The organism is Nocardioides lacusdianchii, from assembly GCF_020102855.1.
In the GTDB taxonomy this organism is placed as follows: domain Bacteria; phylum Actinomycetota; class Actinomycetes; order Propionibacteriales; family Nocardioidaceae; genus Nocardioides; species Nocardioides lacusdianchii.
In genome coordinates this window covers 338,879-392,989 of record NZ_JADHZD010000003.1, presented here as the reverse complement: position 1 = coordinate 392,989, position 54,111 = coordinate 338,879, and the positions used below count along the sequence as shown (strand labels likewise).

Here is a 54,111-nt window from a genome sequence, read left to right as displayed (position 1 = left end):
CCCGCTGCCGAGTCAACATCGTCGCCACCAACGACCCCGAGATCGGAGCTGATGATCTGCCAGCCCTGACCGCCTGACCCATCACGAAGGAGAACGCAGCGCTACACCACTACCGGGGACTTGACCCCGGAGAGCCCGACCTTCCAGACCGCGTCCGAGCGCGAGGTGTGGGAGCGGCTGCGGGACAGCCTCAACGCTGACGACGTACTCATCGCCAACCTCCGCCTCACCGACGCCGACAAGGACGTCGAGGCCGACCTCGTGGTCCTGATGCCCGACGTCGGGATCCTGGTCCTCGAGGTCAAGGGCGGCAGCGTCACGGTGCAGCCCGACGAGACCGGGCACTCGTGGTGGATCCGGCGGCAGGGCAAGGACGTGCGGATCGACCCGGTCGACCAGGTGCGCACGGCCAAGCACGCGCTCAAGCGCTACGTCGAGCAGCACCCGCGTGGGGGCGCGTCCCGTCGCGTCGGGTGGGGGCACGGGCTCGTCACCGTCTACTCGCCGTTTGCCGCCGACTTCAGCGTTCCCGAGATGCCGCGCTGGGCACTCCACGACCGGGACGACCAGGCGGCGCTCGGCGATCGCGTGCGCGACAACGCCTGGTGGATGCTGCACGGCCAGCGGCCGCCCACCCACGATGACGTCGAGGCCATCGCCGACATCCTCACCGGCCGCTTCGCCACGCCCTACGACGTCAACGCCGAGTCCGACGACCGGGCCGCGGAGTTCGACCGGCTCACCATGGAGCAGTCGTCGATCCTGCAGGTCACCTGCCTGCTCCACCGCGTCGAGGTCCGCGGCGGTGCCGGCAGCGGCAAGACGGTGCTGGCGCTCCAGCAGGCCAAGGAGCTCACCCGCGGCGGGCAGGGTCGCAAGCCCCAGCGGGTCGCGCTGCTCTGCTACTCCATCGGGCTCGCCGAGCACCTCCGGCGCCAGGTCGCGACGTGGGACCGCCGCCACCGACCCGCGTTCGTCGGCACCTTCCACGCCTTCGGCCAGCAGTGGGGCGCCGCCGAGGGCGACCGCACCGACAGCGACTTCTGGGAGGAGCGGCTGCCCGCCGAGATGGCCGAGCTCGCCGCTGCGCTGCCCGACGGCAAGAAGTACGACGCGGTCATCGTCGACGAGGCGCAGGACTTCGCTGACCCGTGGTGGACGCCGGTGCTCCGCGCGCTGCGCGACGAGGAGGAGGGCGGGCTCTACGTCTACTCCGACGAGAACCAGCGCATCTTCGCGCGCTTCGGCCGTCCGCCCGTCGCGCTGGTCCCGCTCGTGCTCGACCACAACCTCCGCAACACCCGGCAGATCCACGAGTCGTTCGGTCCGCTGGCGCCGAGCCGGATGTACTCCCGCGGCGGCGACGGCCCGACCGTCCGCTTCGTCGCGACGACGCAGGACGACGCGCTCCAGGCGGCGGACGATGCCGTCGACGCGCTGCTGGAGTCGGGGTGGGAGCCGCGCAACGTCGCGCTCCTGACCACCGGGCACCGCCACCCCGTGCAGGTCGAGCGCACCGACTTCCACGACCAGGAGGGCTACTGGCGCACCTACTGGGACGACGACGTCTTCTACGGCCACGTCCTCGGCTGCAAGGGCCTCGAGCGCCGGGCGGTCGTGCTGTGCCTCAACGAGGACGGCTCACGTGACCGCGCCCGCGAGCGGCTCTACGTCGGGATGTCCCGCGCCACCGACGAGCTCGTCGTGGTCGGGGACCCCGGGACCGTACGCCGGGTGGCGGGCGACGACGTGGCGCGGAGGCTCGGGGTGTGAAGATGGCTCCCCGGGTGCGCACCGAGGCAGGCGAGGTGCCACAACGACTGCCGAGGAGGAGTCGAATGGGGCGGCTGCTCACTGTGGGGCACGGCACACTGGACCGCGACGCCCTGGCGCGGCTCCTGGCCGACACCGGCGTCGAGCTGCTCGTCGACGTACGCCGCTTCCCGGGCAGCCGGCACAACCCGGATGTCAGCAGCGACGCGTTGGCGCAGTGGGTGCCCGAGGCCGGCATCCACTACCGCTGGGAGGAGCAGCTGGGCGGTCGCCGCCGACGCGACAAGCAAGCCGATCCCGACGCCGACGGCTGGTGGCGTGTCGAGGCGTTCCGGGCGTACGCCGCCCACACCCGGACGCCGGAGTTCCTCTCGGCCCTGGAGGACCTGGTCGCTGACGTCGACGAGCACGACACCACTGCGGTCATGTGCAGCGAGAGCGTGTGGTGGCGCTGCCACCGCCGGATCGTCGCCGACGCCGCGCTCCTGCTGAAGAAGGTCGGGGTCGCCCATCTCTCCCACGACGGGAAGACCACGCCGCACGAGCCGTCGGCCGGCGCGCGCGTCGTCGACGGCCTCCTTCGCTACGACGCCGCGGACACGTGATGGACGAGGACTACGTGGAGGCAGTGCTCGCGCTGGCCGAGCAGGTGCCGCCGGGCCGGGTGACGACGTACGGCGCGATCGCCCGCCTCGTCGGCACGGCCGGTCCGCGTCAGATCGGACGGGTGATGGCGCTGCACGGTGACGCGGTCCCGTGGTGGCGCGTCGTCCAAGCGGACGGACGGCCGGCGACATGCCACGACGGGACGGCGTTGGAGCACCTTCGCGCCGAGGGCGTGCCGCTCACCGCCAGCGGCCGCGTGGACGTCACTCCAGCCCGCTGAGGTCCGGAGGCACGTCGACGGAGTGCGCCCGCAGCACCTCGAGGGGTACGACGTCCAGCGCCCGCTCCGACGTCGCGGACAGCACGACCGGCGCGGCCACTCCGGCGTCGTACGCCTGGAGCCAGCGGAGGGCGACCACGCACCAGCGGTCGCCGGGGACGAGGCCGGGGAAGTGCCACTCCGGCCGTGGGGTGGAGAGGTCGTTGCCGACCGCAGCCTGGTGGGCGAGGAACTCCTCGGTCATCACCGCGCAGATGGCGTGCAGCCCGACGTCCTGCGACCCGACCGTGCACGTGCCGTCGCGGTGGAACCCGGTGACCGGGTCGGTGCCGCACGGGTCCAGCTCGCCGCCGAGGACGTTGCGCTCCGTCATGGGGAGATCATCGCGCAACGCCGCGGCGACAGGAGGCTCAGGCCTTGCGGACCAGCTCGAGACGCCAGGCCTCGGGGCCCGACTCGCGGTAGGCCACGTCGAACGCGCCCGGAGCGCGCTGCTCGAGCTGGGCCAGGAGCGGCAGCGGGTCGTGGTCGGCGACCAGCTGCAGACCGGTGCCGGGACGCAGGCCGTCCAGCGCGCCGAAGATCGTCGCGTGGCGGATGGCGTGCGGGATGGTGCGGACGTCGAGCTCGGGCAGCCCCGCCTCGTCGTGACCGCCGCACGCGCACTGGTGCCCGGCGGCAGGAGAGGCAGCGGCGACGGAAGCGTCGTGGCCGCCGAGGAGCTCGTGCATGCCGTCGAGCATCTCGGCCACCGAGTAGTCCGGCGAGGCGACGAGGGTCGGGATGAGCTGGTCGTTCTCCTTGGCGAGGTGGCTGCCGAAGAGCGTCTCGAGGGCGCGCGCGACGGCGGCGGCCTCGATCGGGTCGGTCGCGGCCTCGAGGTCGCCCACCAGCCGGTGGATGAGGACGTGCTCGGCCAGCATCGCCTCGACGAGGAGGCGCGCCTCCGCGATCTCGGCGGCGGCCGGGTAGAGCGTCTGCTCCTCCGCGGTCGCGTGCGGCACGAGGTCGTCGCGCAGCCAGGACAGCAGCTCCTGCCGTGCGGCCCCGGCGCGGTCGGTGCGTGCCGCGCGGACGACGTCGGAGGTGAGCAGGGCGAGCCGGCCGGCCATCTCGGCGTGGTGCTGCTCGACCTTCTCGGCCGCCTCGGCGTCGGCGCGGGTGCTGGCGATGGTGACGGTGGGCATGGGGTGCCTCCTCGATTGGTTGCTAATAACCTACAATGAACCCCGTGGAAATAAATGACCAGGGTGTGACCGCTGCCCAGGCCCGTGTGCTGGCCACTCTGCGCGAGGCGGGTCGCGCGGTGACGTTGACCGAGCTGCAGGACCTCACCGGCCTGCACGCCAACACCCTGCGCGGACACCTCGACGCGCTCGTGGCGGGCGGGAACGCCAGCCGCATCGCCAGCCGCAGCGGCGGCCGCGGACGTCCGGCGTGGGGCTATCTCGCCCGCGAGCCGGAGTACGCCGCCCTCGCCCTGGCGCTCGCCTCCGGCCTCGACCGGGGAGCGGACCCGGACACGGGCACGGACCACAGCCTGGACCCCGCGGCCGTGCGCGGGGGCCGGGCCTGGGGCGAGCAGCTCCGGTCCCAGCTCGGCGCGGTCGAGGACGACCGCGATCGTGTGCTGCTGGCTCTCGCCCACACCGGCTTCGCGCCCGAGGACGACGGCGATCGGGTCACGCTGAACGCCTGTCCCATCCTGGAGGCGGCGCGCGCGCACCCCACAGTCGTGTGTGCGGTGCACCTGGGGCTCGTCGAGGGCGTGCTCGGTCGACGTGGGGCGACGCTGCACCCGCGCCCCGACACGTTGGGCTGCGGGGTCGGCCTCCCGTGAGCGGGCGGCGTACGCCGGCGCCACGCGCGCTGCTGGCGGTCCCGGCAGGCATCGCGATGGTCGTCGGCACCGACGCGGGCCTCACGCTCCTGGGCGTGTGGGCGCCGGTGTCGACGGGCCGGGTGGGCGAGGCCCACGGGCTGCTGATGGTCCTCGGCTTCGTGGGCACGCTCATCGCCCTGGAGCGCGCGGTCGCGCTCGGCGAGGCCTGGGGCTACGCCGCCCCGACCTCCCTGGGCTCCGGCGCCCTCCTGCTGCTCGTGCCCGGAGCCGACCGGCTCGGTCACCTGCTCCTGGTCGCCGGCACCGCGACGCTGTGCGCGGTCTACGTCCCGCTGTGGCGCCGGCAGCGCGACGACGCCGTCCTGGTCTCCGCGCTCGGCGCCGTCCTCGCGCTCGGCAGCACCGTGCTCGTCCTCGGCGGCGCCGGCGTGCCGCTCGTGCTGCCGTGGCTGGCCGGCTTCGTCGTGCTGACGATCGCCGGTGAGCGGCTCGAGCTGGCCCGGCTGGCGATGCCTGCGGGCGCGGGGACCTCGCTGGTGCTGCTGGGCCTCGCCGTCACCGTGGGCGTCCCGGTCGCGACGATGTGGCCGGTCGTCGGGGGCAGCGTCCTCGGGATGGTGCTCCTCCTGCTCGTCGCCTGGCTGGTGTCGTACGACGTCGCGAGGCGGACGCTGCGCGGCACCGGGCTCCCGCGGTTCGCCGCCGCCTGCATGCTCGCCGGCCAGGCGTGGCTGGCCGTGGCGGGAGGCGTCCTGCTGGTCGCCGGGCAGCCGGCCGACGGAGCGGCGTACGACGCTCTGGTGCACGCGGTCTTCCTCGGCTTCACGATCTCGATGATCATGGCGCACGCCCCCTCGATCCTCCCGGCGGTGACGCGGGTGCCGCTGCCCTACCGAACGGCCATGTGGGCACCGTGGGTCCTGCTCCAGGCCTCCCTCGTCCTGCGCCTGTGGGGCGGCGACGCCCTCGGGAGCGACTTGGCGCGCGAGGTCGGTGGCGCCGGCAATGCGGTCGCGCTCCTGCTCTTCTTCGCCGTCGCGGGGACCAGCGTCGTGATCGGCCCCGCGCCACGCACTGCCCGTCCCGCCGGACGCACACCGGAGGTCGCGCGATGACCACCCTCCAGTCCCCGTCCTCGTCCCCTCCTGCGAACCGCTCGGACGCACCGGCCGCCGGCACCCGCGGCTTCTGGCCCATCCGGGACCTGCCGGTCGTGGGCTGGCTGCTGGCGGCCGTGGGCGTGGCGCTCGTGCACCAGTGGGTGCCGGAGCCGCGCTGGTTGCTGCTCCACCTGCTGCTGCTCGGTGCCGCCGGCCACGCGATCCTCGTGTGGAGCCGCTACTTCGCGGACACCCTGCTGCGCGGACCAGCGACGCCGCGGCGCGAGCAGTCGATCCGTCTGGCGACCTTCGACCTCGGCGCGGTCGCGGTCACGATCGGGGTGGCCCTCGACGGGTGGCTCCTCGTCCTGGCCGGCGCGGTGGCCGTGGCGCTGGCCGTCATGTGGCACCTGGCGTCCCTGGCGCAGGGCCTGCGCGGCAGGTTCCGCTCACGCTTCGCGCCGACGGTCCACTACTACCTGGCCGCGGGTGCCCTGCTCCCGGTCGGCGCCACGCTGGGCGTGTGGCTCGCCCGCGGGCTGACCGATCCCCTCGACGCGCGCGTGCGCATCGCCCACGCCGGCATCAACGTGCTCGGTTGGGTGGGCCTCACTGTGCTGGGCACCCTCGTCACGCTGTGGCCGACGATGCTGCGTACGCGCCTGGCCGAGGGTGCGGAGAAGGCGTCGCGCGCCGCGCTGCCCGTGCTGGTCGCGGGGATCGCCCTGGTCGCGGCCGCCGCGTGGGCGGACCAGCCCCGCGTCGTCGCGGCCGGCCTGGTGACCTACCTCGCCGGTGTCCTGGTCCTGGCCCGTCCGATGGTGGACGCGGCGCGGGTGAAGCCGCCGGGCAGCTTCCCCACCTGGTCGGTCGGCGCGGGCGTGCTGTGGCTGGCGGCGATGCTCGCCTGGGTGTCGGTGCGGGTCGCGTTCGGTGGCACGTGGGGCGACGTGTCCGCGGCTCTGCACGACGCAGCGCCCTTCCTGGCCGCCGGGTTCGTCGCCCAGGTGCTGCTCGGCGCCCTCTCCTACCTCGTGCCGGTCGTGCTCGGCGGGGGCCCGGCGTCCGTACGCGCCGCCAACCGGGCGCTCGACTCGGCCGGGGCGCTGCGGGTGGCCCTCGCCAACGTGGGCCTGCTCTGGTGTCTCCTGCCCGTCCCGAGCGTCGTACGCGTCGTGGCGTCGGTGCTCGTCCTCGGAGCCCTGGCGAGCTTCGTCCCGCTGCTGCTGCTCGCCGTGCGGAGCCGGCACAGGGGTACGCCGGCCTCGGCCGCCGCCGAACGACCGCGTGGGCAGAACACCGGGCTGGCCGCCGTCGGGGTGGCGCTCGCCGTGCTGGCGGTGGCCGTCGGCGGCGCCGTCGACCCGGCCGCACTGGGCCGGGCCAGCTCGGCGGACGCCGGTGTCGCGCCCACGGGCCGCACCGTCGAGGTCGACGTAGTGGCCGGCGAGATGCGCTTCACCCCCGACCGCGTCGAGGTGGCCGCCGGTGACCGGCTGGTGATCACCTTGCGCAACGAGAGTGCGGGCGACGTCCACGACCTGGTGCTGGAGACCGGCGCCGACACCGGCCGCATCGCGCCGGGGGAGGAGGCCGTGCTGGACGTCGGCGTCGTCGGTCGCGACCTCGACGGCTGGTGCTCGGTCGTCGGGCACCGGCAGATGGGCATGACGTTCGCCGTCGAGGTCGTCGGTGGCGAACCCGGCGCACCCGGAGAGAGCGTGGCGGGCGACACGGTGGAGCCGGCCGGGCACGAGGACCACGGCCACGACGCGTCCGGGGCGCCGATCAGCTCGGCGGGTGACCCGGGACCGGACTTCGCGGCGTACGACCCGGTCCTGCCGCCGCTGGCCCCGGAGCGCGTGCACCGCCACACGTTCCGGATCACCGAGCAGCAGGCGGAGGTGGCGCCGGGGGTGACCCAGGAGGTGTGGACGTTCAACGGCACCGCGCCGGGCCCGGTGCTGCGCGGCCGCGTCGGCGACCGGTTCGTCATCACGCTGGTGAACGACGGGACGATGGGCCACTCGATCGACTTCCACGCCGGAGTGCGCGCGCCCGACGACGTGATGCGCACGATCCCGCCCGGGGAGTCGCTGACCTATCGCTTCACCGCGACCCGGGCCGGGGTGTGGATGTATCACTGCTCCACGATGCCGATGACCGCGCACATCGCCAACGGGCTCTTCGGCGCCGTCGTGATCGAGCCGCCCGGCCTGCCTCCCGTCGACCGGGAGTACGTCCTGGTGCAGTCGGAGCAGTACCACGGGGCCGACGGCGCGGTCGCCGACCTCGACAAGGTCGCGGCCGAGGAGCCCGACGCCGTGGTGTTCAACGGCTACCCCGACCAGTACGCGCACGAGCCGCTGCGCGCCCGCACCGGCGAGCGGGTCCGGATCTGGGTGCTCGACGCGGGACCGAGCCGCGCGTCGTCCTTCCACGTCGTCGGTGGGCAGTTCGACACCGTGTTCGACGAGGGGGCGTGGCAGCTCGGCAGCCGCTCCGGTCCGGCGCGCGACGGTGGTGCGCAGGTGCTGCCCCTGCTGCCGGCCCAGGGCGGGTTCGTCGAGCTGGTGCTGGACGAGCCGGGGGACTACCCCTTCGTCAGCCACGTCATGGTCGACGCCGAGCGCGGGGCCCGAGGGGTGCTGCAGGTCCGCCACTGACCGACGGCGAGGCGTCGCTCAGGCCTGACGCGCGGCCTTCTTCGCCGCCGCCTCGTCCCGCCGCTCGACGAAGCGCGTCGCCTCGCCGTCGAGCGTGGCGACCGCGGCCGCGAGCTCGTCGCGAGCCGCCTCGCCGTCGGCGTCGAGCCCCTCCAGCTCCCACACGCCCCACTGCCGGAGCAGCGGCGCGACGATGTCGTCGTGGTGGATGCGGAGGTCGTAGATCCCGGCCTTGGCCATCTGCACCGCCTTGCGCGAGAAGCCGGGGATGACGCTGCCGGGCATCTCGAAGCCGACGACCTCCTCGGTGATCGCGCGCATCGTCTGGCTGGGGGTGAGCTCGAGGGCCGCGGTGACGATGTTGCGGTAGAAGATCATGTGGAGGTTCTCGTCCTTGGCGACGCGGGCGAGCAGCTTGTCGGCGATCGGCTCCTCGGTGTAGCGGCCGGTGTTGCGGTGCGAGACCCGGGTGGCGAGCTCCTGGAACGACACGTAGGCGCAGACGTTGAGCAGCGACTTGTCCATCGCCTCGTAGCCGGTCTCCATGGTCTCCATCCGCGCGCGCTCGAGCTCGACGGGGTCGACGCCGCGGGTGACGAGGAGGTAGTCGCGGATGCAGAAGGCGTGGCGGCCCTCCTCGGCGGTCCACCGGTTCACCCAGGTGCCCCACGCGCTGTCGCGGCCGAAGGCACGGTCGATCTCGCGGTGGTAGCTCGGCAGGTTGTCCTCGGTGAGCAGGTTGACCTCGAGCGCCGTGCGCGCGATGGGGGAGAGCTGTGACTGCGCGACCTCCCACGGGTCGCCGCCGAGGTCGGCGAAGTCGCGGCCCAGGCTCCACGGGACGTACTCGTGCGGCATCCACTCGTCGGCCATCGCCATGTGCCGGTTGAGGTTGTCCTCCACCACCGGCTCGAGCTCGGTCAGCAGCTGGGTGCTCTCGAGTGCGGCCACGGCAACTCCTCGTCCGGGGGAGCGAGGGGACGACCTCGCCCTCCTTGCCTACACCTCCGGACGTGCCCGTGGATAGAGCTGCCGCCGACTCGGGTGGTCGGACTACAGCGTCTCGCCGAGGAGCTTCAGGACGGCGCCCTGGGCAGGGTTGAGTCGTGGATCCGCCTCGACCGCGGGCACGTCCTCGGCACGCAGGGTGCGCAGGCGGCCGCCCATCGAGGTGTCGATCAGCTGGGTGAGCGCCGGTCCGAAGACAGCCGTGAACCCTTCGGCGACCTCGCGGACCTCGTCGTCGGACGCATCAGGAGGAAGTGACTCGAAGCGGGAAGCGACTGCGACGTACCCGGGGTCACGGCGTACGTCGCCCAGCACGGCGGCGAGCTCCCGGAGCTCGCCCGCAGCACCTCCTGCCTCGAAGAGCCGAGCCACCAGGATCGAGGCGTCGTGCTCGACGTCGGCGAGGTCCGAGTCCTCGACCTCACCGACCGCTTCGAGGAACTCGGCCAGCACGGGCGTGAGGTCGGGTCGGGCACGCCTCCTCCGGAGCTCGTCGACGCGACGGAGCTGGTCCTCAAGGTGGGCGATCCGCTCGCTGAGCTGGTCGGCCAGCTCGGCGAGCAGCTCCTCGTCGGACTCGGCCCGGGGCGAGTCGAGCAGCCCCGGCATCCGCTCGAGGGGTACGCCGAGCTCGGCGAGCGTGCGGATCCGCAACAGGCGCGCCACGTGCGAGAGCTCGTAGGAGCGGTAGCCGTTGGAGCCGCGTGACGGCTCGGGAAGGATCCCGACCTGGTGGTAGTGCCGCAGCGTCCGCACCGACACGCCGGCCAGCGCTGCGACCTCCTTGCTCCTCACCTCACACCCACCGCGTCCGCCTCTGCCTCGTCGCGGACGTCCGACCGGAGGTCGCGCAGCGGAGGCGCGACGAGCGCGACGAGGACCACCACGCCCCACACGGCGCCGATGCCCCACCCGGCTGCTTCGAGGGAGACCCTGTCGATCGTCACCCCGACCCCGAGGATGCCGAGCGCGGGCGCGACGGTGAGGAGGGCGTTCTGCGTGCCGGTCACGCGGCCCCGGAGGTGCTCGGGGATGCGTTCGGTCATCAGCACTCCGAGCACGGTGCTCACCATGCCACCGAACGTACCGACCATGGCGGCGCCGGCGAGGACCAGCCACACCGAGGGCAGGGAGCCGATGAGGAGCAGCCCGGCCGCCGAGCCGAGCAGGCCGACCACGAGCCAGGCCCGACGGGGCAGCCACGCGCTCGCGACGGCGTACACCCCGGAGCCGACGAGCATGCCGGCGGCCAGCGAGCTGAGGACCAGGCCGAGCCGGCCCTCGTCGCCGGTCGCCGTGAAGTGCACGGGCAGCAGGATGCCCTGGACGGCGGTCAGGCACGAGGCGAGGAAGAGCGAGAGCAGCGTGACGCTCAGCAGGAAGGGGCTGCGCCGGAAGAGCAGCGACCAGCCCTCCGCCAGGTGCGCGACCACCGCGCGCGGCGACCTCCCCACGGGCTCCGTCTCGATGGTGCCGATGTCGCGGGGCAGGAGAAGGGTGACGAGAGCCGCGACCAGGGAGAGCCCTGCGGTCACCCACAGGGCATGCGTCCCCTCGAGGACGGTCACCAGCCCGGCGGCGACAGCCGGTCCGACGATCATGGTGATCGCGGCCGTGCCCTCACGCAGGCCGACCAGGCGATCGACGCTCCACCCGCTGCGTCGTGCGACCGGCAGCAGCAGTGACTCGCGGGCGGTGAGTCCCGGCACGTCGCCGAACGAGCCGAGGACGCCGAACAGCACGAACCAACCGACCCCGAGGTCGGTGAAGATCGCGACCACCGGCAGGGCCGCGACCGCCGCCCCCGAGACGAGGTCCGTCAGCACCGACACGACCCGACGGTCGAAGCGGTCGACGACGCTGCCCATGAAGAGGCCGGCGACGAAGGCGGGCAGGGCCGTCGCCGCGGCCACGATGCCCGCGTCGAGCGCACTCCCGGTGGTCTGCAGCACCACCAGCGGCAGCACGACGGCGGCCACAGCGTTGCCCAGGAAGGAGAGGCCGTAGGAGGTGAGGTAGGCGAGGACGCTGCGGGTCATGGACCCAGCAGAAACCATGACGCTACGTCGTACTCAAGTCGGAGGCTCGTGGTGGCGGAGCGGCGCGCAGCGCGGGTGATCACGCCGCGCGCCCGCACGTCCCGGCGACGGATCAGGTGACGAGGTCCACCGGGACGAGGGTCATCGCACAAGGCTGGGTGGACGTGAACACCTCGGCAGCGACGCACGTCGCCACCTCGACGTACGCCCCGTTTCGCAGCTCCCAGGCCGTGATCGACGGTGCGTCCGGGTCAACAACCCAGTAGGCGGGGCACCCCGCCGCCTCGTAGCGGGCGCGCTTGAGGTTGAGGTCGACCAGCCGCGTCGACGGTGACAGCACTTCGATGGCGAGCACTGGGGCTGCCCTGAGGTGGCGCTGGGTGAGGTCGGCGAGGCGGCAGACCAGCACATCGGGCTGAAGGACCGTGTCGTTGGCGAGGCGGACGTCGAACGGCGCGGTGAGCACCTCCAGGTCGCCGGGGGCGGCACTCACCAGGGCTGTCATGAGACGCACCACTGCGCGCTGGTGTCGCCATGAGGGAGCCGGCGTCACGATGAGGGTGCCGTCGATGAGCTCGTAGCGATGCCCGTCGTCCGGGAGGACGGCGAGGTCATCGGCGGTCAGCGGCCGGCTCTGCGGCAGGACGGTCACAGTCACAAGGGTGCCCCATGCCGTCTCACCCGGCCACCATGGACGGTTGATGACCGCCGAGCTGTGACCACAGCGAGCACCAGCCGTGCTCGGTGACGACGACCAGGTCCCGATCGAAGGCCTCAGAGTTGTGGTTGCTGTAGCGCCACCCCATGGCCCACTGCTTCTCCTCGTGACCCCACCCGTTCGTGCCGCTGCGCACGACGATCGTGACCAGGATCGACGCCGACGAGTCGGTGCGAGGTGGAATCGCGAGCTTCCAGACGTGGTCGTAGAGCAGGTCCGAGCGGCCACGATGCTGCTCGTCGACGCCCTCGGGCAGTGGCGTCAGCTCCTCGAGCGCGAGAAGCCGCTGCGCGGCGGCGGGCTGATGAACGAGCGCCAGGAAGACGGTCCCCTCCGTGAGCCGGACCGTGGCGGCGATCTCGTCCAGGAGAGCCTGTGGGTCGCGCAGCTCGTAGCGGGCGAGCCTGTCGTCGAGGTCGTGTGAGGTCATCGTGCGAGGCTCCCGTGTCTTCCGGTGGCGTGCACACCGTCATCCACAGGCGAGCGGCGACCAGCGTTTGTCCACAGGCGGAGAGCAAGACGCTGGCGCCGACCCCGTACGCCGCTTTGGCTGTAGCCATGGGATTCACGACGGACTTCATCGGACACATCGACATCACGCCGAGCCTCAACGAGGCCGAGCAGGCCTACCTGTCGGCCTTCAGCCTCACGAGGCACTACGACCGGGAGGAAGGGCCCTACTACGTGTCGCCCAACCCCTACGCCGACCAAGGTGACCGGGACCCCGAACGTGCCAACCAGTTGGCGCCGGGTCAACCACAGATCTGGTGTCGCTGGGTGCCGTGCTGGGACGGCTGCTGCCTGGCCCTCGACGGCGAGGAGAAGATCTACCAGCCGACCCGATGGCTCGACTACCTCGCACGACACTTCCTGGTGCCCGACGCCGAGGCGTCGAGGTCGGGGCTGGCGGTCTTCGACGACTTCACCTTCGACCACCGGCTCGACGGACTCGTGCTCGGCTGCCGGCGCGACAACAAGCAGCTCTTCGCGATCAGGGTGGAGGACAACGTCATCACCGAGGACATTCTTCGGCCCGCCGATGCGCGCTACCTCGACTATCCGCCCTTGCCGTACGAGGAGGTGATCGACCGTGACCGACGACAGTCGGGCCGACGTCGATCCGCGGCGAAGCGGCTCAGGAGTGTCTGATCCGCGGCCTAGGACCAGTGCCGCCGCACCACCGTCGTCGCCGCGAACGGGTCCTCACCCGACACTGCGGTCGCGATGCCGGCGCCCTCCGGCTTCGCCGTGGCGAGCAGCCGCCCCTCGCCGACCCACGCATGCCAGGCGTCGAGGTAGTGGGCAGCGCCCCTGGCGTTGCGGCCGAGAACAGTTGGGACCGGGTGCCATGCCTCCCCGGTCGCACGTGCGGTTCGCAACGCCGAGCGCGCGCCGCGCCGCGTACGGATCGGTCCGTCCGGGAGCGCAGCGTCGGTGAAGCGGGACACGATGTAGCGCGGTGCGCCCACCGGTCCGATCGCCTCGTCGAACGCGCTCGCGAAGACCTCGGCGTCGTCCTCGGTGCCGACGAGGCGGAAGCGGTACTCACCGCCGGGGTGGACGTCGACGGCGAGGCCGGACGCGCCGACGCTGGTGAGCCCGGCCGCTGCGAGGGCGTCCGCGACGGCAGCGGCGACTGCCTCGAGCGGCGGGACTCGCGTCGTCAGCGCGAGCTGGTCGCGTACCCACTGCGTGAGCGTGTCGGTGTGGTCGCGGCCGGTGACCGCGGCGTTGCCGAGGGTCGCCAGCGCGCCGACGGTTTCTGCCGCCAGGGCGGCCCACGGAGCCGCGACGACAGAAGCGCCGCTGACGCCCGCCGTCCCAGCGGCCAGCACCAGCGGCGTACGCCAGCTCGTGGCCGGCACCGGGGCCTCGGTCGACAGACCATCGGTAGTCAGTCGCCACGACGGCGGGACAGGTGTGAGCCTGACGACCTCGTCGATCGGGGCAACATCCGAGGTGGAACGCCGCACGCGCAGCGACGCCAGCGTGATGTCCTCGTACGGCTCACCGACCGCCCACGCGTCGCGGATGGCCTCGCGGTCGGCGGCGGCGATGAGCATGCGGGCGTTCAGGGCGTCGAAGGAGGCGACCGGCGGGGGAGCGAAGGGGGAGAAGGAAGCGTCGATGTGGGCGACCCCGTCGACGATGTCGCCGTCGGCGTCCACGCCGTGGAACCCCTGGTGCTTGCGCACCAGCCGGGACCAGTCGTTGTCGCCCTTGAGGTGGGCCTCGGAGACGCACACGACCGTCCAGTTGGTGGCGACCTTGTCCGGCCAGGTCGGGTCGGTCCGCAGCGCCCGGCCGCGGGTCTGGACGACGGCCGTCAGGGTGGTGGCGGTGGTCAGGTCGATGAGCGTGGAGACGCCGCGGGCGTTCCATCCTTCGCCGAGGAGTCCGCGGGTGCCGACGAGGACCTGGGTGCGGCCGGCCTCGAAGTACGCCGTGACGTGGGCGACCCAGGTGCGCGAGGTCCACCCGGACGAGCACGTCGCGACCGGCCCGTCACCGGTCTCGACGGACAGCCGGGACGCAAGGTCGGGGTCGCGACCGGCCACGAACGCGACGAGGTCGCGGAGCGTCTCCTCGGACGCGGCAACCACGGAGCCGGTGACCAGCATCGGGTGGAGGGCGGCGGTGTCGACGTCGGTCAGAAAGGTCTCAAGTGCCGCGATCGCCGAGCCCGCCTCGGCGTCGAGGACGCCGGCGAGGTCGACGGGCACGGTCGCAGACGCTCGCTCGTGGTCGCACAGCACCAGCACCCGGGCGCGTACGCCGATCGCCGCGTGCTCGGCGGCGATGATCTGCGCGGCCGCGCCGGGCTTGGCGTACGACCTGGCCAGCACGCGGTCGACGGTGGAGCGCCCACGACGTACGCCTCGTCGCGTCCACTGGTGGCCCACGGACGGCAGCGCGGCCCGTACCACGGCGAGCACCTCGGCGTCGGCGGGGTCGTCGGACTCGGCGACGTGGTTCAGCAGCCAGTCGCCGAGGAGGCGTACCCAGTCCTCGGCGGAGGGGGCGTGCCGGTGCTGCTCGCGCAGCCGGGCGCCGACGGGCAGCCCGAGCAGGTCTGCGTGGTGCATGCGCAGGGCCGCGTCGCACAGGTCGGGCTCGCGCTCGGCGAGCGCCGCCCAGGTGGTCGTGGCGGGGACGGGGTCGACGAAGCGGGCGGTGAGCCACTCGTGGAACCCGACCGACCCGAAGCCCGGCGTGGTGAGCAGCGTGGTGAGCTCGGTGAACCGCAGCGCCTCGGTGGTGAGCCACTCCTCCTCGGCCGTGGTCGGGGTGGTCAACCAGACGAGCTCGTCGAACGGCGCCAGGTGACCCTCCTTGACCACCGCCGGGACCGAGACGCGGTAGAGGATGCTCCCGAAGAGCTGGTCGACGAGGGCGCGCTGCTCGCCGGCGAGGCTCTCGGGCGGGGTGGCCGTGAGCGCCAGCACGTGCGCGCGGTCGACGGCGTCGAGGAGCTCGGCGAGCAGGCGCCCCCACACCTCGAGCAGGTGGTGGCACTCGTCGAGGACGAGCACCAGCCGGGGCTGCGCGCGGATCCGGTCGAAGAGGGCGACGCCGTTGGGATGGAGCCGGTCGACGACGGTGCTCGCGTCGGCGTCCGTGGCCTCGGAGTCGAAGACAGCGAGGGACTGGTAGGTCAGGCAGGTCAGCGGTCCTGCGAGGGACTTGTCGTCGCCCGCCTCGAGCCCCATCGTCCGCGCCTCGGCGATCCACTGGGACTGGATGGCGGTGTTGGGGGCGAGCACGACGGTCCGCGTGTCGGGGTGCGCCCGGAGCTCGGCGGCGATGGCCTCGAGGCCGACGCGGGTCTTGCCCGCCCCGGGCGGCAGGACGACCCACGCGCGGGGGTGGTCCGCGTCGTTCCACGCCGTCGCGAGTGCCTCGAGCGCCTCGCGCTGGTGGATGCGCAGCGGCGGTGGAGTGTCCACATCGGGCACCGCTGACCGCCTCCTGGTCGACTGGGGTCACCCTGCGCCGCAGGTGTGTCGGTGCATGGTGCCACCCGGCCGACCCGGTTACCGCATGTCGAAGACCAGCCGCGCCGGCACCTCGCCGGCCAGCACCTCCTCGAAGCACGCGTTGACGTCGTCGAGCTTCCGGCTCTCGGTCACGACGCGTGTCAGCCCGCGGGCGTGGAGGTCGAAGCAGGCGGCGAGGTCGTTGCGGGTGCCGACCAGCGAGCCGATGATCGAGATGCCTTTCAGCACGGTCTCGAAGACCGGCAGCTCGAGGCGGTTGTCGGCCGGCAGGCCGACGATCACGAGCCGACCGTTGGGGTTGAGCGCGGCGTGCGCGGCCTGCATCGCGGCCGGCGACGGCACCGTCACGAGCGCGATGTCGACCCCGCCGAGCTCGGCGAGCTGGGCCGCCTGGTCTCCGCGAGCGTCGATGACGTGGTCGGCGCCGAGGTCCTTCGCCAGCTGGAGCTTGTCGTCGTGCACGTCGACCGCGACGGTGCGGGTGCCGAAGATGCGGGCGTACTGCAGGCCGAGGTGGCCGAGGCCGCCGATGCCGACGACCATGCAGGTCTCGTTCGGCTTGGGGTTCGCGACCTTGATGGCCTTGTACGTCGTCACGCCGGCACAGGTCAGCGGCGCGGCGTCCATCGGGTCGACGCCGTCCGGGACGGGCACGACGTGGCTGGCCCACGCGACGGCGTACTCCGCGTAGCTGCCGTCCATCGTGTAGCCCATGTAGGCCGGGCTGGTGCAGTAGGTCTCCCAGCCGTCGACGCAGTAGCGGCAGTGCCCGCAGGCCTGGCCGAGCCACGGCAGTGCGACGCGCTGGCCGACCGCCACGGGCAGCTCGCCCTCGCCGACGGCCTCGACGATCCCGACGCCCTCGTGCCCGGGGATGAGCTGGTCCTTGGGCTTCACGGGCCACTCGCCGCGGGCCGCGTGGATGTCGGTGTGGCACAGCCCGCAGGTCTCGATCCGCACGAGCACCTGGCCGGGGCCGGGCTCGGGAACGGGGACGTCGCGGATCTCCAGCGGTGCGCCGAGCGTGGGGACGACGGCAGCCTTCATGGCGTGCTCCTCAGGTGTGGGGCGCGGCGCGACCTGCGCCGAGGGAGCGCTTGCTCCACCTCGAGGGTCGTCGCGATCGCCGTCCGTCGTCAGGGGCGATGGGACCGCGGGCCCGGGGCGAAGGTCCTGCGCGTTTTCCACAGATCGTCCCGGCGGCCCCTGCGGCGGGCTCTGTCTCACTAGCGTCGATCGCGTGCGAACTCTCGGGATGGTGATGGTGTTCCTGCTGCTCGCCGGCTGCACGGACAGTCGTGGTGGAGGGCGCGAAGACGGCGACGGTCCGACGCCCGGACGGAGCCCTGCCCCGCCGGCCACGGTCGTCGACGAGCTGCCGACCAGCGCAACGCGTACATGGTCGACGCCGGTGAAGGCGCTCCAGCGTCCCGTGCCGGCAGGCGATGTGCTCGTCACGGTCGTGGCGGCCCGCGGCGACGAGCTGGACCTGGTCGCCCTGGATCGCCGCGACGGCGCGGTGCGGTGGCGGCGCCCGCTGATGGTGGTGAACAGCGACGTCGGCGCCTACCTCGGCGAACTCGTCCACACCTCCGCCGACGGCGAGACGTACGTCGTCATGCAGGAGGCGCGGACAGGACCGGCGCTGCGCGCGGGCGCGCGGCTGCCCTACCTCGCGCTCGACCCGGCCACGGGCGAGGTCGTCGCCCGCACCCGCCCGGTCGTGGCGCAGTTCGGCGCACCGGCCTGCGACGACGGGCTCGACGTGTGCCTGCGGATCTCGGCGGACGACCGGTTCGAGGAGACGCGGTGGGTCCTCGGATCGTGGGAGCTTCAGCCCGAGAAGGACCGGCTCCCCGTCGGCGCCAACAGCCTGGTCGCGGGCTCCGACGTCTACACCGTCTACGGCCCCGTCCAGCAGTACGCCGTCGCGAAGGCCGTCGGTCGCGCGGGCCCGCGACCGTGGCGGCTGCCGCACACCCGGGTGACCGGCGGCGATCAGTGGCTGCTGGACGACTCGAACGGGATGGTGGACGAGGAGGCGGGTGTCGCGGTGCTGCAGCTGCTCGCGACCACTCGGGACCGCGACCTCGAACGGTACGAGCGCGGACAGGGCGTCCGCTTCGACCTGGCGCAGCGGCGGACCGTCGGGGTGGACGTGGAGACGGGCGACATCCTGTGGCGCCACCGCGGCGCCGACATCCGGTGCCTGGAGCTCACCCGGACCGAGGTGCCGGTGCGGTGCGCCTTCTCCGGCGCGCGCGTCTACCGGGAGGGCGCGGAGCCCCGGCTCGTGTCCGGCCGCGGCTTCCTCGAGGGCTTCGACCCCCGGACGGGGGAGACGACCTGGCGCCAGAGGCTCGGTAGCGCCGCGGTGCGGACGCTGACGCTCGACGTCCTCACCCTGGATGCCGAGGTCGACCGGATCATCGATGCCGACGAGCTCGTCGTCGTGCCGACCCCGAGCGGCCCGCGCCTGCTGTCGCTGGTCGACGGGTCGTCGCGTCCGGTAGCCGCCGGTGAGGCGCTCCTGTGCCGGGACTCCGTTCCCTACCGGCACCGCTTCGACACCGCGGACACGGGCGTCGGGGGCTTCGGGGACACGAGGGCGCGGCAGGTCGCCGCCCCGTGCCGGCCTGATGGGAAGTCGAGCGACGAGCCGCTTGGCGCGACGGCGCTGCTGACGGGTGGAGTGGATGCCGGAGAGGGGGTGCACGTGGTGGTCCGGCGTGGTGCGGTGGAGGGGTACACGCTCTCGTGAATGTCGCCCTTGCGATTCTATTCGAACAGGTGTACGATGGCGTGAGCACGCCGGTCCGGAACGGATCCCTCGTCTGAGGTGACGGGGATCCCGGGATCGGGACAGTCATCCATAGAACCCGTCGTGGTGCTGGCGGGGTGCCTCCAGGGCTCTCGGGTGACGACCTGGCAACGGTGCCACCAGTCATGCCTCTCCGCTCCGCCCGACCAGGGCGGTGGTCAGTGCGTGCGAGGAGGTGGCTGGTGCATCCGATCATCGAGTGTGCCGACGACCTCGGTGCTGCGCTGAAGGGTGTGGCGTCGGTGGAGCCGGCCTTCATGTCGGTGGGGGAGAAGCAGTCGGCGCTCGTCGGGCTCGTCGAGGTCCGTTCGCAGCTGGATGCGCTGCTCGCGCGGGTGCTGGGTGCGTCGGACGACGTGGCCGCCGCGCACGGGTTGCGTGACGCGGCGGCGTGGCTGGCGGTCGAGACCAGGACGACGCGGCGCGAGGCGCGCCGCGACCTGGCGCTGGGGCGGGCGCTGGCGCAGCACCCGTGGGTCGCGACGGCGTTGACGTCGGGTGCGGTGCGGACGGAGCAGGCGCGGATGGTCGTGGAGGCGGTCGACGCCCTGCCGTCGCACGTGGGGGCCTCGGTCCGTGACGATGCTGAGGAGGCGCTGCTGCGGCTCGCGCTGCAGCACGACGCGCGCGAGCTGAAGCAGATCGGGAAGCGGATCCTCGACGTGGTCGCCCCCGAGGTGGGCGAGTCGCACGAGGAGGCGGTGCTGCGGGCCGAGGAGGACCGCGCCACCGTCGGGGTGGAGCTGACGATGGTCGATGACGGTGAGGGGCGCTGCCGCGGCAGCTTCGTCGTGCCGTCCCACGTGGGTGCGATGCTGAAGCGCCACCTGCTGGCGCTGGCGAACCCGGCCCGCCACGCCGAGGACGAGCTCCGCGACGAGTCAGGCGAGTGGAAGCCGCTGCGCCGCCGTCTGGGGGAGGCGCTCATCGAGTACGTCGAGCGCTACCCGGTCGACGCGACCCCGCAGACCGCAGGCGTCAACGCCACCGTCGTGGTCACCATGACGATCGAGCAGCTGCTGGGCGAGACCGCTACCGCGTTGCTGGACGAAGGGTCGCGGATGTCCGCCGGTCAGGCAAGGCGCCTGGCGTGCGAGGCCGGGATCATCCCGGTCGTGCTGGATTCGAAGTCGGTGCCCCTGGACATGGGGCGCGCGGCTCGGCTCTTCACCAAGTCCCAGCGCATCGCGCTCGGGCTGCGTGACGGTGGCTGCACCGCACGCGGATGCGAGACGTCGGCGTCCGGGTGCCACGCCCACCACGACGACCCCTGGTCCCGATCCGGACTCACCGACCTCGCCAACGGCCGGCTCCTGTGTCCGCGACATCACCGACTGGCCCACGACTCCCGCTACGCGATGACAGTCCACGCCGACAACAAGGTCACCTACGCCAGGCGGACGTAGGCCGACCGACCTGCTCGTCGCTACTCGACCGCCGAGGAGGTGAAGACCTCGACCACGTACGCGTCGTGGTCGGACAATCGCTTGCCGTCGTGCTCAGCGGGGATCCGCGACGCCCTGGTCGCGGTGCCGTGAGGGACGGCGACGTGGTCGATGCTCAGAAGGCCGTCGATCGGGTGGGGAAGGTCTGCGGTCGGGACGGAGAGGTCGAGCTGGTCGACGGCGTCGAGGACGACCTTCCTGCCGGCCAGCGATCCGGCGTACTCCCTGCCGCTTAGCGCGTGGTTCCAGTCGCCACCCCACACGAGTGCGTCAGCGACGCGGAGGTGGAGGAGCAGGTCGTCGACCGCATTGGCGGTCTTGTCGGCGTGCTTGGCGCCGGTCCACGGCGCGCGGGACTGGCAGCCCTTCCATGGGAGGACCGAGCTGACGTACGTCGTCGCGCCGACCTGGGCGGCCGCGCTCGCCGGGTGCGGGTCGGGCAGTGATGCCATCGGCAGGCGGCTGGCGATCCCGGCCCATCGGCGGCGCGCCGCCATCCGTGACTGCGTGAGGTGCAGTGCGTACCCGGGCAGGCTCGCCCGCTCGTTGACCTCGGTCAGAAGCCAGACGTCGCAGTCGGCTTCGAGCAGGAGGCCGAGGTGGGCGTCCGACCAGCGGCCGGCAAGGTTCCAGGTCCCGATGCGCACGGGCGCATCCTGCCGGATGCGATTGCGGCTTCAGGCGGGGAGCAGGTCCGGCGCCACCAGCGCTAGGAGTGGTGTGTCGGTCGGGGCCTCTGGATCCAGATCGAGGTCGATCGGGGTCCCGGCTGCGACCGAACGGGCCTGCGAGAGGTCGATGGGCCACGGCACCCACACGAGCAGGAGGTCGGGATGGCGGGTGCTGAACGCATCGAATGCTTCACGGCAGAGACCTTCGAAGCGAACGTCATCGCGGCCCACCGAGCCGGACATCGTCCAGGCCACTTGATAGAGAGGCAGGAAGCCTTCGGAGTCGAAGATCTCCTCGAGGTCCTCCAGGACCGGGGTCACCACGGGCAAGACATTCACAGTGTGGGGTTCCCTTCCAGAGCGAACTTGAGCGGAGGACCGTTCTGCGAGACCACGACGTACGGCCCGTGCGTCACCGGATCGGGCCTGTTCCCTGGATAGCCTTCCATGATCCTGATCTGACGACCACGGTTGAGAGGGTCTTCGTAGACCACGCCATCGCCTCGCGATGCGGCTCGAGTGGGCCAGTCTCGCAACATCGTCGCGATGTCCTTGGCCGCCAGTCCCTGCAGACTCGAAGGGTCGAAGAGGCGCGGATCGTCGATGGTCGCTCTCACCTGCCTGAGCCGCTCAGCCCTCGCTCCGCCCCATCCCAGTGGGTTCACCATCTCGCCGCGCTCGTCCCGCGCAGGCGCACGGACGAACCGACCGAACCCGTCGCGCGCTCGCACCAGCTGGTCCTCGGCGGTCCGGAGCCGCGAGGCGGCGGTCGCGACGACCGTGCGCAGGGCGGTGAGGAGGGCGTGGAAGCGCGGCGCCTGGGCGCGGATGCGGGCGAGGGCGGCAGCCGCCTTGGCGCCGCCCCCGAGGCCACCGGTGATACCGGCGACGATCGCGGTGAGGGCGACCTCCTCCACGATCATCTGGCCGATCTCGGCGAGGAGGGAACGGGTGCGGGCTCGCGTGTCCTCCACCGCCGCGGCGTAGTCGTCGCACGCATCGGCGAGCGCGAGGAGCTGGTCGGCGGTGTCCTCGACGAGCGCCCGCAGGTCAGCGATCGCCGAGAGGGCGATCGGGATCTCCGGGGACAGCTGGCGGTCCAGCAGGCGGGTGACGGCGTCGAGATGGCCGGTGAGGTCGGCGACCGACCCACCCGTACGCCGCCAGCTGCCGGCCGCGTCACGGAGGCGGTCGACGTCGGCGCCCGGCCAGACGAATCCCTCGACCTGGTCGAGGATCCATGTGTGGACGTCGCCGAGTCCCGTGGCGACCGACCCGCCCAGGCTGGACGGCGGGAGGTCGGGGGAGACGCGCAGGAACGCGTCCGCGTCCAGGCCGCCGCCGGTGTAGGCGTTCGTCCTGGTCCCGGCAGCCTCAGCCTCGGCGCGGGCATGGGCCAGACCACTGAGGTCGAGGAGCCGTCCCAGCCCGATCAGTGCGTGGGTGAGATCGGCCAGGGCGCCCACGGCCTCGCGCGCGGCGGGGTCGTAGGCCGCGGAGAAGTCGCTGCTGGTGGCGTCGTCGCCCGCCATGGCGGCGTACCCGTGCAGCTTGCCTGCCAGCGACTCCGTGAGGAGCGCGGCGACGTGGTTGGCGGTCCGGCACACGCTCGCCGCCTCGGCGTAGCCCCCGCACTCGACACTGATCCGCACGCCTCCACCCTCACGGAGTCGGCCCGGGCGGCGGCACCCCTCGGGACGGATCTGTGGACAACGGAGGTGGTCTCGATACGCCGCTCGTTCCTCGCGGCTACTCGACCAGCGAGAGGGAGCGGGTGGTTTCGAGGCTCGCTGCGCTCGCACCTCAACCGGCGAAGGAAGTGGCCTTCACGATCAGGTCGGCTGCCTCGCGCGTCGACGAGACGAGGCGGGCGTTGGGCTCGTCGACCTGGTCCACCCAGGCAAGAGCGGCATCGGGCGACTTCCCGAACTCCTCGTGCCGACGCACCAGCCGTGAGCGGCGTACGTCGTCGTCGACCCCGACGAACCACGCCTCGGCCAGCAGGGGGTGTACGTGCTGCCATCCGCCGTGGGGCAGCAGGAGGTAGTTGCCCTCGGTGACGACCAGCCGCGCCGACGGCGGGATCGCGATGGCCGCCGCGATCGGCTGCTCGAGCTCGCGCTCGAAGCCGGGGGCGTAGAGGACGGACTTCGGCGAGGAGTGCAGGCGCGCGAGCGCTGCGACGTAGCCGTCGACGTCGAAGGTCACCGGCGCGCCCTTGCGGTCACGCAGGCCGAGCCGGTCCAGCTGGACGTCGGCGAGGTGGAAGCCGTCCATCGGCAGGTGCCCGACGGCATCGGCGCCGAGCCGTGAGGCCAGGGCGGAGAGCAGTGCCGAGGTGAGCGTGGACTTCCCCGACCCGGGCGGGCCGGTGATCCCGAGGACCGCGCGATCCGAGCGGTCGAGGAGGGACTCGGCGCGGTCGACCAGTGCGAGCGGGAACGGGCTCATGTTGCTCGCCGCAGGTCCAGCGTGATGCGTGCGAGCTCGTCGTAGTGGTCCGGGGGAAGGTCGAGCGCCTGCCGCACCCGCCACCGGCCGATGAGGGCGTACTCCTCCTCGGCGGTGGGTAGGTCGTTCTGCGGGTCGAGGTCCCGGAGCCCGATGGTGAACCAGCGCATCGCCTCGCGCAGGCGTCCAGCTCCCTCGAGGGTGTCGGCGACTCGCTCGAGCGCCTCGGACGGCAGGCTGGGGCCACGGTGCCGGAGGTCGAGGAGCAACGGTTCGGCTTCCTGGCCGCGGCCTGCCTCGACGAGGAACGAGACGCGCATGGCGCGAATGACGTCGGCATCCTCGGCAGAGGTGGGGCCGGCTTGATCGAGGGTCGCGAGCGCCGCTTCGACATCTCCGCGCATCGCCTGGTGGTCTGCGATCACCTGCAACACGTCGAGACGCCCGGGATCCTCGGGGGCCATCGTCGTCAACAGCTCGGTCGCCGGTCCCAGCGTGTCGACGCGAGGGTCGAACTCCCACGAGTCGATCAAGTCGTGGACCTCGTCCAAGGAGAGCGGCATGGATCCATCCTTCCGCACGCCGCCCATGGTCTAGCGGATGCCGATGACGTCCGCGGGGATCGGGCGGATCGATCCACGAGTGGCGAGGTGCACCACCTCGCACGGCACGCCGGCGCGACGCGCGGAGGCGTACAGGCTCCTCGCCCAGGCGCGGTCGGTGTCGGTGACGATGCCCTTGCCGGGGCGGGACCGGAGGAACGCGACGCGCATGCCCGGCGCCACCTCGCGGTCGAGCCCGACGAGGATCTCGGCGAGACCGTCGACATGGCTGGTGTCAGGCGGATCCTCGGCCTCCGAGATTTCCGTCAGCTGGGGCAGCGGTCGGTCGTCGACGACGAGCATCATCCAGACGCTGTGGCCGCCGAAGCTCCACGGGCCCATCAGCTCACGCCACGCATCTTCCATCTGGGCCTGGGTGGTGAGGACTGGTTCGAACATGGCGCCGACCCTGCCCCCTGGTAGGGGCGCTTGGCGAACGAGTCTCCACAGGCCCGGCACCTGTCCACAGATCCGCAGGACGTGCTTGTGGCGGCTGGTCGGACGGACGTTGGCTGGAGGCATGTCTCGGAACCCCGCTCCCGGCTTTCGCCGGCACCCGCGCGTCGCCGACCGGATGTCGGCGGCCGACCACGACCTCGTCACGCAGTCCCTCGCCGCAGAGCGGGCCGGCGACGCCGCCCGCGCACTGGAGCTGCACGCCTCCGTCCCTGCACTCAACCTGAGGAGCCGGCACAACGTCCTGCTGGCCCAGCTCGCGGCGCTCGGCACCGAGCTCCCCGACTGGCTGTGGGCGCGGTGGATCGCCTACCAGGCCGTCCGGTGCGAGGACCCGGACGCGGAGACAGGGAAGATGCAGCGGCTCGCGCTGAAGTACGCCATCGAGACCTTCCACGAGGACCAGCTCGCCGACTGCCACGCCAACGGAGGTGACCCGATCAGGGTCGTCTCGTGGGTAGCAGCGGAGTCGTGGCTCTTCCACCAGCTGCTCCTCCACGAGATGGGCGGGCTCGAGCGATTCGTCGACGAGCAGGCGACGGGACGGCTCGCGGCGCACGCCGCGCTGGCGCGCTCATGGGTCGGAGCCCCGCTGGGCGGCTACCTGGTCGGTCCCAGCCTGCCGGGTGGGCGGCTCCGGGTCGAGGACCTCTGCGGCGACTCGTGGGCAGAGGTCCTGGACCTTGGCACCCGTGACGCCGCGGGCGACGGCGGTTGGGTCATCGGGCGGCTGGTGCCCAGCGGCGTCGACGACCTCCTCATGTTCGACACCGCACCCATGGCAGTCCCGGAGCGGGTGGCCCGCGACGTGGCCGTCGCGCCGAAGCCGTGGCTGCGGCTGAAGGAGGCCCTCGACGAGGGCAGGCTCGTCGAGCGCGCCTTCATGCGCACCGACTACGAGCTGGTGACGGACGTGCCCAGCATCGAGCTGCTGCGGATCGGCACGCCACCCGCTGACCTGGAGCGAGTCACCGGGCAGTTGCGCGCGGGGCGGGACGAGATCCCACGCGCGGCCTTCCGCATCCTGCGACGAGCAGCCGACGGAGTCACGGACCGGGTCGAAGCGCCTCGCGTGGCGGCAGCGGTCCTCCAGCCGGCTGCCCTGGCCGATGCCCGGCGGCTGCTCGCGCGGGAGGGGGCGTACGACGTCTGGGCGCGCTGGGCGGCGCTGGTGCACGAGCCGGCGCGCGGACTGCTCCTCGAGCTCGCGTACGCGAGCCGGGCAGCCGGATGACCTCATCCCTTCATGTGCTACGAAGTGCTACGTTGCGGTCTGTGAGGACGATCAGTCAGCGTGAGCTCCGCAACGACAACGCGGCGATCATCCGCGCCGTCGAGGAAGGGGAGTCCTTCACCGTGACCAGACGCGGGGTCCCCGTTGCGCGGCTGATGCCCATCCCTGACTCGGACCTGCGACGGGTCCGGTCCGCCGCTCCGGAGAACGACGTCACGGCGTTGCCGCGCGTGGCAGCGTCGCGGCCGATGACCGACCACCTCGACGACCTCCGGGGCGATCGTTGAGGCGGTGCTACCTCGACACGTCGGCTGCGGTGAAGCTGCTGGTGGCTGAAGCAGAGTCGGACGCGCTGGTGGACGAGCTCCGTCGCGAGCAGTCGACCCTGGTGGCATGCCTGCTGCTGGAGACGGAGCTGCGACGCGTCGTCGCACGCGAGCCTGGCCTGACCCAGCAGGTCGTCACACAGCTGCTGCGCGGGGTGGACCTCTACGAGCTGCCGCCGCCCCTCTTCGCCGAGGCCGGCCTCCTCCCGGGAGCCGGCCTGCGATCGCTCGACGCCCTCCACCTGGCCGCTGCGATCCGGCTCGAGGTCGAGTCGGTCATCACCTACGACGTGCGCATGGTCGAGGCGGCGACGTTGCTGGGTCTCGACGTCCTCGCCCCTTCCTGATCCCACGACTACCGTCGCACCATGGCCGACCTCGCTGCCGCGCTCCGCCCGTACGTCGACTCTGGCGCGGTCCCCGGGCTGGTCGCGCTGGTCTCACGCGGCGACGACGTCGAGGTGGCGGTCCTCGGACGCCAGGGCACCGAGGTCGCAGCGATGCGGCGCGACTCGATCTTCCGTGGCGCCTCGATCGCCAAGCCGCTGACCGCGGCGCTGGCGATGCTGCTCGTCGAGGACGGCTTGCTCGACCTCGACGCCCCGGTCGGCCTCCTGCTCCCCGAGCTCGCCGAGCCGCGCGTGCTGCGTACGCCGACCAGCGCGCTCGACGACACCGTCGCGTGCGTGCGGCCCATCACCGCGCGCCACCTCCTCACCTCCACCTCCGGCCACGGGTTCGCGACCGTCGAGTCGCCGGTCGTGCCGCTGCTGGTGGAGCGGCTCGGCCAGGCATCGAAGGACGTCGGGGCCGTGCCGGCGCCCGACGAGTGGATGCGAGGCCTCGCAGACATCCCGCTGATCCACCAGCCGGGCGAGGGGTGGACCTACAACGCGTCGTACGACGTCCTCGGCGTGCTGCTCGCGCGGGCCGGCGGCCAGGACCTCGCCGACCTGATGGCCGAGCGGCTGCTCGGGCCTCTCAGCATGGTCGACAGCGGCTTCCACGTGCCGGCCGCGAAGCGCGACCGCTTCACCACTCTCTTCGGCCACCGCGACGGTGGGCTCGTTGCCACCGACGAACCCGACGGTGCCTTCGCGCAGCCGCCCGCCTTTGCCTCCGGCGCGGGCGGGATCGTCACCACCGCCGACGACATGCTCGCCTTCGGCCGGATGCTGCTCGCCGAGGGAGACGGACTGCTGCGGCCGACGTCGGTGCGGCGGATGATGACCGACCACACCACCGCGCAGCAGCGCGAGATGGGCGGCTTCTTCCTCGACGGGCAGGGCTGGGGCTTCGGCGGCGGCGTCGACACCTCGGTCCTGCAGCCGTGGAACGTCGTCGGCCGCTACGGCTGGGTCGGCGGCACCGGCACCGCGGCGTACGTCGACCCGCAGCACGCCACGGTCAGCGTGGTCCTCACCCAGGTCGAGCTCGGGGGGCCGGACTCGGCGGGGGCGCTGGAGGCGTTCTGGAGGGCGGTCGGGTGAGCCCCCACCCCGACGGGCGTTGTGCGGCGAGAGGGCGTCGTCGACGGTGGACGGCATGACTGACGAAGCGCAGCAGGCAGCGATCGAGGCAGCCCAGCGGGTGGTCGACGAGGTGAGCTCCTACCAGTACAGCGCGGAGGACAGCACCATCGCGCAGCAGCTCGACGAGGGCCTGCGCGAGGCGCAGGTGTCGCTCGACGACGGGGAGCGCTCGCGCATCCTCGCCGAGATCGACGACATGAAGGACGAGCACTCGAGCGCGCCGCAGGTCAGGTCCGCGACGCCGGCGGAGTGACCCGATGGACGTCCGTGGACTGCTGACCGAGGGCTTCGGCCGCATCACCGAGCTGTACGACGGTGTGGCCCAGGGCCTCGACGAGCGCACGCTGCACGAGCGACCCGGCGGCACCGGCAACCCGGTCGGCTGGCTGCTGTGGCACCTCGCCCGGGTGCAGGACCACCACGTCGCGCACCTGGCCGACCAGCCGCAGGTCTGGGAGGACTTCCAGGACCGCTTCGGCCTGCCCAACGACACCGACGACATCGGCTACGGCCACACCGACGAGCAGGTCGACGCGATCCGCATCGAGGACCCGCGGCTGCTCGTCGACTACCACCACGAGGTGACGCTCGCGACCGCGCGCTACCTGCTCACCGTCGACGAGGCGGAGCTCGAGCGCGAGGTCGACCAGAACTGGAACCCGCCCGTCACGGCGGGCCAGCGCCTCGTCAGCATCCAGGGCGACTGCCTGCAGCACCTGGGGCAGGCGGCGTACGTCATCGGGCTCCTGCGGGCGACCGACGCCTGACGCGGCTGGGACGATGGGCCGCATGCCCGCCGATCTCGTCGTCCGCAGCGCTGGCTTCGCGCCGGTCAAGGGGATGCGGCACCGCCCGGTGCCGCGGCTGGAGCTCGACGAGCGGGGCGCGGTCGGCGACCGCGTCTGGTGCCTGGTCGACGTCGGTGCACGGCGGGTGCTGCGCACGGTCCAGCACCCGTCGCTGATGGGTGTCGTCGCCTCCGTCGACGACGGCCTCCTTGCGCTGACCTTGCCCGACGGGTCGTCCGCCGACGGGGTGCCGGAGGCGTCGGGGGAGACGGTCGCGTGCGACTACTGGGGCCGATCGGTCCCGCTCACGCTGACCGCGGGCCCGCACGCGTCGCTGGTGTCGCGCTTCCTCGGCACGGACGTACGCCTGGCCTCCGCGCCGCGCGGCGGGGTGGTCTTCGGCGACCCGGTCACGCTCGTCGGCACCGCGACCCTGGACGACCTGACCGAGCGCCTGGGACGACCCGTCGCGGCCGCGAGGTTCCGCGCCACGCTCGTCGTGGAGACCGACGAGCCCTACGTCGAGGACACCTGGCTCGGCACGGAGGTCGGGGTGGGCGCCGCGCGCCTGCGGGTCGGCGTACCGGTGCCGCGCTGCGCGGTCGTCGACCACGATCCGGACACCGGCGCCAAGGACCTCAGGCTGCTCAGGGCGCTGGTCGGCGCGCGCCCGACGAACGCAGCGGGGGAGCCTGTACTGGGGGTGTACGCCGCCTGCGTGCGGCCGGGCGTGGTCGCCCCCGCGTGAGGTGAGAAGGCGCGGAATCACCCAGCGAGGTGCATACTTGGGTCAAATGACCTCCTCGAGCGGCTCACGGCCGAAGCACCTGAAGAGCAGCCCGTTCAAGCCTGCGGCGGAGGCGGAGATCAAGGTCTTCGACGTGGACGACCGGGTCAGCCACGACATGTACGGCCTCGGCAAGGTCGTCAAGGTCGACAGCCACGCCGTGACGGTCGACTTCGGCTCGCAGGCCTACCGGATCACCCCGCCCTTCGCGAAGCTGCACCACCTCTGAGTCATCTGCGCGGCTGACGTGCCTCAGCCGCAGGGCACCGACCCGAGCCGCGCCAGGCCCTCGCGGTCGCCGGGCCCCAGCTCGACCTGGCCGGTGTTGTCGGCGTACATCAGCTCCATCGGCTCCGCCACGTGGTCGAGACCGACCACGTGGGCGAGCTCGTGCACCACGATGGCCTCGACCATCCGCGGCTGCAGGGCCACCGCCGCGTCGGTGAAGGCCTCGACGTCGAGCACGATCCCGCCGGTCACGTAGTAGCGCCGGCCCTGTGCGCCGTCCTCCGCGGCCGCGCCGCCGAGGCCCGCGACAGGTCCGGCCAGGCCGGGGAACTCCGCGTCGTCGCCCCAGCCGATCACGACCGGTCGTCCGCCGCCGAGCCGCACGAGCGGGCCCGTGAAGGGGCGGCGGTCGGTGTTGCCGGCGTCCTCGAAGGCCAGCCCGGTCGCGGCGGAGATGCGGTCGACGGCCCGCTCGACGAGCGGGCGCATGGCGTCGGGCATCCCGGCCGGGTTCACGGCGTACTCCACCTTCGTGCACGGGTCCCACCCGACCGGCTCACCGGAGCGGGGCTGCGTCGCGGAGAAGGCGTAGGCCCCACCGAGCGACTCGATCGGCGGTGCGGGCAGCACCCGCTCCTGCCCGAGGCCGACCAGGCTGCGCACGCTCTGCATCTGTGACGACGGGTGGAGCAGCACGACCGCCGCCAGCAGGGCCACGGTGAGGACGACCGAGACGGACGTCGAGCGGTGGCGGCGGGGCACCCGACGAGTATCGCCGGGCAGTGGTCAGCGCGTGTGGAGTCCGGGGATCAGGAGTGCGTGCGCTGGCTGATCAGCGGAGGGCCGTGGGCGAGGTCGACCTTCGCCAACAGGGTGGACAGGGCGTCGATCGCCTCCATCGCCGTGGTGTCCCAGAGGTACGCCGACGCGGTGCCGGCCAGGTCGTCGGCGCGCCACTGCTCGAGCAGCTTCTCGATGACCGCCTCTGCGTCCCTCCGGGATGCCTCGACCTCGCTCATCCGGGCAGCGCGGCGGGCCGTCATCGCGGCGTGCGCGACACGGTCGTGGTCGAAGCTTCCCACGGGGATCACCCTGTTCCCCTGCCCAAGGCTGGGGAGGTCCATGCGCCGATTGACGAGGTCTGGAGGAAACCCAGAGGAGGTCTTTCAAATTGCGCGCTCAGGGCGCTCTGTCACGGTTCGTCAGTCGGGAGTAGTCCGGCGACCTCCGCCCGCGCGCGCAGCTGCGGCCCGAGCAGGCTCAGGACCGTCGCGCCGTCGGGATGCGCTGGCAGCATCTCGACCAGGCCGACATCGATCAGGTTGCGGGTGTCGAAGTCACCGCCGTCGAACCGCTCCTCGAGCCAGGCGAAGACCTCGCTGACGCGCTGGGGATCGGGCTGGCTCTGCTCGTGGAGCCACGCAGCCACGTCTCCGAGGAAGACGTAAGGGAGAAGCTCACCCTCTTCGTCCGACAGGTGTTGCTGCAACTGGGGGCGCAGCTCCGGCACAACGTCCACCAGCGCGTGGATGAAGTCACTCTCGGTGCTCACTGGTCCAACAACCTCCTCAGCTCCTCTGCCAGGCGCGCCGCTGTGTCACGGTCGTGCTGGGACGCGTCCTGCCTGGTCCGCAACCATCGCTCCAGTCCGTTCAAGATCTCACGCCCCTTCCTGACGTGGTCCTTGCCGTGCACGAGACCACCTGCGGCGAGCTCATGGCGCATGGCGTCCATGGTGGTGCCGTCGCCGACACGTTTGTCGTTGTCCACGCCCTTGAAGAGATGTCGGACGTAGTTGTTGAGCTTCGCGTCCTCCACCTCGGGACGGGCGCGCCCGGGCGTACGAGCACTGCCAGCCCAGCCTCCCGGCCCCCTCATGCTCCCGCGCTCGCTGCGCGCCGGTACGCGGATGAACCGCTCGACCTGCGAACGGATGCGCACCAGGTCGTCTTGGGCACGGTCGAGCCGTGCCCCAGCGGTCGTCGTGCCTGCGCGGAGGGCGAGGAGCAGCGCGTGGAAGCGCGGCGCCTGCGCCCGGACCCTGGCCGCGGCTGCGCCGAGGGCAGCGCTCCCGCCCAGCCCGCCGGTCACGCCGGCGACGAGGGCGGTCACTGCGGCACCTTCGACGACCATCTGCGCGATCTCGGCCAGCAGGGCGCGCGTGCGCTCGCGGGCCTCCTCGACCGCGGCGGCGTACTCCTCGCAGGCGCTCGCCACCGTCGAGAGCTGCCAGGCGGTGTCGCCGATCAGTCCGGCGAGGTCGGTCAGCGCGTCGACGGCGAGGGGCACCTCGGGTGAGCGCTGCTGCTCGACGAGCGCGACGGCAGCGTCGACGTGATCGGCCAGTCGCGAAGTGGTCGCGGCCGCGCGCCGCCAGTCGGTGGCAGCCTTGCGCAGTCCCTCGACGTCCGCTCCCGGCCAGACGAAGCCCTCGACCTGGTCGAGGATCCACGCGTCGATCCTGCCCAGCGACGGCTCCTGGCCGCCGAGGGTGGACGGTGGAGCGGCCGGCTGGACGCGGACGTAGTCGTTCTCGTGCAGGTCGCCGCCGACGTACGCCGACGTGCGGAGTCCGGCTGCCCCCGCTTCCGCCACCGCGTGGTGGCGACCTGTCGCGGCGAGCAGTCGGCCTGCCCCGATGAAGGCGTGGGTGAGGTCGGCGAGCGCGGCGAGTGCCTCGGTCGCGCCCGTGTCGTACGACGCTGCGAAGCCCGCGCTCGTCGCGTCGTTGCCGGCCATCCCGGCGTGGGACGACAGGCGGGAGGCCAGTGACTCGGTCAGCACCGCCGCGGTCTGGTTGGCCGTCAGGCAGGCGTCAGCGGCCTTGGTGAACCCTCCGCACAAGCGCTGCGGGGGAGGCGATCGCCACCCCCGCGGGCCCGGCTGTGGACAAGCGGATCAGTAGGAGTCCGGAGTGACCTCGAGGTCCCCGTCGACCTCGTCGACCTCGACCGAGAAGCTCAGCGAGGACTCATCGGTCTCCTCGACCCACTGCCGCGCACCGAAGCCGTACGACTCATCGACCTCGTAGGTCGCGGTGGCGGCGCCGTCCGAGACGTAGAGATCCATCGGGAAGGTGGGGTCGAAGAAGTCGTAGTCGACCGTCGGGGCCTCGGTGAGCTCCCAGGTGAGGTCGCGCACGTCGCCGAAGACGAAGGCGGACTGCGGGCACCCGGGCGGCTCGGCCTCGGTGCTCGCCATGCACTCGTCCAGCCACGACGTGACCTCGGAGTCGACCTGCTCGACGAAGGCGGCCGAGGGCTCGGGTGCCGAGATGTCGGGGGATGCGTAGTCACCCAGTGCGACAGCCACCTCGCTCACGGCGCCCTCGACCCACTCGTTGCCGGCGAAGGGGTCGACCTCGTAGGAGCCCGGGAGCACGGCAAAGGTGCCGTAGCCCTCGGCGGGCGCCTCGACGGCCACCCCGTTGATCGCGAACTCCTCCGCGTCGTCGGTCGTGATGCTGAGGGCGGACGTGAGTCCCTCGGTCACCTTCCACTCCTGGAAGATCCCGAACTTCTTGTCGCCCTTCTCCAGCGAGAGGTACGAGCTGCCACCGACACCGCCGTCTGCCTCGACCTCGACCATCGCGTCGTCGCCGAGGACGTTGACGTCACCGAGCGTGTAGCCGGTCGGCCGGTCCCCGGCAGCCTCGTAGATCTCGTCGGTGAGCAGCAGCGGAGAGAGCTCCTGCCCCTCGGGCAGTGACTCCGCAAGGGCTTGGACGTCACCGTCCGCGAGCGCTTCGACGTAGTCCTCCGCCGCCTTCTCCGGTGTGAAGAAGGTGGACCCGATCACGCTGACCGCGACGACTGCCGCGACGACCAGCGCCAGGCCGGCGCCCACGACGAGGGCGATCCGGCGCGCCTTGCGGGCCTGCTCGGGTGACATCGGCGTGGTGGCCACCGGGTCCGCAGCGGGCCCGTCCTCAGGGGCCGCCGCGACCGCGGGTCCTTGCAGGCGGGCGAGGATGGTCGCCGGGAGCGCGGCGGCGAGGCGTGGGGCGATGCTCCGCGACAGCGCCTCGGCGACCAGGCCCCACAGGGCGAGCAGCAGGCAGGTCCACGCGGCGGGCATGACGGTGAAGGAGCCGCTGACGCCAAGGAGGCCGCCACCGATGCTGATCGTCGAGAGCAGCGTCACGGCGATGCCGCCCACGGCGAAGGCGACGGGCAGGCGCACCCACGAGGCGGGCCCGGCGAGCTCGGCGGGGGTCCGGCGCGCACGCAGGTGCCACACCAAGGAGGCAAAGGTCGTGGCTGCCACGGCGCCGAGCAGCAGCACCACTGGCGCGAGGACGCCGTCGCCGCTCCAGGCGTAGGTGTTCAACCCGGACGCGCCGATGCCCGAGAGGTGTCCCATCGCGTAGGTCCAGAAGGCGGCGGTGGGCCACCACAGCGGGATCGACAGCGCGGCGCGGAAGCCGGAGTCGATCCACGCAAGGACGAAGAGGATCGGCAGCGAGACGACCATCCAGAGGCCGATGTGCGCCAGCCATGCGACGACGGCAGGCGTCCACGAGCGGGCGGCAGCGGGAAGTCCGACCACCCGCAGCTCGCGGCCGAGGAAGTCGCCCATGAAGGTGAGCGCGAGGGTGCCGACGACGAGCGAGACGGACAGGGCGTGGATGGCGCTGTCGTCGGCACGCAGGGCGAGCAGCCTCGTGACGAGGGCGATGGCGACGGTCGCTCCCACGGCGGTCGCGCCCGAGACGAGGGCCCGCTCCTGGCGCGAGGCTGCAGGAGAGCGCCCCTCGACCCTGCTGGCCGTGCGCGCCAGCACCAGGACGTACGTCGCGGTCAGCACCAGCGGCAGCGCCCGCAACGACACGGAGAAGTCGTCGGTGGAGAGCCCGATGCGCCCGCCGAGCGCCATCGCCGTCAGCTGGAAGGGAAGGGCAAGGACAGCGAGCAGCCCGTCGGTCGCGTCGGAGAGCTCCTCGGCCTCGGAGGGGGCGTCGCCGGAGGCCAGCGCCACCAGGGTCAGCACGCCGAGCAGCACGCTCGCCGCCAGCGTGACCCCGTACGCCACCAGCGGGGCGCGCCACGCGAGCAGGAGGCCGGCCGGCATGCCGGGCGTGGGCCGTGGCGCGGGCGTGGAGGAGGGCTGGTGGCGCGGCGAGGCGCCGAGATCTGGGTCAGTCACCCGCGGGAGTGTAGGGAGCCCGGGTCGGTCAGCGCGGGACAATCGTGGAACTGTGTCAAGAATCGCCTGACGGGTCGGCGCGGGGACTTGTGATGCTGTCGCGTGGCCAACTGTCAGCCGGAGACCTGGCGCCAGAGCGCCACCGTCGAGCCGACGGCGTGGGAGTAGTGCCCGTCGGCCGCCTCGGCGATCGCGCGCAGCGCCGCGAGGGCGGTGACCATGTCCGCGCAGCCACGGCGCCAGCCGTCGTACGCCGTCGCCTCGGCGCTGCTCGCGATGCCCAGCCAGCCGGCGTCGAGCTGTTCCTGCCCCGCGTCGACCTCGCCGGCGAGGGCCAGAAGGCCCCGCTGGCAGGCGGCCAGCTCGAGCACCGCCGCGCGCAGCTCGTCGAGGTCGACGTCGTACGCCGTCATCCGAGGCGTCCCGCCAGCTGGTCGCCGCGCGCCGCGGTGCCGGTGTCGGAGGCTTTGAGGTCGCGCCGCGCGAGGTCGATCGCGCCGAGCAGGGCGGACAGCGCGTCGACGACGTCGGTGGCGGCACCGTCCCACTCCTGCCAGCGCGAGGAGTAGTGCGTCGCGGCGTCACCGCGCCACGAGGCGAGCAGCGCGTCGACCGTGGTGGCCGCGGCGCGACGGCGCTGGTCGAGCTCGGCCAGGCGGGCCGACATCGAGGAAGAGGCCGCGGCGTGGGCGGCGCGGTCGAGGCTGAGGTTTCCCGAGAGGATCATGTCTCCGATGGTGGCGAGCCGGTCGCCCGCGGCGACACCCCTGCGCGGCAATCTGTGGACAAGTGCCCCGACGGAGGTGCCGGGTGTCCGGCCCGGCGCCTAGGGTGAGGCCAACCCACCTCGGAGGTACCTCGTGGACACCATGACCCCCGTCTACGGCTCGGGCACCCTGCTGCTCATCGCCGCGCTCGCCGTCGCAGTCCTGCTCGTCCTCATCATCGTGCTCCGCATGCACGCCTTCGTGGCGCTCGTGCTCGTCAGCATGGGCACCGCCGTGGCCGCGGGGGTGCCGCTCGCGGACGTCCCGTCGGTTGCCATAGCGGCCTTCGGCAGCACGCTCGGCGCCGTGGCGCTGCTCGTCGGGCTCGGCGTGATGATCGGCCGGTTGCTGGAGGTGACGGGCGGTGCGCAGGTGCTGGCCGACACCCTGATCAGCCGCTTCGGCGAGAAGCGCGCGCCCCTGGCGCTCGGCATCGCGGCGCTGCTCTTCGGCCTGCCGATCTTCTTCGACGCCGGCCTCGTGGTCTTCCTGCCGATCATCTTCTCGGTCGCCAAGCGCTTCGGCGGCTCGGTCCTGATGTACGCCCTGCCCGCCGCCGGCGCGTTCGCCGCCATGCACGCGATCGTCCCGCCGCACCCCGGCCCGGTCACCGCCGCCACCGAGATCGGTGCGAGCATCGGCCTCACGCTGCTGGTGGGCGTCGTGGCCGCCGTCGTCGCGTGGGCCGTCGGCGTCTACGCCGTGACGATCGGCTGGCTCGGCAAGGTGCACGTCCCGGTCAACGACTCGGTGCTCACCGGCGGCCGCGAGGTCGACGAGGGCGCCCGCCCCGGCTTCGCCCACGTGCTGGGGATCCTGCTGCTCCCGGTCCTGCTGATCGCGGGCAACACGATCCTCACCACCCTGCGCACCAACGAGACGATCTCCGCCGACGGCGGCGTCGCGGACTTCTTCATCTTCATCGGCCAGACCCCGGTCGCGCTGCTCATCGCGCTGCTGGTGGCGACCTACACCCTGGCGATCCGGCACCACTCGCGCGCCGAGATCGAGGGCCTGCTCAACGACGCGCTCGGTCCGATCTGCGCGATCATCCTGATCACCGGCGCGGGCGGCATGTTCGGCGGCGTGCTGCGCTACAGCGGCATCGGTGAGGCGCTGTCGGACTCCCTCGCCGACCTCGGGCTGCCGCTGATCGTGTCGGCCTTCGTCATCGCCACGATCCTGCGCGTGGCCCAGGGCTCCGCGACCGTGGCGCTGACCACGACGGCCGGCCTGCTGTCCGCCGCGGTCGCCGAGGCCGACCCGTCGTCGCTGCAGCTCGTCGCCCTGGTCCTGGCCATCGCCGCCGGCGCGACCGTGCTGTCGCACGTCAACGACTCCGGCTTCTGGCTGGTCGGTCGCTTCTTCGGGATGGACGTCAAGACCACGCTGAAGACGTGGACGGTCATGGAGACCACCCTCGGCCTCGCGATCTTCGTCATCGCCCTCGGCGTGTGGGCGGTCGGATGACGACCGACCCGGGAGCGCCGATCCACCTCGTCTTCATGGGCATCTCGGGGTCGGGCAAGTCCACGGTGGCCCAGGCCGTCCGTGAGCGGTTGGGCTGGGAGTTCGCCGAGGGCGACGACTTCCACCCGGAGGCCAACGTCGCCAAGATGCGCGAGGGCATCCCGCTCACCGACGCCGACCGGTGGGGCTGGCTGGAGTCGCTGGCCGCATGGACCGCGGAGCGCGACGCCAGGGGCGAGCCGACGATCATCACCTGCAGCGCCCTGCGCCGGACCTACCGCGAGGTCCTGCGGCGCGGGGGCGAGGGGACCTTCTTCGTCCACTCCACCGGCGACAAGCACATGATCCTCGAGCGGATGAACGCCCGCGACCACTTCATGCCGCCGAGCCTGCTGGAGTCGCAGCTCGACACCCTCGAGCCGCTGCACGCCGACGAGCGCGGGATGGACGTCGACCCGGCGCTGCCGGTCGACCGCATCGCGGCGCTCGTGCTGGCACGCCTCGGGCTCTGAGCGACCGACCTTTGCGGCTGTATTGACGTCAATTCAACCCAGCTGGCTCAGTTGAGGACGACGATGCCGGCGTTGAGCGCCGTCGCGAAGCAGGTCCACGCGAGGTAGGGCACGAGCAGCCACGCGGCGACCCGCGAGGTGCGCCACGCGAGGATGATCAGCGCAGCCACCGCGACGTCGAGCAGGACGATGTCGGCCAGGGCCAGGACGTAGCGGTCGGCGGAGAAGAACAGCGGCGTCCACGCAAGGTTCAGCACCAGCTGGACGGCCCACAGCCACAGCACGCCGTCCCAGCCCCGCGCGCGCCAGAGCAGCCACCCGGCGACCGCGATGAAGAGGTAGAGCACCGACCACACCGGGCCGAAGAGCCACGCCGGGGGAGCGAAGGGCGGCAGCTCGAGCGCGCGGTAGGTCGCCTGCGCCGACGAGGCCGCCAGCCCGCCGACGCCCGCCACGACCGTGACGGCGACGAGAAAGGGGATGACGGTCCACCACTGGCGGGCGGGAGGCACGAGGGGCATGTCCCGAGAGGTCATGTCCCCATCATGCCGACCGCTCCTGAGGTAGGCCTCAGCCCTGGAGGCGGGCCCGCAGGACCGCGTCGGCGATCGCGATCTCCTCGCCGGTCTCCGGGTGCGCCTGGGTCCGCGGCCGCGACTCGCACACCTCGACCTGCCACTCCTCGCCCAGCGCGGGCAACAGCTGGTCGGCGGTGTGCATGAAGGAGTCGTGGCCGTGGCGGAGCCCGGAGTGGACGTCGCTGGGCGCGTGGCCCACGACGAGCAGCGTCCCGCCCGGGGCGACCGCGGAGGCGAGTCGGCGTACGACATCGACCATGCCGCCGTCGGGCAGGTGCACGAAGTGCGCGGTGACGAGGTCCCAGGTCTCGCCGTCGGGCTCGAACGTGCGGACGTCGAGCAGCCGGGTCTCGACGCGGCCGCCGACACCGGCCTCCGCGGCGTGCTCGGTCACCCGGGCCAGGGCCGCCTCGGCGAAGTCCGACGCCGTGACCTGCCAGCCCCGCTCGGCCAGCCACAGGGCGTCGCCGCCCTCGCCGCAGCCGATGTCGAGCGCCTGACCCGGTGGGAGGTCGGCGGCCTCGGCCGCGAGCTGGACGTTGACGCGGCCGCTCCACACCTTGTCGCCGGAGTAGCGCTCCTCCCACGCGGGTCGCTCGAAGAGACTGCCCCTCCGCTCCGCGACCGCGGCCGCCGCCTCCTCGTTCGCGAGCTCGGCGTTGATCCACGCGCCGACGCGGACGCCGTGCGCCGCGGACGCGATGAGGGTCATCGAGATGTCGGTGGCGTTGCCGGCGGCGAAGATGCCCGGCACCGAGGTGGCGCCGGTGGGCTCGACCGGGACGACCGAGCCGTAGGCGACGCCGTTCATCTCGAACGGCGCCGGCTCGACGCCGAGCGGGCCGAGGTAGTCGACGCTCACGTGCGGCTGCGAGGCCACCACGATGGCGTCGCGCTCGAGCACCGAGCCGTCGGCGAGGCGGAGCCCGACGAGCGCGTCGCCGTCGCCCGTGACGACCTCCTGCGGGGTGCCGTGCACGATCTTCACGCCGATGGCGGCCATCTTCTCCACCTCCTCGACGGGCAGCTCGACGCCGTCGAAGACGATGAGCGTCACGTCGTCGGAGAGCTGGCGGAAGAGCAGCCCTTGGTGCCCAGCCATCGGGGTGGTGCCCAGGACGGCGATCCGCTGGTCGCGGACCTCCCAGCCGTGGCAGTAGGGGCAGTGCAGCACGTCCTTGCCCCACCGCTCGGCCAGCCCCGGCACGTCGGGCAGCTCGTCGGTGACGCCGCCCGTGACCAGGATCCGTCGCGCGGTGACGCGCCGACCGCCCTCGGTCGTGACGAGGAACGAGCCCGCCTCGCCGGACAGGCCGACGACCCGGTCGGCGAGCACCTCGACGCCGTACGCCGCCACCTCGGCGCGGCCGATCTCGAGCAGCTCGAGCGGGGGGACGCCCTCGCGCCCGAGGTAGTTGTGGGCGTGGTCGGCAGGGGCGTTGCGGGGCTCGCCGGCATCGATCACCAGCACCGACCGCCGCGACCTGCCGAGGGCCATCGCACCGCTCAGGCCGGCCACGCCGCCGCCGACCACCACCACGTCGAAAGTCATGTCATCGCTCATGCCGTCCATGGTCGACGGGTTTCGCGCTCTTGACAAACATCCTTGCTGTAATGGCAAACTGGCCGCATGGACGACGAGGGAGTGCTGCGCAACGTCGGGCCCCGCCTGCGACAGCTGCGGCTGGAGCGGGAGGCGACGCTGACCGACCTCGCCGAGGAGACCGGCATCTCGGTGAGCACGCTCTCGCGGCTGGAGTCGGGGCAGCGCAAGCCCACGCTCGAGCTGCTGCTCCCGCTCGCGCGCGCCCACCGGGTCGCTCTCGACGAGCTCGTCGACGCCCCCGAGACCGGCGACCCGCGGATCCGGTCGAAGCCGGTGGTGCGGCACGGGCGCACCTTCATCTCCCTCACCCGGCGCCCGGGCGGGCTGCAGTCCTTCAAGATGGTGATGCCGGTCGACCGGGACCCGGTGCCGACGCTGCAGACCCATGAGGGCTACGAGTGGCTCTACGTCCTCAGCGGGCGCGTCCGGCTCGTCCTCGGCACGCGCGACCTGACGCTGGAGCCCGGCGAGGTCGTCGAGTTCGACACCCGCACGCCGCACTGGATCGGCAACCCCGGCCCGACGCCGGCCGAGGTGCTGGCGATCTTCGGGCCGCAGGGGGAGCGGATGCACGTCCGCTCCTGAGGACACGCCCTGGGGTGAGGTCGGTGTCGGTGCCCGGTGGCACCGTGGGTGCATGGCGATCCGCACCGGCACGACAGTGAAGTGGAAGTGGGGCTCCTCGTGGGCCGAGGGCACCGTGAAGGAGGTGCACCACGACGACGTCTCCCGCACGACCAAGGGCAACGAGGTCACCCGCCACGGCAGCGAGGACGACCCGGCGTACGTCATCGAGCAGGAGGACGGCACCACGGTCCTCAAGCTCCAGAGCGAGGTCGAGCGGGCCTGAGGGTCACGCTCCTAGGCTGGCGGGCATGACGACCCGCTGGCTCTTCGGCGACCAGCTCGGCCCGCACTTCGTCGACGACCATCGCGGCCCGCTGCTGATGGTGGAGTCGACCGGCGTCTTCCGGCGCCGGCGCTTCCACCGGGCCAAGGCGCACCTCGTGCTCAGTGCGATGCGGCACCGCGCGGCCGACTTCGGGGGCCGGCTGACCTACGTGCAGGCCGGGACCTACGCCGAGGTCGTGCGTGAGGTTCAGGAGCGAGACGAGGTCGAGGTCCTGCACCCGACGTCGTACGCCGCGCTGGGGCTGGTCGAGCGGCTCGGCGCGACCGTCCTGCCGCCGCGCGGCTTCGCCACGGCCCGGGAGGACTTCGAGCGCTGGGCCGAGGGTCGGGGCGGCAAGCGGTTGCTGATGGAGGACTTCTACCGTCGTGCCCGGCTCGCCCACGGCGTGCTGGTCGACGGTGCGGAGCCGGCCGGCGGGAGGTGGAACTTCGACCACGACAACCGCGAGCCGGCACCGAAGGGTGCGTCGACGCTCGGCGTCACCGAGCCGTGGTGGCCGACCGAGGACGACATCGACGCCGAGGTGCGCGAGGACCTCGACCGGTGGGAGCGCGACCTCGGCGTCGAGACCATCGGTCGCGACGGTCCGCGCCGGTTCGCCGCCACCCGCCGCGAGGCGCTCGCCGCGCTCGAGCACTTCGTCGAGCACCGGCTGCCCGACTTCGGCGCCCACGAGGACGCGATCCTCGAGGGCGACGACTGGATGGCGCACAGCCTCGTCAGCGCCCCGATGAACCTCGGCCTGCTCGACCCGCTCGAGGTCGTCGAGCGCGCCGAGGCGGCGTACCGGAGCGGTGCGGCGCCGATCGCCAGCGTCGAGGGCTTCGTGCGACAGGTGATCGGCTGGCGCGACTACGTCTGGCACCTCTACTGGCACCAGGGCGACGACTACCGCCGGGAGAACGCGCTGCGCGCCACCGATCCCATGCCGCAGTGGTTCGCCGAGCTGGACGGCGCCGCGACCGACGCCCGCTGCCTGTCCCACGCCCTCGACAAGGTCGCCGAGCACGGCTGGGTGCACCACATCCCGCGGCTCATGGTCCTGGGCTCGTACGCCCTCCAGCGCGGGTGGGCGCCGACGCAGGTCACCGACTGGTTCCACCGGGCCTTCGTCGATGGCTACGACTGGGTGATGGTGCCCAACGTGGTGGGCATGTCGCAGCACGCGGACGGCGGGGTGATGGCGACCAAGCCCTACACGTCCGGCGGCGCCTACATCAACACGATGTCCGACCACTGCGGCTCGTGCCGCTTCAACCCCAAGGTGCGGGTGGGCGACGACGCCTGTCCGTTCACCGCGGGCTACTGGTGGTTCCTCGACCGCCACCGCGAGACCTTCGCCGGCAACCACCGGATGGCGCGTGCGGTCAACGGCCTCGACCGGCTCAAGGACCTCGACGGGCTGCTGGCGCAGGAGGACGCCCGCGGCAACCGCGCGCCCTGAGCCGGATCGCTAGGCTCGCGCCGGAGCGGCCGATCGGGCCGCCCGCGACACGACCAAGCACTGGGGGACACATGCGCAGCGAGCTCTTCGACCAGGCCAACCAGGAGAACGCGACCGCCGAGCGGTTCAGCCTCCACCACCGCAAGACCCTGCGGGTGGTGCTCGGCGAGCCGGTGCTCGCCGCCAAGGGATCGATGGTGGCCTACCAGGGGCAGGTGAGCTTCGAGCACAAGTCGGCCGGCTCCATCGGCAAGATGATGCGCCGGCTGGTGACCTCGGAGGACACCCCGCTGATGACCGTCGCGGGACAGGGTGAGGTCTTCTTCGCCGACGCCGCCAAGGACGTCTTCCTCGTCGGCCTCGAGGGCGACGGGCTCTCGGTCAACGGCAGCGCGCTGCTGGCGATGGACGCCTCGCTCGAGTACGACGTGCACCGGGTCAAGGGCGCGGGGATGATGAGCGGCGGGATGTTCAACACCCTCGTCCAGGGCCACGGCACCGTGGCGCTCACCTGCGACGGGCAGCCGCTGATCCTCGACTGCTCGCAGACGCCCACCTTCGTCGACATCAACGCCGCGGTCTGCTGGACGGCCGGCCTGGTGCCGCAGGTGGTCAACTCGATGAACATGAAGTCGATGCTCCGCGGCGGCACCGGCGAGGCCTTCCAGTACGCCTTCCAGGGTCCCGGTTTCGTCGTGGTGCAGCCCTCCGAGGGGCCGGTCGTGCCGCCCCACAGCCACGGCTCGGCCGGCTGAGGGGCGGCGTCGACTCAGTTCCAGATGGCCGCGGCCCACTCCGGGTGGTCGATGAAGGGGTTGCGGTTGCCCTGCCACTGGGCGTGGATGCGGTCGTTGCGCCGCATCTCGAAGGTGTTGACCGGGTCGGCGGCGTTCCACGCCAGGAGCGTCTCGAGGTCGCCGATCAGGGTGGAGGACGTGCCGACCGTCGAGCTCATCTCGAGGTTGTTGAAGCCGTCGCCGCCCTCGTAGCGGATCGCCATGTAGAGCAGCATCCGCGCCACGTCGCCCTTGACCGCGTCGCGCGGCTCGAAGGAGTTGGAGTCGGTCCAGCAGTCGTTGCAGCCGGAGACCGCGGAGCCGCCGTTGTCGAAGTCCTTGTTGCCGCGGATGCTGTTGACGGTGACGTCCTCGGGACGGATGTGGTGCAGGTCGGTGCCCGGTCCGGCGCTGGTGGTGAAGCCGCCGCGCGACTGTGCCCACACGTGCTCACGGTTCCAGTTGCCGGTGCTGCCGCCGAAGCTGTTCTTGGAGATCGAGCGCCCGGTGTAGAGCTCGATGACGTTGGCGGAGTTGTTGGGGTCCTGGTCGGTGTCCTTGAGCGCGGTCCACACCGCGTCGTACGACAGCTTCGTGTGGGTGTCGATGATGTCGTGCAGCGCGGTGCGCAGGGCGGTGCCGGACTTGCCGACGGCGGGGGCGTAGTAGGTGGAGTCCCACGGGCTGGTGCCGCCGGTGGGCGGCGGCTCGGTGGTCCCGCCGCCCGCGAGCGCGAAGGCGGACGTGCTCGTCATGCCCGGGTGGGAGAAGTAGGCCGACAGCGCGCCGGTGACGTCGATCTGCTTGCCCATCAGCGACGGGTTGGTGCGCAGGCCCCACTGGGAGCGGAAGGCAGACGGGATCTGCACGTAGAGCATCGACGAGGTGCTGGTCGTCGACGCGGAGTCGGCGATCGCCAGCGCGTAGTCGTTGGGGAAGCCGGAGCGTACGACGGTGCTGGTGGCGGTCGGCTGCCCGACGACGTAGCCGCGGACGGTCTGCGTGGCGCCGGTCTGCTGCCCGATGGCCTGGCTGACGGTGATCGGCGTGGCCGCGGCCGCGGGGGCGGTCGCCGACGGCACCAGCACCGGAACCGCGAGAGACAGGGCCAGCGAGAGCGAGAGGGACAGGGCGAGGGTCAGGGAGGTGACAAGGGCGCTCGTGCGGGAGCGGCCCTTCCCGAGAAGGAGGGTCATGGCGGTGATCGTGCCGCACCACGAGGGCGGAGGGAAGAGGTCCGAGATGTCAGGGAAGTGTCCAGAAATCGTCTGCGCAACTCGTAGTGCCTGAGACACACTCGTCACTTCCCACGCTCTGGACCCAGCAGTGGTGGTGCCAGCGGTGCCGGTGGGACGCTCCGCACGCTCAGATGGACTGCGCTAGACCCCCTTACACCCTGATCACCACAGTTCTGCCAAAACGCCACGGAATGTCGCGGGACTCTTTAGGTTGAGTCTGCTTCGGTCCCCCCGGGGCACGTTTCGTCGTCGAAGTCGCTCACCAATCGCGAGGCACACATGACTCAAGATGCAGCCCAGCCCCGCAAGGGCGCGGGTCTCTCGGTCGCAGGATGGCCGCTGCGCCGCAAGATGGCGCTCGCGCTCGCCATCCCGCTGCTGCTCGCCGCCGTGCTCGGTGGGCTTCGCGTGACCGGCGACTACAGCGACTCGCGCCAGGCCGCGAGCAGTGCCCGCCAGGTCACGATCATCCAGCCGGCGATCGACTACCTGACCGCCTCCGAGGCGGCCATGGTCGCGGCGCAGACCGACAGCGCAGCCAGCCAGGGCGACCTCATCGACTCCATCAGCGACATCGCCACGTCCGCGGAGACACTGGGCCAGGCCCGCGAGGGCGCCGACCTCGACGAGCGGCAGGCCGCCCACGTCGACGCGCTGCTCGACCTCAGCCAGGCCATGCGCGGCGCCGGCGCAGAGAACCTCGGCCCCGCGACGTGGATCGCCCTCGTGCGCCAGCTCGAGTCGAGCGTCTCGCAGCTCATCACCAGCGTGAACGCCGCCCAGGAGACCCCCGAGCCCCGCCTCGAGCAGCTCTCGCAGGCCATGAGCGGCCGGCTCTCCCTCGCCCTGCAGCAGGGCCTCATCGCCACCACGCTCTCGCAGTCGAGCTCGCAGGAGCTCTTCTCGGAGATCGGCGTGGAGGCGGCCGCCATCGACCGTCTCGCCGGCTCTGTGGAGGGCGCGGACGAGCAGACCGCCCTGCTCCGTACGCAGAACACCCGCCACGCGGGCCAGATCCGCGACGACTCCGCCACCAACCTCGACGGCCGCGACGCCTACGCGCCCTACGACGAGATCACCCAGACGCTCGTGACCGGTGTGACCGAGACCCTCGACGAGGCCGCCTCGGACGCCCAGCGCAACGCCCTCGTCGGTGCGGTCCTCACGCTGATGGCCCTCGCCGCCGCCGTCCTCCTGGCCCTGTTCGTTGCCCGCAGCCTCCTCGAGCCGATCGGCAAGGTCCGTGAGGGCGCCCTCGCCGTGGCCCGCCACCGCCTGCCCGACGCCGTCGCCCGGATCCGTGCCGGCCAGGAGCCCGAGCCGATCCGGACGATCGACGTCACCACCAACGAGGAGATCGGCCAGGTCGCGCGTGCGGTCGACGACCTCCACCGCCAGGCCATCCACCTCGCCTCGGGTGAGGCCCAGCTGCGCCAGACGGTCAACGCGATGTTCGTGACGCTGTCGCGCCGCTCGACCTCGCTGGTCAACCAGCAGCTCGCGCAGATCGAGCGCCTCGAGCACGACGAGGAAGACCCCAAGCGCCTCGAGTCGCTCTTCCGCCTCGACCACCTCGCCTCGCGCATGCGCCGCACGGCCGACTCGCTGCTCATCCTGGCCGACGCACCGAACCGTGCGGCCGGGCAGTTCAGCCTCACCGTCGGCGAGGCCCTCCAGGCCGCTACCTCCGGTGTGCAGGACTACCAGCGCGTGCAGATCCTGTCGCACCTCAGCACCCGCGTCGGTGACGAGGCGGCCGCCGACGTGGTCCACCTGCTCACCGAGCTGGTCGACAACGCGCTCAGCTTCTCGCCGCCCGCCGAGCCGGTGCGCCTGGCCGCGAAGCTCGGCGAGGACGGCGTCACCATCACCATCACCGACTCCGGCCTGGGCGTGCCCCCGGCCGAGCTGGAGCAGCTCAACAGCGACCTGCGCCACGGCGCCGAGGCGACGCCCGACACCGCCCGTCGCATGGGCCTGTTCGTGGTCTCCCGTCTCGCCGAGCGCCACGGCATCACCGCCAGCCTGGCGCGCAACCCCGGTGGCGGCATGACGGCCTCCGTCGTGCTCCCGCCGTCCGTGCTGCCCGACCTGCCGCAGGCCAGCGCGCCTGCCGCCGCTCCGGCCGCCGCCGCGGCCGCCGCGCCGGTGGCCGAGTCCCTCGACACCTCCGCCGTCGCCGCGAAGACCGAGTCCAAGCGCGAGGCCCGCAACCGGGCCCGCGTGGAGAAGGCCCAGGCCAAGGCTGCCGACAAGGCCGCTGCCAAGGTGAGTGAGAAGGCCGCCGAGCCTGCTGCTGCTGCTGCCGCCGCAGCCCCCGTGGCCGCAACCGCCGCTCCCGCCACCCCGGAGCCGGCCGCCGCACCTGCCGCCGCACCGGCCGCCGCTGCGTCCGTCCCGACTCCGGACCGGCCCTCGCTCGAGAGCCTGCTGCCCCGTCGCGAGCCCGGCGCCAACATCCCGCGCACCGGCGCCGACGCCTTCCTGCCGCCGGAGACCTCCGGCGCCACGGGCCCGCTGTTCGGCAAGCGCGCCGAGCCCGCCGCGGACGCCTCCCCGGCACCGGCCGCTCCGGACACCGCGGCGGGAAGGGCCGAGAAGGTCGCCTCCGTCGTCCCGATCACCGCGCTGGCCTCGCGCCAGCGAGCACAGGCCGTCGAGGAGGCCCGCACCGAGGCCCGGGCCGCGGAGCCCACCCCGGCTCCCGAGCCCGCCGCCGAGCCCGTCGCAGCCGCCGAGGAACCGGTCGAGGAGCCCGCCCGGGCCGCCGACCCGCTCTCGGACCCGCTGTCGGACCCGCTGCCCGACGACGCCTTCGACGCCCCGCAGCAGCCCGCTGCGGAGGTGCAGGTCGAGCCGGAGCGCGAGGTGCACCCCGAGCCCGAGCAGACGGCCGTCGCCGCGACCCGACGTCCCGACGTCGAGGTCGACGCCGACGACCCGCTGGGCCTCGGCAGCTCGCAGCGCGAGACCACTCCCGAGACCGTGCCCGAGCCGGCCGCCGTCGAGCCCGAGCCCGTCGTCGCCCAGGTCGAGCCGGAGCGCGAGCCGGAGCCGGTCGTGGCCCAGGTCGAGCCCGAGCCTGAGCCCGTGCCGGTCGCCGAGGAGGCGCCCGCGCCAGAGCGCGAGCCCGCTGCGGCGGCGTACGGTGCCGACGTCCTCGGCAGCGCGTACGCCCCACTGGCCACCACCAACCTCGCGACCAACGGCCACGGCCAGAACGGCAGCAACGGTCACGCGGCCAACGGCATTGGCAACGGCAACGGCGCCACGGTGCGTGCCGGCAGCGACGCGCCCATCTTCAAGTCGATGCGCTCGGGCTGGCTCGCCAGCGAGGGCGACGGCGAGTTCCACCACACCGAGATCGACCGCGGATGGGAGATCGCGGAGAAGGCCGCGGAGGAGGCGCCGGTGGCCGAGTCCACCGTCACCGGACTGCCGCGACGTGCCCCCGGGGAGCGCCTGGTCCCCGGTAGCGTGACCCCGCCCACGGCGGCGAAGACGCGTGACCCCGAGGCGATCCGCCGCCGCCTCCAGGCACACAAGGCGGGCGTGTCCCGCGGCCGCAAGGCAGTCCAGAGTCCCTCTCAGCACACGGAAGCAGGCCCCGCATGACGCACGAATCCGCCGCCCCCGCCGTCGGCATGAACAACGCCGGTGACGACCGCGACCTCGACTGGGTGATGTCGCGCTTCGTCGAGGAGGTTCCCGACGCCGCGCACGCCATCCTCGTCTCCGCCGACGGCCTCCTGATGGCCTCGAGCACCAGCATCCCCGGTGAGCGTGCCGAGCAGGTCGCCGCCGTCTCCTCCGGGCTCGCCAGCCTCGCGGTCGGCGCCGCCCGCCTCTTCGAGGGCGGCTCGGTGATGCAGACCATCGTCGAGATGGAGATGGGCTTCCTCATGCTGATGAGCGTCGGTGACGGGTCGAACCTCACCGTCCTCACCACCGAGGAGGCCGACATCGGCCAGGTGGGCTACGAGATGGCCCTGCTGGTGGACCGCGTGGGACGTACCGTCGAGGCCCAGGCCCGCGTCGGTACGGGCGGCTGAGCAAGCCCACCGTCATGACGCCGCCACACGAGCCGGAGGACGAGGGCGCCTACCGCCCCCGCCTGATCCGCTCCTACACCATCACCGCAGGTCGGACGGCCACCAGTGTCGACCTGGCCATGGAGGCCACGTTGCGCCTCCAGGCTGGTGCGGAGGCGCCCGTCCTCTCCCCTTCTGCCGCGCAGGTCCTCGAGGTCTGCGACCGCCGATCCGTGGCCGAGGTCTCGGCCCTCACCAAGATGCCGATCGGCGTCACCCGGGTGCTGCTGGGCGACCTCATCGAGCAGGGACTCATCCGGATCCAGGCCACCATCACCGACAAGTCGTCGACAGATGAGCGTCTCGAGCTCATCGAAAGGACCCTCCGTGGACTTCGAAACTACTAAGGCACAGCGAGCGGCTGCGTCGACGAAGATCGTCATTGCTGGCGGCTTCGGCGTCGGCAAGTCGACGCTCGTCGGCGCCGTCTCGGAGATCGACCCGCTGCGCACCGAGGCACTCGTCACCAACGAATCCGAGGGCGTCGACGATCTCGCCGCCGTGCCGACGAAGGCCACGACCACCGTGGCCATGGACTTCGGTCGACTGACGCTGGCGGAGGACCTGGTCCTCTACCTCTTCGGCACGCCCGGCCAGCGGCGCTTCTGGTTCATGTGGGACGACCTGTGCCGCGGCGCCATCGGCGCCATCGTGCTGGTCGACGTGGCCCGCCTCGACGAGTCGTTCTCGCCGCTGGACTACTTCGAGTCCAAGGGCATCCCCTTCATCGTCGCCGTCAACGAGTTCGACGGCGTCCCGCGCTACCCCGCCGAGGAGATCGCCGCCGCGCTGGCCCTGCCCGCCGACGTACCGATCATCAGCCTCGACGCCCGCGACCGCGAGCAGGCCAAGGGCGCGCTCGTGAAGATCACCGAATACTCGCTCATGCGGCTTCGTGAGTCGCTCACCGTGAATGCGAACTGAACCATGACCGTCCGTCGCTCTCCCGTCCTCCGCACCGCCTCCGCGGTCCTGTCCTCCGTGGCGCTGATGGCCACGCTGGGTGCCTGCGGAGGTGCCGCCAGCGGGGAGTCGGCCGACTCCCTGACCGAGGTGTCCCTGGTCTTCGAGGGCGCGCTGACGGTGTGCACCGACATGCCCTACGCGCCCTTCGAGTACGAGGAGAAGGGCAAGCCGACCGGCTTCGACATCGACCTCATCCGCAAGGTGGCCGACTCGCTGGAGGCCGACCTCGACGTGATCGACGTGTCCTTCGACGACATCACCTCGGGCGACTCGCTCAACAACGACGTCTGCGACGTGGCCATCTCCGCGATGACCATCACCGGCGAGCGGGCGCGCGTGCTCGACTTCTCCAGCCCCTACTTCGACGCCAAGCAGGCGCTCATCACGCCCCGCGGCTCGGGCCTCGACGCGGTCGAGGAGCTGGCCGGCAAGCGCGTCGGCGTGCAGAAGGACACCACCGGCGAGACCTACCTGAGCGACTTCGCCCCCGACAGCACCCAGGTGAGGGCGTACGACGACGCGGCCGGCCTGCAGGCGGCGCTCGCTGCCGGCGAGCTCGACGCCGCGATGCTCGACAACACGGTGTCGGGGCAGTTCGTCTCCGACAACCCGCGCCTGAAGCTGGCCCGGGAGTTCGACACCGGTGAGCAGTACGGCATGGCGGTGAAGAAGGACGGCAACATCCCGCTCCTGCGTCAGATCAACAGCGTGCTCGCCGACCTGCGCCAGGACGGCAGCTACGACAAGATCTACGGCACGTACTTCGGCTGAGCCTCCTCCGGGAGCCTGCCACGAGCGGTGTCCCAGCCACCCACCTCACGTGAGGAGTGTGGCTGGGGCACCGCTCTCGTGCGTCCGGGGTCCGGGCAGTGGCGGTCGGCCTCAGGGCGCGATGGTCAGGAACAGGAACGAGGCGAAGAGGACCAGGTGCACGCCGCCCTGCAGCGGCTTGGCGCGCCCGGGCACGACGGTGAGGATCGACACCGCGGCGGTCAGCAGCAGGAGCACCGTCTGGAGCTGGTTGAGCCCGAGCTCGAGCGGGCCGTCGAGCCAGATGCTGGCGATGGCGATGGCGGGGATGGTGAGGCCGATGGAGGCCATCGCCGAGCCGAGCGCGAGGTTCAGGCTGACCTGCACCCGCTGGCGGGCAGCCGCTCGGACGGCCGCGATGGACTCGGGGGCGAGGACGAGCAGGGCGATCACCACACCGACGACCGCCTGCGGGAAGCCCAGCGCTGCGACGCCGGACTCGATGGCCGGGGACTCGATCTTGGCCAGGCCGACGACCGCGACCAGCGAGACGACGAGCAGGCCGAGGCTGGCGAGCGCGGCCCGGTCGGTGGGCGGGTCGGCGTGGCCGTCCTCGTCGAGGTCGACCGGCTCGTGCTCGAAGCCGTCGGAGGCCGCCTCGCGCTCGGCGGTCCGGTCGGCGGCCCGGTCGGACGCGGCGGCCGCGGCCTCGGCCTTGGTGGCGACCATCGGGACGTACTGACCCGGGGCGACCGGGAGGAAGAAGTCGCGGTGCCGGATGGTCTGGGTGAAGACGAACATGCCGTAGAGCGCCAGTGACGCGATCGCGGCGAAGGCCAGCTGGGCGCCGGTGAACTCCGGGCCGGGCTCGGACGTGGTGACCGCCGGCACCACCAGGCAGAGCACGGCCAGCGCGATCACGGTCGCCAGCGCGGCGCCGGTGCCCTCGGGGTTGAACACCGCGAGGTGGTGCTTGAGCGCACCCACCAGCAGCGAGATGCCGACGATGCCGTTGAGGGTGATCATCACCGCGGCGAAGACGGTGTCGCGGGCCAGGCCGGCGGCGTCCTTGTCGCTGGTGACCATCAAGGTGACGATCAGCCCGACCTCGATGATGGTGACCGCGACCGCCAGCACCAGCGAGCCGTAGGGCTCACCGACGCGGTGCGCGACGACCTCGGCGTGGTGGACGGCGGCGAGCACGGCGGCCACGAGCAGCACCGCGAGCACGCCGAGGACGATCCCCTCGGGATGGGCGAACCACGCTGGCACGAGGGCGACGATGGCCACGATCGGGGCAAGGGTCGTCCAGGAAGGGCGGCTCATGGCTCAACCCTAGGGCGCCCGCCTGAGCGCGATCCTCAGGTCTCGGGAGTCGTCAGCTTCTCCAGCCGCGCGCGCAGTAGCGGGACCCGGTGGCTGTTGCCGGCGAGGGTGACGTACTGCTCGCCGAAGATCGCGAGCAGGGCGTCGTCGAGGCGGCGTACGGCTCCGGCGGGGTAGCGGTAGCCCATCCGGCGGATCACCGCGTCGGCGTCGACGGAGGTGAGCAGGTCGGCGAGGTCGTCGATGCTGTCGATGCCGAGCTGGGTGAGGAGGTCGGCGATCCAGTCGTAGTGGTCGGTGTGCGACCAGCCGGCGTCGCTGTAGTGGCCGGCGAGGAAGGTCGCGAGGTCCTGGCCGACGATGCGGTCGGCCTCCGGCTCGGTGGTGCTGCCGGGCGCGGCGGCCTGGATGCGCTCGCGGATCGTGGCGAACTCGCGGTCGGCGAGCTCGATCAGCCCGGCGGCGAGGGTGAAGCGGCGGTCGAGGTCGGCTGCGGCGTCCTCGGGGACGTTGCCCTTGTAGCGGATGTCGTGCTCGAACTCCGCCCACGCGTGCTGCAGCACGGTGCGCACCTGGACGCTCGCGCGGTGGCCCTCGAGCACGGGGAGCTCGGCGCCGGCGCGGGTCTCGACCAGCAGGTGCCGACTGGCGTAGCCGAAGCGACCGGACCGGGCCGTCTCCTCGCCCAGGTCGCGGTCGTCGAGCATCACCAGCTCGTCGTCGAGCACCTCGGCGACGGCGGCGACGTCGCTGTGGACGTAGGTGATGACGCGGACACCGATCTGGTCGGTGATCTGGTCGAGCGGGTCGGGGTAGAGGGGGCGTCCGCCCTCGGTGCGGTTGGCCTTCGCCGCGAACGACGCCACGCTCTTCGTGCGCCCGGTGACGCTGAGGTAGTCGATGCCGGCGTCGTCGAGGAGCACCTGGATGAGGGCGACGTAGGCCTGGGTGGCGGACGCGAGCTGCGGCTGCCGCGCCGCATAGGCGCGTACGGCCTCGCGCACCGGCTCCTGCTCGCTCATGGCGCCCAGCCTGCCAGTCGGGGTGTCGCGGCGTCGACGGCGCACCCGGTCCGGCCCGGGATCCGCCCCGTCACGGCTAACGTCTGACCACCATGACTACTCGGACGCGCACGACCCAGCCCGCCCCCCGCCGCACCCGCTCCGCCGCCGGGGTGCTCCTCGCCCTCGGGCTCGTGGCCGGCCTGGCCGCCTGCGGCGACGACGCGACCGAGGACACCGCCACAGACCCGGCGCCCTCGAGCTCGCCGACCGAGGTCGAGACGACCGAGCCCGCGCCCGAGCCGAGCGAGCCGGCGCCGAGCGAGGAGCCGCCCGTTCCCGAGGCCCAGGTGGTGGAGGCGACAGGATCCGCCGGCGTGGCCGAGGCCACGGTGGTGGCCGCGACCGAGGGCGGCGGCTCCGTGTCCACGCTCGCCTTCGCGCTGGACACCGAGCAGGCCGTCGCGGACTTCGCCGTCGAGCTGCGCTCCGGCCTGGGGGAGAGCGTCTCGGCGAGCGTCGCGGACCTTGCCGCGGAGTCGCCCGACGCCACGCCCTACGGCGCCGTCGCGCACATCGGCTGCGAGGCGCCGACGAGCGTGGCGATCGAGGCCGGAGAGGCCGGCTTCGAGGTCGTCCCGGCGCTGCCGAAGAGCACCGTGCAGTGCTTGGCGCCGGTGACGTACGTCGTGCTGTTCGCCGCGCCGAACGCCTGAGCGCCCGTCAGGGAGTCGACGTGGTCGTCGGCGGGACCGGGGTCGGGGTCATGGTCGGGGTCTCGGTCGGCGGCACCGTCGGCGGCAGGATCGGGACCACCGGGGGCAGCGCTGCGTGGTAGACCACGCCGAACGCGTTGGGCACCAGGCGCTCGCCGCCGTCGGAGGGCTCGTTGACGATGCCCATCGCACCGGTGCCGGTGCGGGTGTACATCGCCGAGGAGCCGCCGCCGTCGAGGTTGATCGCGTTCTCCGCGCCGAGAGCGGCCATCAGGTCGGCGAGCTCGACCATGGTGTAGCCGCGGCTCGCGGTCGAGCGGCCGTCGACGACGAGGATGAAGAGCTTGCGCCCGTCGGCGTCGATGCCGACCGCCGTACGCGGGTGGGCGATGGTGTTGTTGATGACGGTGCGCACGCCGTTGACCAGCAGCGGCCGGTCACCGCTGATGGCGACGGTGGGACGCCCGCCCACGAAGCGCGTAGCCACCGTGATCTTCTTGCCCCTCTTCAGGGTCTTCAGCTTGGCGGCGGCCGGTCCGGTGCCGATGAGGACCTTGTCCTTCTTCCCGATCTTCATGCCGCTGGAGAGCTTCGGGCGGTTGGACACGACGCGGTTCTTGCGCAGGACGACCTCACGGGCACGGGCCTTGCCGCCGGTGACCTGGTAGCCGGGGGTGCGGTTGAACGCGTGGGTGAAGACGCCGATCTCGCCGGCCGGGATGCTGGGGTGGTTGATGCCGCTGACCGACCACCTCCGCCGCTGGCGGATCGTGTTCTGCACGGTGATCGGGCTGACGTGCGGTCCGGCAGCGTCGAACCACAGCGTCGAGTTCACACCGGGGATCCAGCCCTCGCGCGAACCGGTCAGGATGCCCGCCTCGCGGTCGACCGACGTGCCGAGTGGCGCGTTGGTCCGGCCGATGTCGAAGAAGTCGCCGTTGACGGCGGTCAGGGCCTGGCTCCAGGCGCCGAGCTGGCTGACGGTCTTGCGGCTGGTGACGAACGTCGGCGACAGCTCCTCGAAGGAGATGTCGGCCGCGTCGAGGCTGACGCTCACCAGGTTCATCCGGACCTGGCCGACCGGCTGGCGGCCGTCGACCTGGTCCCACTCGCGCAGGGTGACGCCGGGCGCGATCTCGTAGCTGACGTCGTTCTTCACCTGCGCCGAGCGTCCACGCAGGTTCGGCGGGGGACCGACGACGATGCCGGGCTTGCCGTCGGAGGTCTGGTTGCGTCCGCGGTAGCCGCCCTGCGCGCCGGAGAGGCTGCCGCGGTCCGAGGCGGCGTCGCCGGAGCCCGTGCGACTGCCCTCGTCGGCGACCGACGGTGCGACCCCGAGCCCGGCCACCAGCACGCCGGCCGTGGCGATCGTCAGGAGTCGGGTGCGGGACAGCGGCGAGGTCGACCGTGGGGTCGACGGGGAGGCAGCAGGGCGGCGCG

Annotated in this window: 57 protein-coding genes and 1 pseudogene (1 of these 58 running past the window's edge); 29 read left to right on the top strand and 29 right to left on the bottom strand. The window is 72.3% G+C overall.

Annotation, left to right across the window (positions count from 1 at the left end):
• Positions 1-120: 120 nt before the first annotated feature.
• The 3 genes from IRX98_RS06495 to IRX98_RS06485 all read left to right on the top strand — a co-directional run bounded on the left by IRX98_RS06495 (position 121) and on the right by IRX98_RS06485 (position 2,659).
• Positions 121-1,773 carry a nuclease-related domain-containing DEAD/DEAH box helicase gene (locus tag IRX98_RS06495; protein ID WP_224274919.1) on the top strand — a complete coding sequence of 551 codons (1,653 nt, stop codon included), beginning with the start codon at positions 121-123 and terminating at the stop codon, positions 1,771-1,773.
• 65 nt (positions 1,774-1,838) lie between these two features.
• Positions 1,839-2,378, top strand: a complete 540-nt coding sequence (locus IRX98_RS06490) for a DUF488 domain-containing protein (protein ID WP_224274917.1) — start codon at positions 1,839-1,841, stop codon at positions 2,376-2,378.
• The gene (locus IRX98_RS06485) at positions 2,378-2,659 is read left to right on the top strand and encodes an MGMT family protein (RefSeq protein ID WP_224274915.1); all 282 of its coding nucleotides are present in this window, start codon (positions 2,378-2,380) and stop codon (positions 2,657-2,659) included. Before IRX98_RS06490 ends, IRX98_RS06485 begins: the two co-directional genes overlap by 1 nt.
• Here the strand turns inward: IRX98_RS06485 and IRX98_RS06480 are convergent.
• From IRX98_RS06480 to IRX98_RS06470, 3 genes and pseudogenes are all read right to left on the bottom strand, one after another.
• Positions 2,643-3,032 carry a DUF2237 family protein gene (locus IRX98_RS06480; RefSeq protein ID WP_224274913.1) on the bottom strand — a complete coding sequence of 130 codons (390 nt, stop codon included), beginning with the start codon at positions 3,030-3,032 and terminating at the stop codon, positions 2,643-2,645. The two genes, IRX98_RS06485 and IRX98_RS06480, sit on opposite strands and share 17 nt — an antisense overlap.
• A gap of 37 nt (positions 3,033-3,069) precedes the next feature.
• Positions 3,070-3,390: a DUF2249 domain-containing protein gene (locus IRX98_RS06475; RefSeq protein WP_224274931.1), complete on the bottom strand. Its 321-nt coding sequence runs from the start codon at positions 3,388-3,390 to the stop codon at positions 3,070-3,072.
• Positions 3,391-3,444: 54 nt separating this feature from the next.
• Positions 3,445-3,846: pseudogene (locus tag IRX98_RS06470) on the bottom strand (hemerythrin domain-containing protein); the annotation flags it as partial.
• A 44-nt stretch (positions 3,847-3,890) separates the two neighbouring features.
• Here IRX98_RS06470 and IRX98_RS06465 point away from each other — a divergent pair.
• The 3 genes from IRX98_RS06465 to IRX98_RS06455 are packed head-to-tail and all read left to right on the top strand — an operon-like array spanning position 3,891 to position 8,268.
• The gene (locus IRX98_RS06465; protein WP_224274911.1) at positions 3,891-4,499 is read left to right on the top strand and encodes a helix-turn-helix transcriptional regulator; all 609 of its coding nucleotides are present in this window, start codon (positions 3,891-3,893) and stop codon (positions 4,497-4,499) included.
• The gene (locus IRX98_RS06460; protein WP_224274909.1) at positions 4,496-5,617 is read left to right on the top strand and encodes a DUF8744 domain-containing protein; all 1,122 of its coding nucleotides are present in this window, start codon (positions 4,496-4,498) and stop codon (positions 5,615-5,617) included. The genes IRX98_RS06465 and IRX98_RS06460 overlap by 4 nt, the downstream gene beginning before the upstream one ends.
• Positions 5,614-8,268: a multicopper oxidase domain-containing protein gene (locus IRX98_RS06455; RefSeq protein ID WP_224274907.1), complete on the top strand. Its 2,655-nt coding sequence runs from the start codon at positions 5,614-5,616 to the stop codon at positions 8,266-8,268. Before IRX98_RS06460 ends, IRX98_RS06455 begins: the two co-directional genes overlap by 4 nt.
• Before the next feature lie 18 nt (positions 8,269-8,286).
• On the opposite strand, the gene IRX98_RS06450 is transcribed toward IRX98_RS06455, so the two are convergent.
• From IRX98_RS06450 to IRX98_RS06430, 5 genes are all read right to left on the bottom strand, one after another.
• Complete coding sequence (locus IRX98_RS06450; protein ID WP_207082697.1) at positions 8,287-9,219, bottom strand: acyl-ACP desaturase; 933 nt, start codon at positions 9,217-9,219, stop codon at positions 8,287-8,289.
• A gap of 102 nt (positions 9,220-9,321) precedes the next feature.
• On the bottom strand, positions 9,322-10,071 hold the full coding sequence (locus tag IRX98_RS06445) for a MerR family transcriptional regulator (protein WP_224274904.1): 750 nt from the start codon (positions 10,069-10,071) through the stop codon (positions 9,322-9,324).
• Positions 10,068-11,315 carry an MFS transporter gene (locus tag IRX98_RS06440; RefSeq protein WP_224274902.1) on the bottom strand — a complete coding sequence of 416 codons (1,248 nt, stop codon included), beginning with the start codon at positions 11,313-11,315 and terminating at the stop codon, positions 10,068-10,070. The genes IRX98_RS06445 and IRX98_RS06440 overlap by 4 nt, the downstream gene beginning before the upstream one ends.
• 112 nt (positions 11,316-11,427) lie before the next feature.
• Entirely contained in the window at positions 11,428-11,967 is a 540-nt protein-coding gene (locus tag IRX98_RS06435; protein WP_224274899.1) for a Uma2 family endonuclease, read from the bottom strand.
• Positions 11,968-11,992: 25 nt separating this feature from the next.
• Positions 11,993-12,463: a hypothetical protein gene (locus IRX98_RS06430; protein ID WP_224274897.1), complete on the bottom strand. Its 471-nt coding sequence runs from the start codon at positions 12,461-12,463 to the stop codon at positions 11,993-11,995.
• 128 nt (positions 12,464-12,591) lie between these two features.
• On the opposite strand from IRX98_RS06430, the gene IRX98_RS06425 reads away from it, so the two are divergent.
• Positions 12,592-13,182, top strand: coding sequence for a hypothetical protein (locus IRX98_RS06425; RefSeq protein WP_224274895.1), 591 nt, complete (start codon positions 12,592-12,594; stop codon positions 13,180-13,182).
• Between the two features lie 8 nt (positions 13,183-13,190).
• Here IRX98_RS06425 and IRX98_RS06420 read toward each other — a convergent pair whose 3' ends face one another.
• Together IRX98_RS06420 and IRX98_RS06415 are read right to left on the bottom strand one after the other, a co-directional pair.
• A complete protein-coding gene (locus IRX98_RS06420) occupies positions 13,191-15,989 on the bottom strand; it encodes a DEAD/DEAH box helicase (protein ID WP_224274893.1) in 2,799 nt (932 codons plus the stop codon).
• Positions 15,990-16,067: 78 nt separating this feature from the next.
• The gene (locus IRX98_RS06415; RefSeq protein WP_224274891.1) at positions 16,068-17,078 is read right to left on the bottom strand and encodes a zinc-dependent alcohol dehydrogenase; all 1,011 of its coding nucleotides are present in this window, start codon (positions 17,076-17,078) and stop codon (positions 16,068-16,070) included.
• A gap of 193 nt (positions 17,079-17,271) precedes the next feature.
• Here IRX98_RS06415 and IRX98_RS06410 point away from each other — a divergent pair, with 193 nt between their 5' ends.
• Positions 17,272-18,792, top strand: a complete 1,521-nt coding sequence (locus IRX98_RS06410) for a PQQ-binding-like beta-propeller repeat protein (protein WP_224274890.1) — start codon at positions 17,272-17,274, stop codon at positions 18,790-18,792.
• A gap of 242 nt (positions 18,793-19,034) precedes the next feature.
• Positions 19,035-20,258, top strand: coding sequence for an HNH endonuclease signature motif containing protein (locus IRX98_RS06405; RefSeq protein WP_224274889.1), 1,224 nt, complete (start codon positions 19,035-19,037; stop codon positions 20,256-20,258).
• Between the two features lie 20 nt (positions 20,259-20,278).
• On the opposite strand, the gene IRX98_RS06400 is transcribed toward IRX98_RS06405, so the two are convergent.
• The 6 genes from IRX98_RS06400 to IRX98_RS06375 form a co-directional block, all read right to left on the bottom strand.
• On the bottom strand, positions 20,279-20,944 hold the full coding sequence (locus tag IRX98_RS06400; RefSeq protein WP_224274888.1) for an endonuclease/exonuclease/phosphatase family protein: 666 nt from the start codon (positions 20,942-20,944) through the stop codon (positions 20,279-20,281).
• A 30-nt stretch (positions 20,945-20,974) separates the two neighbouring features.
• A complete protein-coding gene (locus IRX98_RS06395) occupies positions 20,975-21,292 on the bottom strand; it encodes a hypothetical protein (RefSeq protein ID WP_224274887.1) in 318 nt (105 codons plus the stop codon).
• Positions 21,293-21,303: 11 nt separating this feature from the next.
• Complete coding sequence (locus IRX98_RS06390) at positions 21,304-22,620, bottom strand: WXG100-like domain-containing protein (RefSeq protein ID WP_224274886.1); 1,317 nt, start codon at positions 22,618-22,620, stop codon at positions 21,304-21,306.
• Positions 22,621-22,771: 151 nt separating this feature from the next.
• Complete coding sequence (locus IRX98_RS06385) at positions 22,772-23,419, bottom strand: nucleoside/nucleotide kinase family protein (protein ID WP_224274885.1); 648 nt, start codon at positions 23,417-23,419, stop codon at positions 22,772-22,774.
• Complete coding sequence (locus IRX98_RS06380; RefSeq protein ID WP_224274882.1) at positions 23,416-23,982, bottom strand: hypothetical protein; 567 nt, start codon at positions 23,980-23,982, stop codon at positions 23,416-23,418. Before IRX98_RS06380 ends, IRX98_RS06385 begins: the two co-directional genes overlap by 4 nt.
• A 30-nt stretch (positions 23,983-24,012) precedes the next feature.
• Positions 24,013-24,420, bottom strand: a complete 408-nt coding sequence (locus tag IRX98_RS06375; RefSeq protein ID WP_224274880.1) for a hypothetical protein — start codon at positions 24,418-24,420, stop codon at positions 24,013-24,015.
• Positions 24,421-24,541: 121 nt separating this feature from the next.
• On the opposite strand from IRX98_RS06375, the gene IRX98_RS06370 reads away from it, so the two are divergent.
• The 8 genes from IRX98_RS06370 to IRX98_RS06335 are packed head-to-tail and all read left to right on the top strand — an operon-like array spanning position 24,542 to position 29,373.
• Positions 24,542-25,711: a hypothetical protein gene (locus tag IRX98_RS06370; RefSeq protein ID WP_224274877.1), complete on the top strand. Its 1,170-nt coding sequence runs from the start codon at positions 24,542-24,544 to the stop codon at positions 25,709-25,711.
• A gap of 41 nt (positions 25,712-25,752) precedes the next feature.
• The gene (locus IRX98_RS06365; protein WP_224274874.1) at positions 25,753-25,998 is read left to right on the top strand and encodes a type II toxin-antitoxin system Phd/YefM family antitoxin; all 246 of its coding nucleotides are present in this window, start codon (positions 25,753-25,755) and stop codon (positions 25,996-25,998) included.
• Complete coding sequence (locus IRX98_RS06360; protein WP_224274872.1) at positions 25,995-26,384, top strand: type II toxin-antitoxin system VapC family toxin; 390 nt, start codon at positions 25,995-25,997, stop codon at positions 26,382-26,384. The genes IRX98_RS06365 and IRX98_RS06360 overlap by 4 nt, the downstream gene beginning before the upstream one ends.
• A gap of 21 nt (positions 26,385-26,405) precedes the next feature.
• Positions 26,406-27,527 carry a serine hydrolase domain-containing protein gene (locus tag IRX98_RS06355; RefSeq protein ID WP_224274870.1) on the top strand — a complete coding sequence of 374 codons (1,122 nt, stop codon included), beginning with the start codon at positions 26,406-26,408 and terminating at the stop codon, positions 27,525-27,527.
• Positions 27,528-27,582: 55 nt separating this feature from the next.
• Complete coding sequence (locus tag IRX98_RS06350; protein ID WP_224274868.1) at positions 27,583-27,822, top strand: hypothetical protein; 240 nt, start codon at positions 27,583-27,585, stop codon at positions 27,820-27,822.
• A gap of 4 nt (positions 27,823-27,826) precedes the next feature.
• Positions 27,827-28,336 carry a mycothiol transferase gene (locus IRX98_RS06345; RefSeq protein ID WP_224274866.1) on the top strand — a complete coding sequence of 170 codons (510 nt, stop codon included), beginning with the start codon at positions 27,827-27,829 and terminating at the stop codon, positions 28,334-28,336.
• Positions 28,337-28,358: 22 nt separating this feature from the next.
• Positions 28,359-29,105, top strand: coding sequence for an MOSC domain-containing protein (locus IRX98_RS06340; RefSeq protein ID WP_224274863.1), 747 nt, complete (start codon positions 28,359-28,361; stop codon positions 29,103-29,105).
• A 46-nt stretch (positions 29,106-29,151) separates the two neighbouring features.
• A complete protein-coding gene (locus IRX98_RS06335; RefSeq protein ID WP_207082675.1) occupies positions 29,152-29,373 on the top strand; it encodes a hypothetical protein in 222 nt (73 codons plus the stop codon).
• 23 nt (positions 29,374-29,396) lie between these two features.
• Here the strand turns inward: IRX98_RS06335 and IRX98_RS23370 are convergent, their stop codons facing one another.
• From IRX98_RS23370 to IRX98_RS06300, 7 genes are all read right to left on the bottom strand, one after another.
• Positions 29,397-30,134 carry a matrixin family metalloprotease gene (locus tag IRX98_RS23370; RefSeq protein WP_224274861.1) on the bottom strand — a complete coding sequence of 246 codons (738 nt, stop codon included), beginning with the start codon at positions 30,132-30,134 and terminating at the stop codon, positions 29,397-29,399.
• Positions 30,135-30,181: 47 nt separating this feature from the next.
• Complete coding sequence (locus IRX98_RS06325; protein ID WP_224274859.1) at positions 30,182-30,454, bottom strand: hypothetical protein; 273 nt, start codon at positions 30,452-30,454, stop codon at positions 30,182-30,184.
• A 110-nt stretch (positions 30,455-30,564) separates the two neighbouring features.
• A complete protein-coding gene (locus IRX98_RS06320) occupies positions 30,565-30,924 on the bottom strand; it encodes a DUF7674 family protein (protein WP_224274856.1) in 360 nt (119 codons plus the stop codon).
• Positions 30,921-32,156 carry a WXG100-like domain-containing protein gene (locus IRX98_RS06315; RefSeq protein ID WP_224274854.1) on the bottom strand — a complete coding sequence of 412 codons (1,236 nt, stop codon included), beginning with the start codon at positions 32,154-32,156 and terminating at the stop codon, positions 30,921-30,923. The genes IRX98_RS06320 and IRX98_RS06315 overlap by 4 nt, the downstream gene beginning before the upstream one ends.
• A gap of 114 nt (positions 32,157-32,270) precedes the next feature.
• Complete coding sequence (locus tag IRX98_RS06310) at positions 32,271-34,517, bottom strand: hypothetical protein (RefSeq protein ID WP_224274852.1); 2,247 nt, start codon at positions 34,515-34,517, stop codon at positions 32,271-32,273.
• A gap of 113 nt (positions 34,518-34,630) precedes the next feature.
• Entirely contained in the window at positions 34,631-34,930 is a 300-nt protein-coding gene (locus IRX98_RS06305) for a WXG100 family type VII secretion target (protein WP_224274849.1), read from the bottom strand.
• A complete protein-coding gene (locus IRX98_RS06300; protein ID WP_224274847.1) occupies positions 34,927-35,244 on the bottom strand; it encodes a WXG100 family type VII secretion target in 318 nt (105 codons plus the stop codon). The genes IRX98_RS06305 and IRX98_RS06300 overlap by 4 nt, the downstream gene beginning before the upstream one ends.
• 142 nt (positions 35,245-35,386) lie before the next feature.
• Between IRX98_RS06300 and IRX98_RS06295 the strand changes: the two genes are divergently transcribed.
• Both IRX98_RS06295 and IRX98_RS06290 read left to right on the top strand, forming a co-directional pair.
• Positions 35,387-36,754: a GntP family permease gene (locus tag IRX98_RS06295; protein ID WP_224274930.1), complete on the top strand. Its 1,368-nt coding sequence runs from the start codon at positions 35,387-35,389 to the stop codon at positions 36,752-36,754.
• A complete protein-coding gene (locus tag IRX98_RS06290; RefSeq protein ID WP_224274844.1) occupies positions 36,751-37,266 on the top strand; it encodes a gluconokinase in 516 nt (171 codons plus the stop codon). Before IRX98_RS06295 ends, IRX98_RS06290 begins: the two co-directional genes overlap by 4 nt.
• 47 nt (positions 37,267-37,313) lie before the next feature.
• On the opposite strand, the gene IRX98_RS06285 is transcribed toward IRX98_RS06290, so the two are convergent.
• Together IRX98_RS06285 and IRX98_RS06280 are read right to left on the bottom strand one after the other, a co-directional pair.
• A complete protein-coding gene (locus IRX98_RS06285; RefSeq protein WP_224274842.1) occupies positions 37,314-37,802 on the bottom strand; it encodes a TspO/MBR family protein in 489 nt (162 codons plus the stop codon).
• A 34-nt stretch (positions 37,803-37,836) separates the two neighbouring features.
• Positions 37,837-39,408: a bifunctional NAD(P)/FAD-dependent oxidoreductase/class I SAM-dependent methyltransferase gene (locus IRX98_RS06280; protein ID WP_224274840.1), complete on the bottom strand. Its 1,572-nt coding sequence runs from the start codon at positions 39,406-39,408 to the stop codon at positions 37,837-37,839.
• A gap of 66 nt (positions 39,409-39,474) precedes the next feature.
• Here IRX98_RS06280 and IRX98_RS06275 point away from each other — a divergent pair, with 66 nt between their 5' ends.
• The 4 genes from IRX98_RS06275 to IRX98_RS06260 all read left to right on the top strand — a co-directional run bounded on the left by IRX98_RS06275 (position 39,475) and on the right by IRX98_RS06260 (position 42,562).
• Positions 39,475-40,035 carry a helix-turn-helix domain-containing protein gene (locus IRX98_RS06275; protein ID WP_224274838.1) on the top strand — a complete coding sequence of 187 codons (561 nt, stop codon included), beginning with the start codon at positions 39,475-39,477 and terminating at the stop codon, positions 40,033-40,035.
• A 52-nt stretch (positions 40,036-40,087) separates the two neighbouring features.
• Positions 40,088-40,300: a hypervirulence associated TUDOR domain-containing protein gene (locus IRX98_RS06270; RefSeq protein ID WP_224274836.1), complete on the top strand. Its 213-nt coding sequence runs from the start codon at positions 40,088-40,090 to the stop codon at positions 40,298-40,300.
• 25 nt (positions 40,301-40,325) lie between these two features.
• Positions 40,326-41,807, top strand: coding sequence for a cryptochrome/photolyase family protein (locus IRX98_RS06265; protein WP_224274833.1), 1,482 nt, complete (start codon positions 40,326-40,328; stop codon positions 41,805-41,807).
• A 71-nt stretch (positions 41,808-41,878) separates the two neighbouring features.
• Positions 41,879-42,562 (top strand): AIM24 family protein, encoded by a 684-nt coding sequence (locus tag IRX98_RS06260; RefSeq protein WP_224274831.1) that lies wholly within the window; start codon positions 41,879-41,881, stop codon positions 42,560-42,562.
• 14 nt (positions 42,563-42,576) lie between these two features.
• Here the strand turns inward: IRX98_RS06260 and IRX98_RS06255 are convergent, their stop codons facing one another.
• Complete coding sequence (locus tag IRX98_RS06255) at positions 42,577-43,779, bottom strand: endonuclease (protein WP_224274828.1); 1,203 nt, start codon at positions 43,777-43,779, stop codon at positions 42,577-42,579.
• Between the two features lie 321 nt (positions 43,780-44,100).
• Here IRX98_RS06255 and IRX98_RS06250 point away from each other — a divergent pair, with 321 nt between their 5' ends.
• The 5 genes from IRX98_RS06250 to IRX98_RS06230 are packed head-to-tail and all read left to right on the top strand — an operon-like array spanning position 44,101 to position 49,649.
• Entirely contained in the window at positions 44,101-47,436 is a 3,336-nt protein-coding gene (locus IRX98_RS06250) for a sensor histidine kinase (RefSeq protein ID WP_224274825.1), read from the top strand.
• Complete coding sequence (locus IRX98_RS06245; RefSeq protein ID WP_242532519.1) at positions 47,433-47,873, top strand: roadblock/LC7 domain-containing protein; 441 nt, start codon at positions 47,433-47,435, stop codon at positions 47,871-47,873. Before IRX98_RS06250 ends, IRX98_RS06245 begins: the two co-directional genes overlap by 4 nt.
• A 14-nt stretch (positions 47,874-47,887) precedes the next feature.
• Positions 47,888-48,259, top strand: coding sequence for a DUF742 domain-containing protein (locus IRX98_RS06240; protein WP_207082660.1), 372 nt, complete (start codon positions 47,888-47,890; stop codon positions 48,257-48,259).
• A complete protein-coding gene (locus IRX98_RS06235) occupies positions 48,240-48,836 on the top strand; it encodes a GTP-binding protein (RefSeq protein ID WP_056599054.1) in 597 nt (198 codons plus the stop codon). Before IRX98_RS06240 ends, IRX98_RS06235 begins: the two co-directional genes overlap by 20 nt.
• A gap of 3 nt (positions 48,837-48,839) precedes the next feature.
• A complete protein-coding gene (locus IRX98_RS06230) occupies positions 48,840-49,649 on the top strand; it encodes an ABC transporter substrate-binding protein (protein WP_224274823.1) in 810 nt (269 codons plus the stop codon).
• 111 nt (positions 49,650-49,760) lie between these two features.
• Here the strand turns inward: IRX98_RS06230 and IRX98_RS06225 are convergent, their stop codons facing one another.
• Both IRX98_RS06225 and IRX98_RS06220 read right to left on the bottom strand, forming a co-directional pair.
• Positions 49,761-50,954, bottom strand: coding sequence for a calcium:cation antiporter (locus IRX98_RS06225; protein WP_224274820.1), 1,194 nt, complete (start codon positions 50,952-50,954; stop codon positions 49,761-49,763).
• A gap of 35 nt (positions 50,955-50,989) precedes the next feature.
• Entirely contained in the window at positions 50,990-51,976 is a 987-nt protein-coding gene (locus tag IRX98_RS06220) for a GTP pyrophosphokinase (protein WP_308044403.1), read from the bottom strand.
• 92 nt (positions 51,977-52,068) lie between these two features.
• Here IRX98_RS06220 and IRX98_RS06215 point away from each other — a divergent pair, with 92 nt between their 5' ends.
• Positions 52,069-52,671, top strand: coding sequence for a hypothetical protein (locus IRX98_RS06215; protein ID WP_224274818.1), 603 nt, complete (start codon positions 52,069-52,071; stop codon positions 52,669-52,671).
• A 7-nt stretch (positions 52,672-52,678) separates the two neighbouring features.
• Here IRX98_RS06215 and IRX98_RS23365 read toward each other — a convergent pair whose 3' ends face one another.
• Positions 52,679-54,111, bottom strand: the 3' portion of a protein-coding gene (locus IRX98_RS23365) for a phosphodiester glycosidase family protein (protein ID WP_224274815.1). 13 nt of this gene lie beyond the right edge of the window; the window shows 1,433 of its 1,446 coding nt (coding positions 14-1,446); the start codon falls outside the window, past its right edge; the stop codon is at positions 52,679-52,681.

What these genes read in the sequence shown, in the direction of transcription:
- IRX98_RS06305 (WP_224274849.1), bottom strand. Translation starts at nt 34,930, where the DNA reads ATGACGGCGTACGACGTCGACCTCGACGAGCTGCGCGCGGCGGTGCTC.
- IRX98_RS06270 (WP_224274836.1), top strand. Translation starts at nt 40,088, where the DNA reads ATGGCGATCCGCACCGGCACGACAGTGAAGTGGAAGTGGGGCTCCTCG.
- IRX98_RS06265 (WP_224274833.1), top strand. Translation starts at nt 40,326, where the DNA reads ATGACGACCCGCTGGCTCTTCGGCGACCAGCTCGGCCCGCACTTCGTC.
- IRX98_RS06480 (WP_224274913.1), bottom strand. Translation starts at nt 3,032, where the DNA reads ATGACGGAGCGCAACGTCCTCGGCGGCGAGCTGGACCCGTGCGGCACC.
- IRX98_RS06215 (WP_224274818.1), top strand. Translation starts at nt 52,069, where the DNA reads ATGACTACTCGGACGCGCACGACCCAGCCCGCCCCCCGCCGCACCCGC.
- IRX98_RS06475 (WP_224274931.1), bottom strand. Translation starts at nt 3,390, where the DNA reads ATGCACGAGCTCCTCGGCGGCCACGACGCTTCCGTCGCCGCTGCCTCT.
- IRX98_RS06245 (WP_242532519.1), top strand. Translation starts at nt 47,433, where the DNA reads ATGACGCACGAATCCGCCGCCCCCGCCGTCGGCATGAACAACGCCGGT.
- IRX98_RS06275 (WP_224274838.1), top strand. Translation starts at nt 39,475, where the DNA reads ATGGACGACGAGGGAGTGCTGCGCAACGTCGGGCCCCGCCTGCGACAG.
- IRX98_RS06300 (WP_224274847.1), bottom strand. Translation starts at nt 35,244, where the DNA reads ATGATCCTCTCGGGAAACCTCAGCCTCGACCGCGCCGCCCACGCCGCG.
- IRX98_RS06225 (WP_224274820.1), bottom strand. Translation starts at nt 50,954, where the DNA reads ATGAGCCGCCCTTCCTGGACGACCCTTGCCCCGATCGTGGCCATCGTC.
- IRX98_RS06250 (WP_224274825.1), top strand. Translation starts at nt 44,101, where the DNA reads ATGACTCAAGATGCAGCCCAGCCCCGCAAGGGCGCGGGTCTCTCGGTC.
- IRX98_RS06490 (WP_224274917.1), top strand. Translation starts at nt 1,839, where the DNA reads ATGGGGCGGCTGCTCACTGTGGGGCACGGCACACTGGACCGCGACGCC.
- IRX98_RS06380 (WP_224274882.1), bottom strand. Translation starts at nt 23,982, where the DNA reads ATGCCGCTCTCCTTGGACGAGGTCCACGACTTGATCGACTCGTGGGAG.
- IRX98_RS06485 (WP_224274915.1), top strand. Translation starts at nt 2,378, where the DNA reads ATGGACGAGGACTACGTGGAGGCAGTGCTCGCGCTGGCCGAGCAGGTG.
- IRX98_RS06355 (WP_224274870.1), top strand. Translation starts at nt 26,406, where the DNA reads ATGGCCGACCTCGCTGCCGCGCTCCGCCCGTACGTCGACTCTGGCGCG.
- IRX98_RS06340 (WP_224274863.1), top strand. Translation starts at nt 28,359, where the DNA reads ATGCCCGCCGATCTCGTCGTCCGCAGCGCTGGCTTCGCGCCGGTCAAG.
- IRX98_RS06230 (WP_224274823.1), top strand. Translation starts at nt 48,840, where the DNA reads ATGACCGTCCGTCGCTCTCCCGTCCTCCGCACCGCCTCCGCGGTCCTG.
- IRX98_RS06255 (WP_224274828.1), bottom strand. Translation starts at nt 43,779, where the DNA reads ATGACCCTCCTTCTCGGGAAGGGCCGCTCCCGCACGAGCGCCCTTGTC.
- IRX98_RS06345 (WP_224274866.1), top strand. Translation starts at nt 27,827, where the DNA reads ATGGACGTCCGTGGACTGCTGACCGAGGGCTTCGGCCGCATCACCGAG.
- IRX98_RS06220 (WP_308044403.1), bottom strand. Translation starts at nt 51,976, where the DNA reads ATGAGCGAGCAGGAGCCGGTGCGCGAGGCCGTACGCGCCTATGCGGCG.
- IRX98_RS06335 (WP_207082675.1), top strand. Translation starts at nt 29,152, where the DNA reads ATGACCTCCTCGAGCGGCTCACGGCCGAAGCACCTGAAGAGCAGCCCG.
- IRX98_RS06425 (WP_224274895.1), top strand. Translation starts at nt 12,592, where the DNA reads ATGGGATTCACGACGGACTTCATCGGACACATCGACATCACGCCGAGC.
- IRX98_RS06375 (WP_224274880.1), bottom strand. Translation starts at nt 24,420, where the DNA reads ATGTTCGAACCAGTCCTCACCACCCAGGCCCAGATGGAAGATGCGTGG.
- IRX98_RS06280 (WP_224274840.1), bottom strand. Translation starts at nt 39,408, where the DNA reads ATGAGCGATGACATGACTTTCGACGTGGTGGTGGTCGGCGGCGGCGTG.
- IRX98_RS06430 (WP_224274897.1), bottom strand. Translation starts at nt 12,463, where the DNA reads ATGACCTCACACGACCTCGACGACAGGCTCGCCCGCTACGAGCTGCGC.
- IRX98_RS06415 (WP_224274891.1), bottom strand. Translation starts at nt 17,078, where the DNA reads ATGAAGGCTGCCGTCGTCCCCACGCTCGGCGCACCGCTGGAGATCCGC.
- IRX98_RS06290 (WP_224274844.1), top strand. Translation starts at nt 36,751, where the DNA reads ATGACGACCGACCCGGGAGCGCCGATCCACCTCGTCTTCATGGGCATC.
- IRX98_RS06285 (WP_224274842.1), bottom strand. Translation starts at nt 37,802, where the DNA reads ATGACCTCTCGGGACATGCCCCTCGTGCCTCCCGCCCGCCAGTGGTGG.
- IRX98_RS06440 (WP_224274902.1), bottom strand. Translation starts at nt 11,315, where the DNA reads ATGACCCGCAGCGTCCTCGCCTACCTCACCTCCTACGGCCTCTCCTTC.
- IRX98_RS06350 (WP_224274868.1), top strand. Translation starts at nt 27,583, where the DNA reads ATGACTGACGAAGCGCAGCAGGCAGCGATCGAGGCAGCCCAGCGGGTG.
- IRX98_RS06455 (WP_224274907.1), top strand. Translation starts at nt 5,614, where the DNA reads ATGACCACCCTCCAGTCCCCGTCCTCGTCCCCTCCTGCGAACCGCTCG.
- IRX98_RS06295 (WP_224274930.1), top strand. Translation starts at nt 35,387, where the DNA reads ATGACCCCCGTCTACGGCTCGGGCACCCTGCTGCTCATCGCCGCGCTC.
- IRX98_RS06260 (WP_224274831.1), top strand. Translation starts at nt 41,879, where the DNA reads ATGCGCAGCGAGCTCTTCGACCAGGCCAACCAGGAGAACGCGACCGCC.
- IRX98_RS06385 (WP_224274885.1), bottom strand. Translation starts at nt 23,419, where the DNA reads ATGAGCCCGTTCCCGCTCGCACTGGTCGACCGCGCCGAGTCCCTCCTC.
- IRX98_RS06240 (WP_207082660.1), top strand. Translation starts at nt 47,888, where the DNA reads ATGACGCCGCCACACGAGCCGGAGGACGAGGGCGCCTACCGCCCCCGC.
- IRX98_RS06370 (WP_224274877.1), top strand. Translation starts at nt 24,542, where the DNA reads ATGTCTCGGAACCCCGCTCCCGGCTTTCGCCGGCACCCGCGCGTCGCC.